Consider the following 49,056-nt stretch of genomic DNA (forward strand, 5'->3'; position numbering starts at 1 on the left):
TGTTGCCAAAGTGTCCGAACGGGTTAGTAACTCACGGCAAGATTTTCTGCATAAACTTAGTTACAAGTTGGTCAGCGATAGCCAAGCTGTCATAGTAGAAAATCTTCATGTCAAGGGCATGGTTCGCAATCACAATTTGGCCAAAGCTATTTCTGATTGTGGATGGGGAATGTTCACCAACTTTTTAGCCTATAAGCTAGAACGTAAGGGCGGAAAGTTGGTTGAGATTGATAGATTCTTTCCCAGTTCCAAACTCTGTTCTAACTGTTTCTATCAGGTGAGTGAGATGCCATTAGATGTCAGGCAATGGACTTGTCCCCACTGTGGCACTCATCACGATAGGGACGGCAATGCGGCGACCAATATTCGGGCAGAGGGTATCAGAATGCTAAAGGCGGATGGTTCAGCCGTCTCTGCTGTAGGAGGGGAGGTAAGACCAAAGATGGGACGAAAGTCTCATTTGCGGCACTCCCTATTGAGTACAGAAGCCCAGTCCGCCTATGCGGCGGGGTAGTTCACCGCTACGATCGAATTCTTTAGGAGCGTTGCACAAGAGGTTCCGCAGGATATGGGTAAAACCGGGCAGATGGAATCCTTCGTCAGGGTGAGGTAAGTCAAGATGTTAACCGAAAAAATAAGACAAAAGATAATTGACAAAAATAAACAGATAACAACATTATGGTCAAAACTTCCCATACTATGAATCTTTCTTCTTTGTCACCTTTTAAAAAAGCCGATCGCATCCTGGTTGTGGATGATTCTCCCGATAATGTATTTCTTATCCAAGCGATCTTGGAAGAAGAGGGCTATAAAATAGCAACAGCATCAGATGGCCTTACAGCATTGGCTAAAGTTGAGCAATCACCGCCAGATTTGGTGTTACTGGATGTCATGATGCCAGGAATGGATGGCTTTGAAGTCACCAAGCGCCTGCGCGAAAATACTTCTTTGCCGTTTATCCCCATTCTACTGATTACCGCCTACGACCACCTCAGTGTAGCTAAAGGACTAGATACCGGTGCAGACGATTTTATCCGCAAACCGGTAGAAGTGGACGAGCTGCTGGCGCGGGTACGCAGTCTGCTGCGACTCAAGCACAGCATCGACGAACGGGATCAAATTGCCAAACAGCGAGAAGATTTTGTTTCCCGACTCACTCACGATCTGCGAACTCCTTTGATTGCTGCCGATCGCATGATGGGTTTAATGCAGCAAGGTGCGTTGGGAGAACTCTCCCCCTCAATGAAAGAAGCTCTCGACACAATGGTTCGCAGCAATAAAAACCTACTGGCAATGGCAAATACCTTGCTAGAAGTTTATCGTTACGAAGCCGGTCGGAAAAATCTAAACTTCATTCCCGTTGATATAAGAGATTTGCTCCAGGAAGTTGTTAAAGAACTATCCCCTTTAGCTGTTGAAAAAAATCTATCTTTGCAATTGGTAAAGGATAAAAATCCTCAAGATCCCGCGCAAATTAAAACCGTTGTACAAGGCGATCGCCTCGAACTTCACCGCGTTTTTACCAATTTGATCGGCAATGCGATCAAATTTACAGATACAGGTTCGGTAAACGTCAGTCTTGCCAATACAATTGGTAATGCTAATCCAGATGAACCAGAGGTAATCGTTGAAGTAGAAGATACAGGCCCAGGCATTCCCGTAGAAGAACAAGCCAGTTTATTTGAACGTTTTCGTCAAGGCAAACATAAGCACGCCGGCAGCGGTTTGGGTCTGCACTTGTCTCGCAGAATTCTGGAAACTCATAACGGCACCATTGAAGTTAAATCAGAAGTCAACAAGGGAAGTCGATTCATCGTGCGCTTACCACTCAAGCGAGGATCTCATTCGTGAACTACTCCAACTAAGCTGACGCTTGAGATGGGTGTACTTGCGCTCTTTGGGGCGATCTCCTTGAAATCGCAGCCAGCAAAGGTGTAGCGCCCCATAAAACTAATAATTTGGTATACTAAGTACGGAAAAGTCGAATTTCTGTCTGCGGCTTGGATTGATGATACAGGAATTACCTATGACAAGGATCGAAACCGATTTTCAAACTACTTGTAAAGTATCGATAGATTCGATCGGTCAGTTAAAATACTACTAAAAACACTATTCTTGGTAGAAACTGGGTTTCTTTGCCCATGTACTAAGATATCTGTAAGTCAATTTTCAGAAACTGGTCAAATTATCTTCGTTCAGCAAAATATCATGATAGCTCAAGTAGAATTAAAATTTAGCCAACTTGTGCAACAACAGCGTAAGTTTTTCAGCACTGGCAAGACAAAAGATATCTCCTTTCGCATCGCACAACTTCAGATTTTAAAGCAAGCAATCTTAGAGAACAAACAAGCTATTGCAAATGCTGTTAAAGCCGACTTAAAGAAACCAGATTTTGAAATTTATCTGACCGAATTATACGGTGTAAAAGAAATTGACTACACCATCAAACACATAAAATCATGGGCTAAAGCGAAAAAAGTAGCAACGCCATTGGAGCAATTTCCATCTTCAGCAATTATATATCCAGAGCCTTTAGGCGTAGTGCTGATAATCAGTCCTTGGAATTATCCATTTAATCTGATGATTTCACCTTTAATAGGTGCGATCGCAGCTGGTAACTGTGCCATCTTAAAACCTTCAGAAATTTCTTTCCATACCTCTAAAGTTCTGGCGGATATATTCCAAAAAAACTTCGACCCCGCCTATATAGCACTTGTAGAAGGAGGGGTAGAAACTAGCCAACAGCTATTAAAAGAGAAATTTGACCATATCTTTTTTACTGGCGGCACAAATGTTGGCAAAATAGTTATGGAAGCAGCAGCCAAACATTTGACACCAGTTACTCTAGAACTCGGCGGCAAAAGTCCGTGTATAGTTGATGCCGATACCCAAATCGATATCACCGCCAGAAGAATAGCTTGGGGTAAGTTTATCAATGCCGGACAAACTTGCATTGCACCCGATTATCTATTAGTCAATCACAATATCAAAAAAGATTTGTTAGATGCAATCAAAAAGTGCATTCAAGAATTTTATGGCGACGAGCCAGCCAAAAGCCCCGACTATACCAGAATCATCAATAAAAAACACTTTTCCAGACTGGCAACTTTCTTGAAAGACGGCCAAATTATTGTGGGTGGGGAAACGGATGCAGAAAACAATTATATAGCTCCAACAGTAATAGACAATGTATCGCTTAATGCACCGATTATGCAAGAGGAAATTTTTGGCCCAATTCTGCCAGTTATAACATACAACGATATATCAGAAGCGATTTCTATAGTTAACGATCGACCAAAACCTCTAGCCCTTTACTTCTTTTCTAAAAACAAAGATCGTCAAGAGCGCGTTTTGCGCGAAACTTCATCCGGCGGCGTCTGCATTAACGACACCATGATGCACATTGGCATACCGGAACTACCCTTTGGCGGTGTGGGCGACAGCGGTATAGGAGCTTATCACGGCAAAGCTAGTTTTGATACTTTCTCCCATCAAAAAAGTGTATTGAAAAATTCTTTTTTGGTAGATATGAAATTGCGCTACGCTCCCTATCAGGGTAAATTAAATCTGCTGAAGCGAATCCTCGGTCTTAAGTAAGGCGGACATTAACCGTCACAATGCCTTTAACTAGCTTTCAGCAATCAGTTATCAGCCATCAAAAAGCTGACTGCTGAAAGCTGATAGCTAGTTAAAAATTAAAACTGCCGCTATAGCGTTCCTCCGCCCAAGGTTCGCCTCGTCGGTGATAACCATTGCGTTCCCAAAAACCGAGTTCTTCACTGTCTATAAATTCTAAACCGTTGAGCCATTTAGCACTTTTCCAAGCGTAAAGATGGGGAACTACCAGCCTCAAAGGGCCACCGTGGTCTGGGGGTAACGGTTCGCCGAATAAAGTATGGGCAAAAAAGTTTTCTTCCCGCAGAAAATCTTCCATACTGATGTTTGTTGTGTAGCCGCCATAACAATGTTCCATAATGTGAGCGGCTTTGGGGTCTACCTCTATGTATTTCATAAAGTCCAGCACTTTCACCCCAGTCCACTGGACATCGAGTTTAGACCAGCGCGTAACGCAGTGAAAATCGGCGGTGAAATTGTTTTGGGGCATAGCCATGAAATCTGAGAAAGTGAAGGTGGCCGGTTTTGCCAAACCCCAGACTCGAAATTGCCAGTTTTCGATCTTGATGTCAGGTGTATTGCCGTAGGTCAACACCGGGAAACCCTTGGTCTCGTATTGACCGGGAGGAATGCGATCGCTCATTTCTGGCCCTGGCTTTTTGAAAAATTTTCCTAACATATCATCCACAACAATAAAGTTTTCCAGCTAATTTCCCTCTAACACAACACGACAGCGCGGTTGAGCTGTCGTGTTAGCATTTATGTTCACATTTTTCAACACAATCAGCAGTGGGTTAACTGACTGCTCGATCGAGCTAACTAGCTGTTATGACTCTTCTTCCTCTTCTTCTTCCTTGGATGGGTAGACGAATGTAGACCTACCGGTCAGAATTGACTTGCCCAAGCTGAGGGCTTTCTGTGCCTGTAGCGCCGCCTTACGTTTCCAGGTGGCTTTACGGATATCCCGTTTTGACTTGGATGTTTTCTTCTTAGGAACTGCCATGATTATGAGTGTGCTAATGGTGGACAGCCCTCTTATTTTAGGCGATCGATTCAGCCAGTGATACCAAATCCACTTAGATTACCTTCGTTATTCAAAGGCAAAAGTGGGAGAGCGGGGGAGTGGGGGAGTTGCAGAAGAACATTGAGGCTGAAAAAGAGCGTAGCAGACCCGGATTTGGGATTATGCACTCTGACCCTCGAAACTGGGCTTTTTTCGTATTTCGTACCTTTTTTTAGCGACCTGTTGTCCCACCGGAACCAGTACCGTTGAATCCGTTGCTGTTGGTGCCGTTCGTATTATTGAAACCCGGCTGAGTCCCCGTGGTAGTTGGAGTCCCGGTCGTATTACCGAAGCCAGTACCGTTGAATCCGTTGCTGTTGGTACCGTTCGTATTATTGAAACCCGGCTGAGTCCCCGTGGTAGTTGGAGTGCCGTTCAATCCGCTACCGTTAGTGCCGTTGGTGCCGTTGATGTTATTGAAATCAGGTTGAGTCCCCGTGGTGGTAGGAGTACCGTTCACAGTTCCCAATCCTCCAGCCGGATTATTGAGGTTAGTTGCCCCATTTGCACCCGCTGGCCCTGTAGTTTGAACTTGCCCGCCATTGACAGGAGTACCATTAGGTGCTGTCTGCGCTTGTGTAGTATTGCCATTACCAGGGCGATCGGCAACGTTTGGGGCGGTATTTATACCCAAAAGAGTGGGAGCGTTTTTGAAATATGTAGCCCAGCGTTGCGTGTCAGGCTGACTTATCCAATTTTGACGATTTACTTGCAGGGAAAGAAGAGGTGCGATCGAACCGGCATTTTGGCCCAAAATCGTGACAGCAACTCCTCTAATCGCAGCGTTTTGGCTAAAACTACGTCCAGCTACATCTCTTGCAGCTGCTTCCGCTCTGCGAATCAGCGTGTCGTAATTTTCATTCGGCTGACTGTTGAGAGTAAGATTAAGGCGAGCGATGTCGGATCTCTGTATGGTTTGTGTTAGGCGAGTGCCTGCATTTTGTGCATTCGCTTGGTTAGAAAACCAGAAACTGCCTGAGAACCCCATCAAGGCTACTAAACTTAGCAGTGAAACAGGGACTCTTACACTTAAACAGCGGATTGAGCGAGAAAGGGCAAGGCTTCCTTTTTTAGGTAACTTTGTGTTCAAAGAGGGGTTGGATACAAACAGATTTGGCTTAGACATAATTAGCTCTAGCTCCTCGATCGCAATCAACAGATCGGGTTTGAGTTATCTTCCCCTTAACGCTACCTCTGAGCTATTGGGCCTATAATCTACATCATGGAATACAAAGTGCCTTGCCCATAGACTGATTTACCGACCCGGAGCCGGTCACATGAAAAGATCTGTAATGTCGATTATTTTGGAATGTCTATAGAAAAGTCCATATACCGACATTTTCTCCCCCGCTCAATTTTATTACTTCTCTGTATAACCTCCGGCATAAGTAATCACGCACATAGTTCTGTATACTTTGTGCGGGCCACAGGCAACACCAGTGATGCGGAAAGCGGGGTTAAACATATTGATTCTGTGACCGCGATCGGGAACTCCATCATCGATAATTAACTGCATCACAACTTTCTGCGGCGTATCTAGCCCGTAACTGATATTCTCGCCAGCACAATATGCTTGGCAAGAGCCGTGGCGATTAACTCTAGCAGTCGGGTTTGTACCGTCAGTGCCGATATGACCTCTCCGACCCTTTGGCCCTTGGTCTCGCACATGATCCCTAGCCCCCAAGGACATACCTCTGGAGGCGTTAAGTGCTGACACCGGACGGGTCGATTTCAAAAAGTTAATCGTTTCATCAACTACCCTAACGCCTTCCTTGGTAATAATCGGAATTTGTCCTGGCAATTCCAGTCGATTGCCTTTGTAATACCGTCTCTGGCTCTGCAATATCGCACCATAGGCGGAGGGATTCGTCCTAGCGCGGTTCATTTCCCCAACAATACCTCTTTCCAAACTAGAAAGGAAACTAGCTGTAGTGTTGGTCGCAGAACGTCTGGAATTATTAGCGGTATTAGATCTTTGTGTCGCGTTACTGCTGCGATTGGGAGAAGAACGTCCGGAATTATTGGCTGGATTAAGTCTTTGTGTAGCGCTACTGCTGCGATTAGTAGAAGAACGTCCGGAATTATTGGCTGGATTAGACCGCTGCGTACCGCTATTGCTGCGATTGGTGGGTTGATTATTGGTGCGGTTGGCTGGAGTGCGCCCAGGTGTTGTAGCGGGTGCAGACTGTTGAGGGCCCGTACCGCTACCATTTGAGGGGCCGTTTGGCAATTGTCCGGGTGTTGTCGAGCCAGGGGGAGCTATAGAGAAAGGAAAACTAACAGTTTGATTGGAATCATCGACATTTCCTGTCAATTCCCGCGTATTACCTTGTACCAGTAACCTCAACCTGAATGGCACTGGCCCTGTTTGCGTTCCGCAGCGTTGGTAAAGGTTGACTTTGACAGTGTAATTACCCGGAGGAGCTCCTGATGCAGGCCAAAAAATATTTTCGACGGGATTTGTAATGGTATTTTGACAACCTGCATTGCTATCAACGTCAAGTTGACCTCCCGACGCCACTCTCTTATTTTGGAAGAAAACCCTTTGACCGCTGGGATCGGTGATTTCTAAATCCAGGTCATCCGTGGTAGACCATCTCAGGGTACTTTGAATAATACCCGTGCCCAGAGTAGGTTCTGGCCTTTGCTGTGCTGGAGAGGCAACTGCCACGGGAGTAGGGTCATCAATCCTCAGCAGCTGCTTAGATTTGGGATAGTAGGTAGCCCAGCGCATGGTATCCGGATGGTTTTTCCAGTTATCGCGACTGACCTGCAAAGTCAAAATCGGTGCGGACAAACCAAGATGTTGGCCAGTGATAATAATGGCAGCTTCTGTGACTAAAATGTCATTGTCGAAGCTACGCTGAGCAGCAGCTCTAGCTACGGCCTCGGCTCTGCGAACTAAGGTGGCATAGGATTCATTTGGTTGTCGATCGAGAGTAATATTAACGCGAGAGGTATAAGCTTGAGCTATTGGCGGTGCGATCGCCCCTTCCAAAGCCAAAAAAGTTCCAGTCAATCCCAATAAGGCCGCTAAACTCAAAGAAGCAATTCGCATTGTAAAGCTCTTACCTTGAAATTTCTGATATTCAGATCCTTAATAACAATCTATTAGTGTCGTTGACATGAGGGACATCTTGTATGAGCAATCACTGGCTAATGGCAATCGGTATAAACCAATATCAATACCTGCAACCTCTAGGTTATGCCCAAGCAGATGCACAAGCAATCTGGAATTTCCTTGTGGGTCGGGGTGGTTTTATGCCGGAGCGCTGTCTGCTGTTCTCCGATACATCACCGTACATCGCGGGCCATTCCACTTATCCAAGGAGTGAAAATATTAAGTTGTGGATGTACTGGCTGTGCCAAGAGGGGTTGCAAGAAGGAGACCAAGTTTGGTTCTTTTTTAGCGGCTACGGCCTCAAATCCAACGGAGAGGAATACCTGATGCCTATTGATGGCAACCCAGCCGATATTGCAGGCACAGGCATCCCCATACGATGGATATACGAGAGCCTCAAGGATGCAAAAGCCTCAATGCAACTGGTTTTGCTTGATATAAACCGAGCTGGAGGAAGCCAAGCTGGTGCCCAGGTAGGCACTCAAACCGTGGAATTAGCTCGCGCACTGGAAATACCCACAATCCTTTCCTGTCAACCAACCCAATTTTCTCACGAAGCTTCCGATTTACAGCATGGCTTGTTTACAGCCGCTCTCTTGGAAGGGCTACGGACGGAAGGAGGCGATACGAGTATCGCGACTCTGAAGCGTTACCTGAGCGAACGCCTTCCTGAATTATGCGAACTCCATTGGCGTCCCCGACAAGAACCTGTGGTGGTGGTACATCCTGCCACAAAAAGCCATCAGGTGATTTTGCCGGATCTGAGAGTCCCTGTGGCCAGCGGCTACTATGCTGAAGCAGAAGAACGCAATAGTACAACTGCGGAAGCGGGAGTGGCTGGAACTGTGAGCCCCAGTTTTGTGGCTGCACAGCACAATATGCAAACAGTAGCAAGCACACCGAGTATGGAAAACCCATTCAACGGAAATTTGGACGATATCGAACCCCGTTCTGATTTGCAAGATGAGGCAGCAGCTGTTTCGAGCTCGACCTCGACTACGCAGGCAAAAAACGGTCATGCCGGTAATTCCAGAAATGCAATCCTGGCAGAAGAAGATGATAATGACGAAGAAGGAACATTCTGGCGACAAATGCTGCTTTGGGGAGGCGGCTTACTGCTGTTAGTGCTTTTATTGATGAGTCTGTTTGGGCGTCCTTTACGTCAGCAAACAGCGGGTCGTCAAGGTACTGCACCCTCTGATGCTTTGTCATCCAAGTCCGGGCAGAAGGCACCTGCTAAACCTAAGTCGGTAGAACAGATCAATCAGGAAAGGTTGAATAAGGCGAAAACCTTTCTTCAAAAGAATCAAGTTTCGCAGTACAGTCAGGCGATCGCTACAGCCAGTTTAATTAAATCCGGTCAACCTTACCACGATGAAGCGCAGGATTCGATCGAGCGCTGGAGTCAAATCATTCTGGATACGGCGCAAGGACGTGCCCAACGAGGGGATTACAGTGGGGCGATTGCCGCAGCTAACCTGATACCTAAAGACCCACAGCCGATTTACGCCCAAGCACAAAAGTCAATCAAACAGTGGAGTGGTGTCGCTAAACAGCAGCAGGCTTACACAAAGACGTTGCAAAGCGCCAAGGGATTGGTTAAGCCGGGAGAAGCTTCTTCTTATAACAAGGCGATCGTGATGGCTCGCAAAATCCCAGCCGGTCAGCCAGCGTATACCGAAGCGCAGAAGTCTATCGCTTTATGGAGTCAAAGTATTCTCAATTTGGCTAATCAACGTGCGTCTGGAGGAGATACTAAAGCTGCTATTGCTACAGCATCTTTAGTGCCAAAAAATACACCAGCCTATGCAAAAGCGCAGCAGGCGATCGCGCAATGGAAACGCCAACCTTCAAAGTGATCCCAGGTGATACCAAGTCATACCAAGTCCTGAGTGCTGATTACATAGCGCGGATTCAGTCATAAAAGACAAAAGTCAAAAGTCAAAAGAAAAAATACTTTCTTTTGACTTTTAATTTTTTGCTTGGGAATTACCTGGCTGCCGCACGGGAATAGCAATTAAAAATTCTGCTCCCTGTCCTGGTTGAGAAATGCAGTGCAAAACACCAGCGTGCTTTTCTACAACAATTTGGTAACTGATGGCCAGCCCCAGCCCCGTTCCTTTACCGGGTTCTTTTGTAGTAAAAAAAGGGTCGAAGATGTGGGCTTTGACCGCTTCTGATATCCCTGGCCCATTGTCAGCAATCTGGATTGTCACAAATTGAGGCAGAGGCATTGGGCATTGATAGTTGTGCCACACACCCCCAGTCCCCCATTCTCCTCCTTCTGTACCCCCTTGGCCTACCGAAGTGCGAATAGTAATGCTCCTGGGATCGGGTTGGTTCTCTAAAACGTCGATCGCATTGCATAGAATATTCATAAACGCCTGGTTTAGCTGACTGGGATAGCACTCTACCAGAGGCAACTTGCCATAGTTTTTGATCGTTTGGATAGCAAGATGGCCTATTTTGCCTTTGAGACGATGTTGCAAAATTAACAAAGCGCTCTCCAGCCCTTCGTGAATATCTACTAGCTTGATTTGAGACTGGTCGAGGCGAGAAAAGTTACGCAACGATAACACAAGTTGGCGGATGCGGTCAGCACCGACTTTCATGCTGTTGAGGAGCTTCGGCAAATCATTGGCGATGAATTCCAGATCGATTTCTTCGCGGCGCTCTTGAATTTCCGAATGGGGATGGGTGCAGTACCTCTGGTAGAGGTGCAGCAGGTCGAGTAGGTCGTTGGTGTAGTCGCTCGCGTGTGTGAGATTGCCGTAGATAAAGTTGACTGGGTTGTTGATTTCATGCGCTACACCAGCTACTAAATGCCCCAAACTGGACATTTTTTCGGTTTGAATTAGTTGAGCTTGTGTTCTTTGCAAATCCTGGAGTGCTTGGGCGAGTTGTGCTGCTGAGGCTCGTGTTTGAGCGAGTAACTCGATTTGCTCTAGAGCTACTCCCAAATGATCGGCAATTTGAGTGACAAATTCTATCTCTGTTGCTTCCCAATGACGCGGTTTTGTACATTGATGAATGCAGAGCAATCCCCATAACTTTTTAGCTTTCAGTAAGGGAATAACTAAGTTGGATTTTACTTGAAATTGTGACAAAATATGGATGTGACAGTCGCTCAGTCCAGTGTTATAAATATCGGCAACTGCTTGAATTTGTCCTTGCTCGTAATGCACTGCATACCGCTCCCCAAAGCAGCTGTCGCGAACCCTAGCTTCTAAGGCAGAAGACAAACCCGCTGCCCGATCTTCCGAGACAAATTCGCCATCGTTGTAGCCGCTGTCGGGATAAAATTGATACACCGCTACACGATCGGCTTTCAGCAGCTGTCTAACTTCTTTGGCCGTGGCTGTAAAGATGCGATCGAGATCCAGGGGTTGGCGAATTCTGGCAATCACCTCAGCTAATACTTTGCGTTGCTCGACTTGATTGTAGGCAGCAGCTAGCATTTGTTCTGATGTCTGCTGCAAGGATCTCAGTTCCGTGACATCGCGGCCAACCCCAATTACGGATGTCACTGCTCCAGAGGAATCTGTAATTGGGGTATAAATTGAGTTATAAATTCGTGTCCCCGATGGGAGATTAATTTCCCAATCTACCTGCACTTTTTCGTTTTTTTTAAATACCTCTTGCAAGACTATTTCGAGCCGCTCTGCGGCAGAGCCAATCAATTCCCGATTAGTTTTACCGATGGCTTCTTCAAGCGTCAAGCCCAGTAGTTTTGCGCCTGTCTGATTGATCCAGACATAACGTAAACTCCGGTCATATTCTACGAAAATGTCATTTGAATGTTCTAAAAACCGCAGTAGTTCAGGTGGATTTTGTTTTTTGGGTATTTGAGACACTTTATGTTTGGCAATCAAGTTCAAAAGTTAATTTCTTTGTGGCAATGGGATGGCCGACCGTGATGCACGCTTATACAATTTTAGATTTTAGGTTTTAGATTGAGATAACTGGGACTATAACATAGTTAAAGCCACTTTAAACTGATATTGTTGTCCGCAAAGGCTTAGCAATGTTTTGTTATTTTTAATTTAATTGCTAATTTGCGAGCGGCTGATGGGAATTTCAATGCAAAACTCTGTACCGTTTCCAGGTTCGGACATACATTTTAGTACTCCCTCGTGCTTTTCCACGAGAATCTGATAACTGATGGCCAACCCCAAACCAGTTCCCTTGCCCGGTTCTTTGGTAGTGAAAAATGGATCGTAAATGCGGGAGATGACATCTGCTGTCATACCTGGGCCGTTGTCAGCAATCTTAATTCTCACCCAAGGTCGATCGTCTGTATGTTTGGGTATAAATTGTGTCTGGATAGTAATTTGGCTGGGTTCTGCTTCCATTTGGGATGGGGTGCGGAAGCGATCGCGATGTTCGAGGGCATCAATGGCATTGGAAAGCAGGTTCATAAAGACTTGATTTAGTTGGCTGGCGTAACACTCTACAGTTGGCAAATGGCCGTAGTGTTTGATCGTTTCAATGCCGGGATGACCGTTTTTGGGTTTGAGCCGATGTTGCAAAATTAACAGAGTACTTTCGATGCCTTCATGTATATCCACAGGTTTTCTTTCGGCTTGATCGAGCCGAGAGAAGTTACGCAAGGATAACACTAGCTGACGGATGCGATCGGCACCTACTTTCATTGAAGCTAGGAGTTTTGGTAGATCGTTTGTGAGGAACTCTAGCTCGATCTCGTCGGCTTTATCTTGAATGGCTGGGTGAGGATCGGGGTAGTACTCTTGGTAGATTTTCAGCAAATCCAGTAGATCTTGAGTGTATTGACTGGCGTGAATGAGGTTGCCATAGATAAAGTTGACCGGGTTGTTTATTTCGTGGGCTACACCCGCAACTAGCTGTCCCAAACTGGACATTTTTTCGGTTTGAATCAATTGGGCTTGGGTTTGTTGCAATTCATCGAGAGCTTTCTCCAGCTGTTGAGCTTTTGCTTGCTCTTGCATTGCAGCAATCCAGGTTTGTTGATAAAGTTCTGCTTGGTGAATGGCGATCGCCGCTTGATCGGCTAACCTCTGTAACAGATCCAGTTCGTAATTTTGCCAAACTCTGGGAGAGTTACACTGGTGGACAATCAGTAAACCCCAAAGTTTTTCGCCCATCCGAATTGGTACGGTAATGTTGGCTCGCACATGAATTGTCTGCAAAAACTCTACATGACAGGGACTTAAATTAGTTTTGCACACATCGTCAATCGCTCGTATTTGACCTTGTTTGTAAAGTTGGGCGACATTTTCTGCAAAGCATTCTTCTGGCCCGTGAAAGCCCAAAACAGAAAGTGACTCACCCTTTACGGCTTCAACTACTACCTGACCCTGCCATTCTTTGGTGAACTGGTAAATCACCGCTCGGTCTGTATTGAGCAAGTTTTGCACTTCTCTAACAATGGTTTGCAGTATTGTTTTTGAGTCTAAAGTACTGCGAATTTGGTCTAGTACATGGCCGAGTATTCTGGCAGAATCCAAAGATTTTTGTAGTTGGGCCGTGCGGTTTTGGACTTGGCGTTCTAGGTCGGCATTGAGATGAAATACTTGTTGGTAAAGCTGATATTGCTGCACTGCCATTGCAAAGTGATGCCCCAGCGCTTCGGCAAGTTCAATTTCTTGGGCAGTCCAGTTGCGAGGTTGGCCTTTTTTTAACTCTCTCCATGCCTGGAAGGAGCGACGGGGATAGTATTGTCGCCGATCGGGGTCGAACTGTCCAGCCCATAAAGTTTCTGTGTCAATTTCATCGCGAAATATTGTTAGATAACCGAGAAATCTTTGCCTATACTCCAAGGGAATTATTAATAATCCGCGAATTTTGGTTGATTGAAATGCGGTCGCGAGTATTCGATCGTGAGGGTCTTGATAAATATCGGCGATCGCACGCACGCGAGTTGTTGTTTTCCCAACTTCTGGATAGCCAATTACAGCGGAAGACCAGCAGGGGTACTGTTCGATAAATCGGGGAGCTGCTGTGGGGCATCGGGCACAGGATATCGGTGATTCTCCCTGTTTTTGTGACGGCTCAATCATGTTGCCGCCGCACAAGTCAACTGTTTGGTTGGGTTGAGTGCCGCAGGTATATACCTGGTCGTGCGCTAAACTTTCCATTTCAGGATGAAACTCTGATGTGGGGATGTAAATTCTGCCTCCAGCACCCTGAAAGACAGCAACGGTTTCCTCTAAAGCTGTTTGCAGTTGAATAGTTGGTTGGGCGTGCAGCAGGGTCGCAACTCGGTTGATTGTGGCTTCTCGTTGCGCTTGTTGACGGGCAAGGCTGAGTAGGTTAGATTGGCCGATCGCGATCGAAACTTGATCGGCTACTTGTTGGACAGCATCTAACTCTAGTTCCGAAATAGGTTTTGGCGAGGAGTGGTGAGACACGAGTAGCCCCCATAAATGGGGCTGTGCCTGGTGGGTTCTGACATCGTAATAGAGAATCGGCACTACTAAGGAAGACAACACTCCCATTGCTGTCAGATATTCAATATGGCACGGGTCTACAGGTCGGTAGCGAATATCCTCTTTTTCTAGAGGCTCGCCTGTTTGAGAGCAGTCGAGGGGACTTAAACCGATTTGCTGGGAAGCGACATCCACGATCGAGCGTTGCCTAGCTTTGATGAATTGTTCGCGGGCTTCTAGTGGAATGTCATCGGCTGGAAAATTCAAACCTAGTAGAGAAGGGAGGCGGTCTTCGTCGATCGATTCCGCAATCACTTCGCCGCTGCTATCTGGGTGGAAGCGATAGACCATGACCCGATCTGTACCCAAGAAAGCTCGTATTTCGGCAACAGTTGCTCTCAAAATTTCCTGTAACTCTAATGATTGACGGATGCGGTTAGTCATCCGACGCAGCAATACTTCCCGATCTATGGCTGGCGGTATTTGCGGTGTCTTCTTTGTAAAAGTCATTGCTTATATCCAAAAAATTTATCAAATTATCCAGTCAGGACTTATGCACTCTAGGGCCAGAAAACCGATTTTAAGGTGGGGGCGGGTTTTCCCAAACCTCTCTGCACCAACTACTAAATATTTATTTAAACGCGCCCCTACTAAACCCAGGATTTTTCCTAGAAGCCTGCTGTGTTTACCCAAGCCCTAAGAATTTGTCCTTACTCAAATATTAAATATTCTTAAATTATATGTCCAGAATTTCACAAAAATCATTATTTCTTTGCATAAATTCATTATTATTGACAGTCGAGGAGTGGCGGAAAGGTTGCCAAGCAGGCAACAGTTTTTGCGAAAGACGACAGGGGATCGCCAAAAAAGATATTGGCGACCACTAGCCAGCGATTGACACGATTGTACTTAATGGCTGGAAAATCTCCGCATCTACTTTCATTTAATAGCCACGAGTTTGCCAGCTTAAGGGGCTTTTTTCTCCAACGATTACATATCGGACTTGATTTTGTAGAAGCTATGCGCTCCTTTTTATCCGACTTTTATTTAAAAATAATATTCATACCTGATTATTTTTAACTTGTCAACTAACTTAGGTAAAAAATATCTATTTTAAGGTCGGTCAATGGATTTACTTAGATGGGAAAACAAAAAAGAAAATCTCTTTTATTCGACCCAATAGGGCCTAACCTCTATTTTGACAAAGGCGTTCGCGAATTTCTTGGCGAACGCTCATTAGAACTTGACCTAAATGGTTTTGGCCAGTGCGATCGCTCCCGCAGCCCCAATAGTAGTCGGTGGGCGAGTTTTCCACAATTACTTTATCGCCTGTGGAAAGGAGAATAGTTTGGATGTCCTCATGGGTAATAAACTTGGTAAGTACCGCTGACCGCATAATGGCGCACTTAACTTGCTCCCAGTCGGGACGGACTTTGCGGGTAGGATCGCGTCCCAGAGAAGCGGCCATTTCCGGAGTGGGGGCCTTGTGAATTATTTCGATCGAATGTGCATCTTGTGTACCCCAAAATTTATGGGCTTGATAATAATGCTCCACTGTCGGCCAATATTCGCCGTCTAAATGAATGCCGTGGGGAGAGAAATTAGAAAAACAGCCGTAAGGTTCGCTTACCTTGTAAAAGTAAATCGTCATCTGAAAGCTACAATGTTATATTTCAACTTTTACCATGCCCAGCCGTCCTCTAATTTTTCCCAGAAAGCTTGAGATCGCCGATAATCAGCATTAGTTAGTTAAACCTGTCGGAGATGCAAGCGTGTCCGCTGATGGATTTGAGAAAACAAATTTCGGTTGGCAGGTGCAGCAGTTGCAGCAGCAGCTTTGGGAGTGGCTGGAATGGAAATTATCCCAAACGCCCAGAATACCGAATATATCGACGCCAGACTGGTTAGGCGACCTACTATGGCCGATATTCAAAGTGGTATCTTGGATCGTAGTGGCGGCGATCGCTACCTGGTTACTTTGGCAGCTATGGCTTGTCTTGCGTCCTTACCTGCGTTCTCTCAGCTTTGAGATGGGGAACTCGGCAAATCAATCAACGCCTGCAAAAGAGATCGCAACAGCTGATTGGGTGAAGCGATCGCAGCAATTTTACCAACAAGGTAACTACGGCGAAGCCCTGCGATGCCTTTACATGGCCATGTTGCAGACACTGCACGACTCTCGGATCATCCTCAACGACCCCAGTCGCACAGATGGTGAATATCGGCAATTAACCGAGACTCTGCCCAAACAAGAGTCGTATCAAATTTTACTTACTACTCACGAAGAACTTTGTTTTGGCAACGCGGATATTTCCCCAGAAACCTTTGAGCTATGTCAGCAGGCTTATCGAAAAATAGATGAAAAATGAAACTCACACAACGCTATTTATGGCTGGCGGCGCTGACTGTAGCGGTAATTATTCTCCTCACCCTAATGGCGGCTCCGCTTGCTACCAAGCTCAGTAGCGGTTCTACTTACAGCCGCGCTCCCGATGGCTACGGTGCTTGGTACGCCTTCATGGCAAAACGGGGAACGCCGATCGAACGTTGGCAGAAGCCAGATTTACCGGGAGTTAAAAGTCAAGCATCACAATCTAAAATCCCAAATTCGATGACTCTACTGCGGGTTCACAACCAGCTAGATTATGATTCGCTTTATTATCGGGAGCGAGAATGGGTGGAAGCTGGTAATAAGTTAGTTATGTTGGGAGTGCGCCAACCGGTGACAGAGGCAAATTTTAGCACCGTGCCAGAAAGTCAGACCGGTAAAGTAAAAATTGAGACACGTCGGCGGCGGCAATTCCAAGCAAAAGAAGAAATCAGGTTAGCCGATCGCTTCGGTGCGATCGTTTGGGAACAAAAGTTAGGTAAAGGAAAGGTAATTTACGCTACCACACCCCATCTTGCCGCCAATGCCTATCAGAACGAACCCGGTAACTATAAATTTTTAGCACAACTGGTGAGTGAAGGTAGTAAATCGATCTTTGTCGATGAATATATCCACGGTTACAAAGATAAAGAAGCGATCGTTGCAGAAGGCAAAGACAGTTGGATAACTTATTTAGCAAAAACGCCTTTGGTGAGTATTTTTGTGCAAGCAGGTGTTATCCTCCTAGTACTGGTGCTGGCTAACAACCGCCGGCTGGGACAACCCGTTACCCTGGCATCGCCAACAGTAGATAACAGCGAAGCTTACATTCAAGCCCTAGCTGGCGTTTTGCAAAAAGCTAATAGTAGCGAGTTTGTCGTGGAGGCGATCGGCAAAGAAGAACAAATTCAGTTGCAAAAAGCTTTGGGATTGGGGACGACACCGATCGATCGCGAAACTCTGATTAACGCCTGGGTACAACAAACAGGGCGTCCCGCTGCCGAACTGCAACAAGTGCTGGAATTACAATCTACAAAACGTCGAATTAGCGAGCAAGAGTTGCTAAGCTGGTTAGGAAAATGGCAAAGGGTTAATCAATTGTGATAAAAGTCGAAAGTCAAAAGTCAAAAGTCAAAAGTCAAAAGTCAAAAGTCAAAAGTCAAAAAAATAACTAATAACCACTGACAACTGACAACTGACAACTGAACACCAAACAAGAAACAATGAATAATGAACTATTTGCTGTCATCAATCGCCTCGCTCAAGCTCTCAATCAAATAGTCGTCGGTCAAAATACACTCGTACAGCAACTGTTAGTAGCCTTACTTGCGGGCGGTCACGTAATTTTAGAGGGCGTTCCGGGAACAGGGAAAACGCTATTGGTTAAAGTGTTGGCTCAACTGGTGCAGGCAGATTTTAGGCGGATTCAACTAACTCCGGATATTTTGCCTGCTGATATTATCGGCACCAATATTTTCGATTTGAATACTCGCAAGTTTACCCTCAAAAAAGGGCCTGTATTTACGCAGATATTGCTGGCAGACGAAATTAACCGGACACCGCCCAAAACTCAATCGGCGTTGCTGGAAGCGATGGAGGAAGGACAGGTAACGATGGATGGCGAAAGTTTGCCGTTACCGGAATTGTTTTGGACGATCGCCACTCAAAATCCCCTCGAATTTGAAGGCACTTATCCTCTACCAGAAGCACAATTAGATCGGTTTTTATTCAAGCTGGTTGTCGATTATCCGGACGCGGCGGCGGAAAAGCAAATGTTGCTAAACCGTCAGGCTGGTTTTCAATCGCGACGCCTGGATTTAGCTCGTTTAAAATCTGTAGCAACGGTAGAGGATATTTTATTAGCTCGTCAGAAAGTCAGCACAATTAATCTTGATGATAAAATAATAGATTATTTATTAGGATTGGTGCAGCGCAGTCGCCAACATCCCGATTTAGCATTGGGTGCGTCGCCGCGATCGGCTGTAGCTTGGTTGCAAACAAGTAAAGCTCATGCTTGGCTAAATGGCAAGGATTTTGTCACGCCCGATGATATTAAAACTGTAGCGCCGCCGCTATTGCGCCATCGTCTGATTTTAAGGCCGGAATCTCAGCTAGATGGGTTGCAAATTGATGCCGTGATTGCTTCGTTATTGAATCAAGTTGCTGTACCGAGGTGAGTTTAATGAATTACCCCTAAGTTTTCCCCGCTATCCATACCCACCACTAAGAGGGATGGGGAATTTCGCGGTTTTGTTAACATTGCAATGTTTGGCATCTAGAAATACTTACGAGGAATGACGCTTGGCAAATTGTCTTGAATCAGCTTGACAATTTGCTCAAATTGATATTGGTTAGCGAGTTCCATTAGACCAGTACTGAGTTGAGCGAGTTCTGGGGATAGTAGATCTACGAGTTTAGCGATCTCAGCATCATCTCCACATAGCGCAGCATCTTCTAATTGAGTCAGCCATTCTTCTGGCAATGCCGCCAAAAGCTTTGGATCGAGGGAAACTGCGGGAGAGGAAAGAGAGGATAGGGAAGAGGAATAGCGATCTTTTTCCTCTTCCCGATAGACATACTCTAAGCCCAGGTATTCCGCCATCTTGAGAAAAAGGGTTTGTTCTCGGAAGGGTTTGCTGATGTAGTCGTTGCAGCCAGCTGTGAGGGCGAGGGTACGATCGCTCTGGGAAGCCTGGGCGGTGAGGGCAATAATAATACTGTTCTGCCCACCTTCCATTGCCCGAATTTGCTTGGTGGCTTCGTATCCATCTAGCACGGGCATCCGAATGTCCATCCAAGTTAGGTCAGGTTGCCATTCTTGCCATAGTTCTACTGCTTCCTGTCCGTTGGTCGCTTCTTTTACCTGCAATCCCAATTGTGTCAGCAATCTGACCATCGGCAAACGATTTTCGGTGCGATCGTCAACTACCAAAATGCGATAATGCGGTTGACCGGGAGCTAACCCAATTACGAGGCGATCGTTGTGTTCGGGTATAATATTGACTCCGCTAGTTGCGGTGACGGGAAGGGTAAAGGTAAATGTACTTCCCTGCCCTAAAGTGCTGCTGACAGAAATTTCACCGCCCATCAGTTGCAAGAGTTTGCGGCTAATGCTCAGACCTAGCCCAGTACCGCTGGCCGATCGCTTTCCGGCTTGGGCTTGCACGAACGCATCAAAGATGGTATCAAGTTCTTCAGCCGCAATCCCTACACCAGTGTCAGTGACGGTAAACTGGAGAAGATGCCGAGTTGTAGTTGCTGTATCTGGATCGGAAGGCAGAGTTTTGACGTACAAAGTAATACTTCCCCGTTTGGTAAATTTGATCGCATTACTCAGAAGATTGAGCGAAATTTGGCGCAGTTTTTGCGCGTCGGCAAGAATAAATTGGGGAACTTCAGGCGCAATCTCGAAATAAAGGTCAAGTCCTTTAGAACTTGCTCGTTCTGCCAACATATTGCGGAGGGAATGCAGCAGCAAAATTAAGTCAAATTCGCTCTCTTCAATTGTGCTGTGTCCGGATTCGATTTTGGAGAGATCCAACACATCGTTAATCAAATTCAAGAGGTGATCGCCACTGCGACGAATTGTTTGCAGGTCTTCTTGCTGGCTGGGAGTTAGAGAGGGGTCGCGAGTCATTACCTGGGCAAATCCTAGAATCACGTTGAGGGGAGTGCGTAATTCATGGCTCATATTGGCGAGGAAGATACTTTTCGCCAAATTTGCTGCTTCTGCGGCTTCCATTGCCTGTCGCAGCGCCAGTTCTTTTTGCTTGCGATCGCTAATATCTTTCATGAAGCAGTAATGACCCAGGAATTGGTGCCGATCGTCGTAAGTTGCTACTATCACCAATTGTTTGTCAAAAATCGAACCGTCTTTGCGAATCCCTTTGGTTTCAACTTCAACTCTGCCGTCTTGCATCATCTGGCAATAGGCGGCAACCAGTTTTTCCAATTCATCCAGATGTACAGTATTTTGCCAGGGCATCCCGATCATTTCTTCTGGCTGATAGCCTGTCATGTCAGCATAAGCTTTATTGACGTAAAGGTAATGTCCTTGCCGATCCAGTTTGGAAATGCCGGAAAGGGCATTTTCCATCACCTGACTCATTTCTCGCAGTTCTGCTTCTGCTTGTTTGCGATCGGTGATATCTTCTGAAAAACCAAGCAGATAATCGGGTTGATTCCGATCGTCATAAATGGGAATCTTCACGGTATGCAGCCAACGTTTACCGAGATTGTGACTATCGATGACTTCTTCGCGAATATCTTGGACAGTGCCCTTGGCAAAGACTTCTTTATCCTTTTGTAGGAAAAAGTTTGCTTGTTCGATGGGAAAAAAGTCGCAGTCACTTTTGCCGAGCGCTTGTGCGGCTGAAATTCCAAATAACTGTTCGCTAGTTTTATTCCAAAACTGAAATACACCAAAGTTTTCAGGATGTCCATCCTTGACAAAAATCGCAACTGGTAGATGATCTAAGAGCGCTTGTAAGAAATTGCGAGTTTGTTGAATTTCTAACTCTGCTTGTTGTCGCTGGTGAATTTCCCTTTGCAACTTAAGATTGGCTTTTTTAAATTGATAGACTTGGCGTTCGCTAATTTGTATAAGATGCACTACTAAGGCACATAGCCAAACTAAAAGTAAGCCGCCTATTAACACGACATTTGGCAAAGGAGATTTCACCTTTGCTATTAATGTTTGACTGGGAGAAACTTCTATCCGCCAGTCTGCATTATATGCTCTAACTACAACTGTTTTCCGAAGTAAAGATTGAGATGCAATCCCTTCGCTATAAATTAAATCTGCGCTATCGTAAATGGCAATGTTATAGCCAATAGGCACTTTCAGAATACTTTTAAACAAATTTTGAAAACGAAATACTCCGAGAATAAACCCATCAAAACGTTTTTCTACAAATAAAGGAAATATTGCCAAAAATCCTTTTCCACCTTGAGCTAGTGAAATATGGCGCGTTAAGATAGGTTCGCGCAAATCGCGAGCTACCTGCAAAGTGATTTTGCGACGAAGTTCCCGACTCAAATCTAAGTTTTTTGCTGCTTCATTTCCCGCTAGCGGTAACACCCACCGCACTTTAAATGATGAATCGACCCATTCGATCGCTTGACAATCATAAAAATATTTTATATAAGCATCAGCATCGGCTTGCCAAAGAGCTTGCGATCTACCGCCACTCACTTGCCAGCGATTTGCCATTTGCCGAAGTGCCAGCATCCGTATTGATAATTCTTTGCTCAGTTCTGACTCGATCGCATTGGCTTCTTGTTGAATTAGCTGCTCAATATGAAGTTGTTCTTTGACGTTTAGTTGTTGCCATACAAGTAAAACGACAACAGAAGCCAGCATACCAAACAGGAGAGGTAGCAGTCTTTTAATAAGTGTTTGGCATAGGGTTCTCATTAGTTTAATCCGAGCGATCTCCATAAAGCATCGTGTATTTATAGTATATCAATATTTTATATTTATTGCTTTACATAGTAAATTAAATGTTCCAAATATCAGATTTGATAACTTAAAAAGTACAGTATCGATCGATTATAATAAATTGACAAAAAACGATCTAAGCTATGGACAGTATAAAGCTTGTTAAACTTTGGCGTCAGCATTCAGCCATCAGGTATCAGCGTATAACTTGGGGAGGAATTAACCGTGAGCAGTTTAACAAAAGATACGGGAAATTAAGCGTTCTCAGTCGCCTTGGCTGACGGCTGATAGCTGAATGCTTACACTTTGGCACAGCGCAAATTAAACATTTAACTTACCCCCTAACGAAGAAAGTTGTTTCTTTATACTTGCTATTGTAACCAAATTCCCAGATGTCGATAAACTCTTTCTGTGAAGTTCATAAACAGGCATTTCTTGCCAGCAGTGACGACAAAACCAATAGACATCTTGGTGGCGAATGTGACGCAGCATTTGATGCGAGCAGCAGGGACAGTCTGTCATAAAAACCTCGTTTATTAAAAAAGCAACTTTGATGACACGAGAAATATCAATTCTGCTTGAATAAGATGAGGGGCTCTCGCATTTGAGGGACAATCGATCGGCCAAAATCATAAATTTTATGGCCAAATGCTTTGGGCCTCTATGTCACAAAAATGCTTAACCGAGCAGTATTGCGAGAAACATAGTGTCGATCGAGAAGCGTTAAGCTCAGTTGCACCACGAATAAACTTACTGTAGAGCTAGAAAATAAAGATTTGGTAAAAAATATAACTTTGTTAATGTATAGAACAAAATCTAAATATTTCGTAATAAATTAACGGCAGAGAGCGCGAGATCGAGCCTTGATTTTTGATGGTACTGCAATCGCTCAAAATATGCGATAATGTTAAAAGCGTATGGCAAACACTGTTTCAGCAGTATAGATTGTCCTTGCGATCGATCTCACAATTTATCTTCCATCCCAAGGCATTGGCAATTTGAACGGTAAGCATGAGTGGATCGATCGGGTTCAAAATCACTACTTGCAGTTGATATCGTTGGAACCAAATTTGTTGGAAATCAACCCATTTCGATCTGAGCGCTAATAGCACCACAGGAATTCTCTCTGTTTCAGGTTGTTTTTTGAGGTGCTTGACAAATAGCAAACCGTCTATTTCATTTAGGCAAAATTCCAAAATAATAGCATCTGGCCGATCTAGACTTGCCTGTCGCAAGCCTTCTAAAGTTGAACTAACAGATCGCACGTTCCAACCGCCTAAATCAGTCAAGCAAGCCTGGACTATCTCCCGTATATTGGGTTCTTTGTGAATCAGTAAAATTCTGTTGGCGGTCATTTTAACTACTGATAAAGTATTCATATAGGTCAGCAGGAAAATTTTTCCTATGGGAAGTAAGTAGCCTGGAGTTACATAAAAAGAGGCTAGCTCGAAAAGGTAAGGAATTAATAAAGATTTTGTTCTATCTACAAACTATTAAAGTTATACTCCCATCCTAAAAGCTCTGCCACTTCTTCCGTCAGGATGGTGGGTCGGATCGGTTTGGCAATTACTCCAGCTACTCCCATGCGATCGAATCTGGCGCGATCGCTGGGCAACACTTTGGCTGTCAGCAGAATGACTGGGATAGATGAGTTTGCCGGATCGGATTGAAGGCGATCGTACACAGCAAATCCATCCATTCCCGGCATTGATATATCTAGCAAAATGGCATTAGGTCGTTCTGTTTTGAGGATCTCAAAACATTCTTCTCCCGATGCTGCCCCCAGTGTTTCCCATCCGGCTAGGTCTTCCAAACACGTCCGCACCAGTTCGCGGAGGTGTTCTTCATCATCAACTACGAGAATCTGTCTGTCTGTCATTCCATTTTGGATTTTAGATTTTGGATTTTACATTGATTTTACAATTGGATACTAGGTAGGGGTAGGGTAAAGAAAAAAGTGCTGCCTTCACCTAAGATACTTTCAGCCCATATTTTTCCACCATGCCGTTCGATAATACTGCGGCAGATTGCCAATCCTAAACCAGTTCCTCCTTTTTCGCGGGAATCGGAGGCATCTACCTGCTGAAATCGCCCAAAAATTAATTCTAGTTTATCCGCCGGGATACCCCGTCCCCGATCGCTGACTCGAAATAACACAAACTCGGTCTGATGTTCGATATTGATGCGAACTGTGGAATGGGCAGGCGAGAATTTTATCGCATTAGTGAGCAAATTTGTCAAGGTTTGAACGATCGCATCTGCGGCTGCCCATACTTCTGCATCGGTGGGGGTAAAAGAGAGAGAGATTTGTTGTCGATCGGCGATCTGTTGTATCCCGTTAACTGCTTGCTGGATCAAATCTGTAGCTTGGCAAACAGTTTTCTCTAGAACTGCGCTGCCGGACTCTAGCCGCTCCAAATCTAAAATATCATTAACCAGGTTGACTAAACGATTGGTATCGAGTAGGGCAATTTCGATCAGGCGTCGAAATTTTTCTGGTTTTTTATCGTAAATCCCACTTTCTAATAGTCCCAGTGACATTTGAATTGCGGTTAAAGGCGTGCGGAGTTCGTGGCTGACAATACCAATAAATTCGTCTTTAATTTTTTCAAGTCTTTGTCGTTCCGTGATATCTTCGCCAATGCTAATGGTTCCGATAATATTTCCTTCTGAATCTTGCAGGACAGTATTGTGCCAAGCAATCAATTTTTCTTCACCAGATTTGGTCAATATGGCATTTCGATAATAGAGATGGGAGTAGCCGTTCAGTAATTCCGAGAAAACGCTTTGAATTGATAGTTTAATAGAGCTAGGTAAAAAGTTTTCAAACCAATTCTTTCCTAAAACTTCTTGGCTAGTGTACCGTGTGAGGCTGAAGAAGAAAGGATTGGCGTAGTTGACATTTCCCGCTCGATCGAATCCGACGACGATCGACTGCACGTTATCCAATAGCGATCGCCAGCGTCGTTCGGCTTCTCGGATTGTGGCTTCTGCTTGTTGGCGTTCTTGCAGTTCGGTCTGAAGTTGTCCGTAGAGTTGGGATTGCTGAATGGCGATCGACAATTGGCTGGCAATTTGTTGGAGTAATTCTACTTCCCAGGATTGCCATTCGCGAGATGTTGCATTTTGGTAGACAGCTAATAAGCCCCAAAGAGTTTTTTCCGCAAAAATTGGAAAAATTGCATAACTTTTGGCTTGAAATTGTTCCAATAATTGGATATGACAGGGTTGCAGTCCAGCCCTGTAAATATCATTCACAATAAAGTTTTCGTTATAGCGGAAACGGCCTCCTTGAGTTTCTTGCAGATAGGTATCTGTCCAAACTTTTTGCCCCTCGCTTCCTACCAGTTTTAGCCAATTTTTACCAACTGATTCTATCACAAAATCGCCACTCCAATCAAGGTTAAAGCGGTAAACAACAGCACGGTCTGTTTGTAAGATTTCCCTTACTTCCGTAACAGCAGTATTCAGAATGATATTGAGTTCTAAAGATTGGCGAATCGCTTGAGTAACGCACCAGAGCAACTGTTCTTTTCTAGATTTCTGTAATAATGCTTTTTCCGCCTGTTTGCGATCGCTAATATCATTGTTAATTTCCAGTATCTTAATTACTTTAAACGCATCATCTTTTTGCACAACCCAACGGCTGGATACAGTAATAGGTCGATCGTCCTTAGTCAAATGAATAAGTTCTCCTTCCCAGTAACCTTTTGCCAACAGTTCGGCTTCAATTTCTGTCAAGGGCTGAAGAAATTGGGTTTTTAACAAACTGTGCATTTCTTGACCAAATGCCTCCGCTTTTGTCCAGCCATACATAGACTCGGCTCCCTGATTCCAAAAAGTGATAACCGAGTTTAAATCCCAGGTGATAATACTATCGTGGGCGAGGTCTAAAAGTTGCGCTTGTTCTTTTAATAATTGATAAGCTTGCTCTTTTTCTAGTAAAGTAACTAACAGGCGAGCGTTTACTTCGGTTAGTTCTTTTGTTCGTTCTATTACTCGTTGTTCGAGTTCGGCATTGAGTTTTTGTAAGGCAATTTGTGCTTGTTTGCGCTTAGTAATTTCTTCTGAAAAAATAATGATGCCGCCAATCTCCTCATTTCCCTTATACCAGGGAATTATTTCCCAACGAATCCACAGCTTCTGACCATCTTGCCGTTCCAAAAAATCTTCTTCGCATTGTTCGCTCGCCCCTGCTAAACAGCGTTGATGAATCTGTCTCCATCGGTCGGGAATTTCGGGAAATACTTCGTAATGCGAGCGGCCAATAATTGATTCCACCGATTCTACTTTGTAATCGTAAACCCAGCGCTGGCTGGCTATCAAATAATGCAAGTTGCGGTCAAATATGGCCACACCAGCCGGAACATATTTAAAAAATAAGTTTAGGGTTTTTTCCCTTTCTTTTAGGGCGATTTCTGCTTGTTTGCGCTCGGTAATTTCTTCGCAAACGGTACTGATACCAATGATGCGATCGCCATCTTTTAAGGGGAAAAAGTTCTCTAACCAAACTCGCTGCACCCCTGGTTGAGATGGAGTTTCCCCGCAGATTTCCACATTCAAAATGGGTTGCCCCGTTGCGAAGATGGAACGCAACAGTTGTTCGGCAGTATCGGCTAGATTCGGTAATAGTTCGGCCACTGTGCGACCGATATGTGCTTCCACAGAAAACCCGTTCATTTCTGCCAGTCGCTGGTTGATTCGCACGAAGCGGAGGTCGGTGTCCAAAACGCTCAAACCAATGGGAGCCGATTGGTAAATGGCTTCAATTTCAGCTAGTTGTCGCTGAAGTTGAATTTGAGTTTCTTGGAGAGAAATTTCTACCTGTTTGCGTTCCCTTAGTTCAGTTTGTAACTGCTCAAATAAATCGGCTTGTTGGATGGCAATTCCAGCTTGAATTGCTATTTGTCGGATCGATTCGATTTCATAATCTTGCCATTGGTGGGGAGCAGTACAGTGATGAGCAGCCAGCAATCCCCATAATTCATCTCCCACCAGAATCGGAGCAACCAAATTAGCTTTAACTTGGAGATTGGCCAAGAATTCAATGTGACAGGGATTCAGACCGGAATTATAGATATCCGATTTGACCGTGATTAAGCCTTTTTTGAAGGGTTCGACATATTGTTCGCCAATGCAAGGATCGTGGATTTGCAGGGGTAAAAGTGCCATGCAGCCGGCTTTGACCGACTCAACCACTACTTGACCGCTCCACCCTGGAGCAAACTGAAATACGATCGTCCGATCGCATTGCAAAAACTCTCGCATTTGCTCTACTGTAGTTTGAAGAATTGCTTGCAAATTGAGCGATTGGCGGATGCGCTGGGTCATTTCCATCAACAAGCGTTGTTGCTCGACTTGCTGATGCAGTAAGGTTTCTGTTCGCTTGCGATCGTCAACGTTCGCAACTGTGCCGATCATTCGCACGGCTTGACCTGCTTCGTCATCAAACCTTTGTCCTCGTCCCTCAACCCAGTGAAGGCTGCCATCTGGCCAAATGACGCGAAATTCATGCTGATAGATGCTTTTTGTTTGCAAAACTTGCTCTATCGCCTTATTTAAGTCTTGCCGATCTTCAGGATGGACACGCGCATCAAAGGTTTCGTATTTGCCATCAAAAGTCCCAGGTTCTAATCCCAATAACAGTGCGTGTTCCGGCGACCATTTGATTTCTCCCGTGACTAAATTCCAGTCCCACATCCCCATCCGCGCCGCCGACAAAGCTAACCCCAGTTGTGTAGCGCTATCCTCTAAAATCTCGGCATTTTGCTGAATTAATTGCTGATTGAGCCGCTCAATCTTTTTTTTGCTCTCCTGAAGATGGCTGGTGAGTAAATTAATGACTGTCCCAACGAGGAGAAAAATGCCTAACCGCAATATATCCCCCGGTTGAGCGGGCCAAAGTTGATCGACGGGGACAAAGAAATAGTCGATCGCCAGCATCGAAAGGACAACCGCAACACTTCCCGATCGAAAGCCGCCGTACCAAGCAGTGACTATGATGGCAATATAGAACAGCGGACTGATGATGGGTGCGAGCAGTAGTTCCAGCCACATAGACACCAGAAGTGCGATCGCCGTTGAGCCAATGGCAACTCCGTAGGCTAAAAATTGCCGATTAGATCTCATGGCTACCCTCTCTCCTTAGCCATTTGGCTAATAAATTTGATTTTCTTTACCAGTTTTTTACTTTTTGGCTTTAGGTTTAATATGTCGAAAATTCGGTGAGATAAAAATGTCGCCCAGAAAAGTCTTGTTTGTTCACAATAGTATAACTATTTCCGACCTTATGCAACATGGGTTGGAAAACATAGAATTTAGTAATATATCCAAAGCCAATTCACTTAAATCAATGCTAATGGAAATGTTACTTAATTCTCCGGAACTGATTGTTTTAGATTTTGATTTTTCAGATATGAATGGGGTGGAAGTTGTAAAAATTATCAGAAATTATTTAAATTTCCAAGCTGATGTAATAGTTTTTGTCAAGAGAAATTTAACTGCCTACGAACAAAGGATGTTGGCTGAATTAAAAGTCTCGAACATTATACATAAAGTATGTTGTTAAGCCAACTAAATACTATTTGACTTCCTAATTTCTAGCGCCAGCGAGTGCGCTCAATTCGACTGAGTACCCGTGTCACGAGTTCTGGCCCCAATACGGGTTTAGTGATGAAATCATCGGCTCCGGCAGCAAAAGCTTGACTGAGAGAGTCTGCATCGGTGTGAGCAGTCACAACTAAAATCGGTAAATCACCCTGCTGCACATCCTGTCGCACCACCTGGCACAACTCCAGCCCGCTGACTTGTGGCATCTGGAGATCCAGTATGATTAAATGGGGAGAAGTTTTCAGCAGCATCTGCCAAAATCGTTGAGGTTCGCTTAAAGCGATCGTTTCCAAACCCCAAGGCGTTAGCAATGCGGATAAGTAAGTTAGCATTGTTGGGTCATCGTCAACAATTAACACTTTGGGTTGTAAAGCTTGATTTTTAGGTAAAACGCGGGCGATGGCTCGAAAAATTTGTTCGCTCGTGGCAGGTTTATGTAGAAATTGTTTAGCGCCTAATCGCGATACCGCTAAGCGATCGGCAAGGCTATCTCGTGCGGTAAATACAATCACAGGAAGGTGAGGCGATCGCTCTTTTAGTTCTTGCAGCAGCATCAAACCATCTTCCTCTGTTTCTGGGAAACTTAAATCCAATAAAACGACATCGAGGACGGACAGAGCAAGGCGCGATCGTGCGGCTGCTAGATTGGGGGCAATTTCCATCTGCAATCCCCAATCTTCCGATTCCGCTTTTAATCGCTCAGTCAAAGCCGTATCATCATCGATCGCTAACACCCGATAGCGGCAAACAGTAGGAATCGGTGTAGCCGTAGATGTGATAGGTGGCTTAGCTAATTCCTCCTGTAATGCTGTCACCACTTCAGACAATCGAGTGATTTCTGCCGGCGCGAACGGGCGATCGTTCATGAGCAAATGTTCAGCCGATCGCGCCAGTTTCGATCCTTCGGGATAACCGAAAGAAGCCAGAGAGCCTGACAATTTATGGGCTTCCTGCTTTGCTGTTTGCTGTAATTGGGCTGCTAAATTTCCTGCTAATAATGCAGTTTTTGCCTGTGCCAATACAGCAATTTGTTGCTTAAATACTCCCTGAAACCGTTCTAATACTTTGTCGATCGCAGAGCGATCTCCCACAGAAGATTTATGTTTTCGGGTGTTATCTGTGCCAGAATTATCTACACTTGACGATGCCGGTTGGGGATAAGGCTTGAGTCGATATCCCATCCCATAAACTGTTTCGATCATTTCTTCGGCTAAACCGCCTGCTTTGAGTTTCTTTCGTAAATCTTTAATATGAGTAATAATGGCGCGATCGGTAGGCCCATCATCAAATCCCCACAGACGATCCAGAATCACACTGCGGCTGAAGATGCGATCGGGGTTTCGCATAAATAATCCCAGCAGATTATATTCTGTTGCTGTCAGCGAAATGACTTGTTCGCCAAAGGTGACTCGACCGGAATCGAGATCCAAACAAAGATTTCCCCAAGTTAAGGTAGTGGATGAATCCTTCCCCATACTTCCTGGGGGGAATGCGTTACTGCGTCGCAATAATGTCCGTATGCTTGCCAATAATACTTCCGTAGCGCAGGGTTTGCTGATATAACTATCGGCTCCTGCATCAAACCCTGCCACCACATCCGCATCGGAATCGTTTGCCGTTAGCAACAGGATCGGTTTGGGGTAGTTTTGCGATCGAAGTTGCCGACATAAGCTAATTCCATCTAGTTTTGGCACCTGGGCGTCCAGCACAATCACGTCATACTCAAGTGCAGTTGCCAGGTTTAGCCCAGTTTGTCCATCGCTCGCCACATCGATCGCATAACCATTTGCCTCCAACACCTTTGCCAGTGTAGCGCTCAGCAATGAATCTTCTTCTACTAACAGAATTTTTATGAAAGATTTCTTCATTGTCAATATGGGCTTTACAAAAATTACTGGAGAAGTCACCAGCTATACTCAGGTTTGGCGAACAAAGAAGCCACGAGCGATCGGCCTATGAGTTTGATGCACCAAAGGCAATCACAATTAAAAAAATTATATCAATTGCGGTACGATTGCTGAAAAAAAATTCGCCTACTTATGCTGGGCGACGATGCTGTGCATTGGCCACTATACTTTAGATAAATCCGGGTCTGTTACCTCCTTTTTCCGCCTCAATTTTCTTCTCCAAATCTCGCTTTCCCCGCTTCGACCAACAATAACGGGGGTAATCACAGCGGATTTAGTATTAGTGCGATCGCAAATTGTGGTAAACTACAGAAACTAAAATTTTGCACCGAGAGGCAGAGCCTCTATGCTCAGTAACACTACTGTAAGTGCGGAGGAATTTATGGAACAACTAGCCCAACAAGGATGTGTACCTTGTATTGGTGGTGAATCTGCCATCAGCGAAGCGGAAATTGCACAAATAAAGCCGCAAATACCCGATTGGAATATCGTTGAGGAAGAAGGGGAAGCGCGTCTGCAACGAGTTTACAAGTTTGCCGATTTTAAAACAGCGATCGCTTTCACTAATAGCGTGGGCGATGCAGCGGAAAAAGAAGGACATCACCCAGCTTTACTGACGGAGTGGGGTAAAGTAACAGTAAGTTGGTGGACGCATTCGATTGGCGGTCTGCACAAAAATGATTTTATCATGGCAGCGAAAACGGATGCGATCGCAACTGAGTTTATCCAAAAGTAAAATCAAAAGTCACGCACTCCCCCCGCACCCCCCGCACTCCCATCTCCCACGGAATCGAAAATGAGCAATCAATCCGAAACACCCATAGCTTTGTGCCGCACTCCCCTATTTGAACTGGCGGTAGAATTGAAAGCGCGGCTCACTCCCTTTGCCGGATGGGAAATGCCTGTGCAATATACTGGCATTACGCAAGAACATCAGGCGGTGCGAACAACTGCGGGTATCTTCGATATCTCCCACATGGGCAAGTTTACCGTCCGAGGCAGAGAACTGATTCAGAAATTTCAATATTTAGTACCTTCCGATTTAAGTCGCTTGCAACCCGGTCAAGCTCAATATACTGTCCTGCCGAACACCCACGGCGGTATTTTAGATGATATTATTTTCTATTACCAAGGGTCGGATGATTCTGGCGAGCAGTGGGGTGTAATTATTGTCAATGCTGCCAGTAAAGCAAGAGATAAAGCTTGGTTATTGGCAAACTTGGAATCGGCTAACGTTACTTTACAAGATCTCTCCAAAGATAAAGTTTTGATCGCCGTGCAGGGGCCGCAAGCTGCGGCATACCTTCAACCATTTGTCAAGGAAAATCTTACTCCCATCAAAGCTTTCGGTCATTTGGAAGCAACAGTATTGGATAAACCCGCTTTTATGGCTCGGACTGGTTATACTGGCGAAGATGGATTTGAGGTGATGGTTGACCCAGAAGTAGGGGTACAACTGTGGCGCAGTTTGGTAGCGGCGGGTGTGGTTCCCTGCGGTTTGGGTGCTAGGGATACCCTGCGTTTGGAAGCGGCGATGGCACTTTACGGTCAGGATATCGATGATAATACCACGCCTTTGGAAGCTGGGTTAGGTTGGCTGGTTCATCTGGATACGAAAGGAGATTTTATCGGTCGTTCTGTTTTGGAACAACAGAAAGCAGTTGGAGTGCAGCGTCGTTTGGTTGGTTTGCAAATGGAAGGACGCAACATTGCACGTCACGGTTATCCAGTATTGCACAATGGGGAAAAGGTGGGTGAGGTGACGAGTGGCAGTTGGTCGCCTACACTGTCAAGTGCGATCGCGCTTGCCTATGTTCCCACAGAATTAGCTCAAGTCGGTCAGCCACTGCAAGTAGAAATTCGCGGTAAGACTTATCCAGCTGCTGTGGTGAAAAAGCCTTTCTATCGTTCTGCTTCTCGGAACGGTTAATTTGGCAAAACCTCAAGAAAAGAAACCGGGTTTCTTCACAAAAATTCGAGGTGATTGGCTGGAATTGGCCAGAAAACCGGTTTCTAGCTCATCTGAGTTGGCGAGTAGGCGATCGCAAATAAATTATGCTTATTTTTCTAAAATCTTAAAATTTATTAACAAAAAATCAGTAGGTAAAATGGCGACTGCATCACAAGTACCGTTAAACAGCGATCGCAAGCTATGCTAAGAGTTTGTTAGAAAGTAAAAATGCCACCTTGCCAGCAATTTCTCAGGCAATGCGATCGGAAGCGCGTCAAGGGACAGAATTTTTAATTGAAATTTGCATTAGCTCAAACAAAACTCAACCGCAAACAAACCCTTTGACAGCTAAAATATCTGAATCATAGTTAGGCAAAATATGTTAAAAATTAATTTATTGAATCGCTCAGCATTACGCAGGCTTACAATTCTCGCTCTCATCCTCAGTGCGATCGTCGGTTGGGTGTGGTTCGCCATGATTCGGATGCCGGGAATTAGTTATCGCGGACAACTGCAATCTCTAAATTGGCAGGAAATCAAATTAGAAAAAGCCTTGCGTCAGGACGTGCAAAAGCTAGTTCGCGAACTGCAAGAACATAACTTTTCATCTTACAATAATTTGGTAGAGGTGGCTAACTTTTTAGAATCAAATTTAGCTAATGTCGGTTACAAAGTAGAACGTCAGCAATACCAGTTAGCTAACCGCAAGTACGATAACATTGAAGTAGAAATTACCGGCACAAAAACACCAGATGAAATAGTTGTCATCGGCGCTCACTATGACTCTATGCAAGGTAGTCCCGGTGCAAACGATAACGGTACTGGTGCGGCGGCTGTGTTGGAATTGGCGCGTGCATTTGCAGGTAAAAAAACTGACCGCACTCTCCGTTTTGTGGAATTTGTGAATGAGGAACCGCCTTTTTTCCAAACTCCGGATATGGGAAGCTTAGTTTATGCCAAACGCAGTCAAAAAGCAGGCGAGAAAATTGTTGCTATGCTCAGCTTAGAAACAATGGGTTACTATTCCGATAAAGCGGGAACTCAGAAATATCCATTTCCTCTAAATTTGGTATATCCTTCCTCTGGAAACTTTATTGCATTTATCGGTAATATTAAATCTGGAGACTTGGTGAGAAAAGCGATCGCATCCTTTCGTCGCCATGTCCAATTTCCCTCCGAAGGCGCAGCTCTCCCCGCGCAAATTCCCGGTGTCGGTTGGTCAGATCAGTGGTCTTTCTGGCAACAAGGCTATCCGGGAATCATGGTCACAGATACCGCTCCCTATCGCTATCCTTATTATCATACCGCACAAGATACACCAGATAAAATTGATTTCGAGAAATTGGCGCGGGTAGTCGCTGGTTTAGAAAGCGTTATTGCCGATTTGGTGATACTTGAGATTGACGAACCAGTTGAGCAAACTCGTGCAGAGTTTTAGTGTAGCGATCGCCCCCAAGCGAGATAAGATCTTCGTTATGATCCGCACCCTCTATCCATAAAAAACGCTTTGGTTGATTAGCAGTAGCAAAAAGCTGTTCTCCGTGCGAGAAAGGAATTACTGAATCGCTCGTTCCATGTATTATTAAAACCGGACAGCGTACCATTTTAATTTTATCAATATTGGCAAACTTATCGAAAGGTACAATAGGGATGCGCGTCACCACAAGAAACGCCTTCGTGAAAGCACTTTCCAAAATCAAACCCCCAACTGATTTGCGCGAAGCCAAATCCACCGAAGGCCCACCACCTACAGAGCGTCCGTAAACTATAATGTTTTGAGTTGGGATATTCAGCTTTCTTGTCAAATAATCGTAAGCCGTATCGACATCTTTATAAGCATTGCTTTCAGAAGGCGTACCCTGACTCGTACCGTAACCGCGATAATCGTAAGCAAATACAGAAAATCCCAATTCCCTTAATTCTCTCAATATAGGCAACATATCCCCCAAATCTTCCGCATTGCCGTGACTGTATAAGATAGTGTAAGTAGCTTTAGAATTGGGTAGGTAAATAGCCGATATTTGCACGCCATCAGCAGCAATCAGCTTCAAAATGTCCTTAGTGTCTTGATAGGTGGATGGTGGCGGTTTAAAAATCATCCAATCCGTGAAAAAGTAGCCGTATATACAAAGAGAAACATAAACAAAAATGATAGAACGTATCAGTCGTTTTAGGGAAAAGTCACCTATTAGTAAATGTTTGAGCTTTTGCTTATCCATTTTTAAATTTATTGGCTCTGCCGTTTTTGTGGCGATCGTAGGAACTTATCTAATCGTAGGGTGGGTTAGGCACGGGCAATAATTTTAGTAGTTTCGATCGATAATTTAGTTCCCGTGCCGTAACCCACCATCTCACTCAACTGTAACATTAAAGAACATTTTTACCCATAAATCCGCCACAGCCAATTTATTTAATAAAGATATAGAATAACCGAGTTTCTCAACAAAAAATCTAGTTTTTGAAGTTTAGACATTTGCGATCAACCCGGTTTTTGAAGCTCATCGAAGGATTTGCTGAAAACAAATCTTTCTAGAAACTAAAGGTAGTCCGAACAACAGGCACATAAGTTGTTGGGTTAGTCTTAAAGCCTTCGGGATTAAAAATCACAAACAAACCGGGAGTGATACTAATACGATCCGAGACTTTAAAATTGACATATCCCTCCACCTGATAAGGGGTAGCCGTTTCAGGATTATATGCTCTGCCGCCAGCTGAATCGCGAGAGAGAGGACTACCAAAAATAATCCCCGCCGTTCCTCCCTTGGTAAATAAATCCTTGAAATGAACCCCAACTAACCAACTCATAAAATTAGTCGAGGCATCAACATCAGTGAGATTACTAAAAATGTAGGTAAATGAACCAGCGAGAGTAACAGATGGATTCAACTTAAACGCAACAGAACTACCGAAAGTATCAAGTTGAATTCCTTGATTAGCAATTGCTACCAAACCTGACCCATTTGCCCGCGCTAATTCATTTGCATTGGGTGCAAACAAAATCGAGCCAATATCAGACGAACTCAGTCCCGTTCCCAAAATATTGATTTGGTGATAACTATGAGCGTAATTCAAACCAATATCGAGATTTTTGGATGGTTTAACTGTTAGTTGAGTTGCCGCCACGTAACTGCCATTAAAAAGACCCGCTCCTAGAGGAGTACCGGGAAATCCTTCATTAGTGGGAAGATTTGCTTGCACCGAGCCATATAATCCTCGCAAGTCTAATTTGTTGGAAATATTCCAGATAAATCCTGCGGCTGATGCTAATCCAGTTTGTGAAGTACCTCCAGATACCCGTTGCGCTGCTGGAAGATTGCTGAAGCGAGAAATAGATCCTTGTCCTTCTCCCGCAAAAGGCAGAATAGAGGGGAAAGCATCAGTTACTTCTGCATTAGTTCCTGCAAATAGTGTTAACTTGTTTGCCACAGGAAAAATGTAGAGCAATTTATAAAGATTGACGCTGTTGTTGCCACCAGTAGTTTCAAGAGTGGAAGGATTAACTGTTGGGAATTGCGGTTCGTAAGATAAGCGTACATTACTAGCATTTCCAAAAATTACATCGCCATAACCTAGTGTTCCAGCAAGGCTACCACCACTTGTAAAAGAAGGAAATGCCGCACTTGGTCCCCCACCAAAATTGTAAGCCTGAAGTCCTGTAATCAGTAAATCTTTGCCCGAAAAACTGGTTAATAGGTTGAGTCGAACGCGATTGTTAAAAACGATATTTGCATCTTTGCCTGCCTGGGGTATTGCCCCCGTCCCATCATTGGTATTATTGATAAATGAATTATTTCCGCCTGGGTAAGCAGAATAGGCACTCGCTACGCTAAAAATTGCTTCTCCACTCAACTTAGTTGTAGTTGAGAATTGTTGTCTTTCTAACTTAGCGGTACGAGTTTCCAGGACATCAACTCGCCCTCGGAGTTTTGTTAGTTCATCAGAAAAATCCTGCTGCAATTTTTCGATTGTAGCTAAGTCTTCTTTATCGATCGAATCTGGTTTTGTCGCTGCCACCAACTCAGTTATCCTGTTTAAACAGGCATTTAAACCCGCTGCAAATTCATAACGGGTAAGGGCACGATTGCCGCGAAAAGTTCTGTCAGGATAGCCCTCAATGCAACCATAGCGTTCCACCAAAGACTGTAGTGCCTGAAATGCCCAATCGGTCGGGTTCACATCTGATAGTTGCGAAACCGATGTAACTTGACTGAGTGGAGCTTCCGATGAAGCTAATTGAGCCAAAGCAGGAAGAGAGTTGAGTGGAACAACACTAAGCGCTAGGAAAGGAAAAAAAATTTTTCTGATACCTTGTAGATAGTAATTCACCTGCATTCCTCACACACAAAATCTAGCCATCGTAGTAATACTAAACCGTGGTTGACTATGATGCAATAACTATAGATTTAGAAAAAATTATGATAATCATCAATTATTGTCTTTTATAGATAAGCTTTGAGCGGGAAAGGAGTAAGCGTGTTTGGGATGGGGCTGATTTTCACTAGACATCTCCAAAAATTCTTGTGGGGTAGGCATCCTGCCTGCCGAGAGAGATTCTTTTCTGGAGAGGTCTACTGAAGGTTTTTGCCTGTCGGTACTATACCTTGACAAAAGAATTTAATTGTGCATACCTTTGAATAGCAGCGATCGCGATTTCCCTATGAAACAAAATTAAACAAAATTACTCAAATTGTAATCCTCAGAAGAAACCTGGAAGCGACGCTCCTTTAGATGTGGTAAAAAATAGCTCGAAAATCAAAGATGCAAGCCCGAAATCTGACTGTAATCAACAGCGATATCGCCATAAAAAGCTACCCAAATAGGTAATTGCCGATGACATTGTTACCTTTGCGATTTTGGCCTATCATAGGAACTACCTGGATTGGCTTATTGATTTGCTATCCTACAACAGCACAAATTATTCCAGATCGTACATTGCCTAGTAGTTCGATCGTCATCCCCCAAGGTAGTACCAGTTTAATAGAAGGCGGAACCACAACGGGTAGCAATCTATTCCACAGTTTCCAAGAATTTTCCGTGCCAACTGGCACTACGGCTTACTTTAACAACGCTTTGGATATTCAAAACATTTTTACTCGCGTGACGGGTGGCAATGTTTCAAATATTGACGGCTTAATTAAAGCCAACGGTGCTGCTAACTTATTTTTGCTCAATCCGAACGGCATTATTTTTGGCCAAAATGCCCAATTAAATATCGGTGGTTCATTCCTAGCAACTACTGCTTCAAGTTATCGCTTCGCTGACGGGATAGAATTTAGCGCCACCAATCCCCAAGCTGCACCGCTACTCACCCTCAGCATACCAATAGGCTTAGAATTGGGAGCCAATCCAGGGCAAATTATAAATCGTTCCAGAGTGGGATTGCAAGTGCAACCTGAGAGAAGTTTAAGTTTAGTTGGCGGCGACATTCAACTAGAAGGAGGTTTTTTGACTGCCAGTTCAGGACGAATTGAATTAGGCAGCGTCAAAGATAGCTTTGTTTTCCTCTCACCAAACTTAACATTGGGATATGAAAATATAAACAACTTTGGAGATATCCAACTTTCCGGAGGTGCTACAGTTAACGCTTCTGGTATTGGTGTTGGCAGTATTCAAATACGAGGTGGAAAAGTCACCTTACAGGAAGGTTCAACCCTACTTGACGAAACTTTGGGCAATATTGATAGTGGCGGTATCGATATCCAAGCGACTCAGTTAAGTCTGACAGATGACTCATTCCTTTCCACAACAACTCTGGGGGAGGGAACAGGAGGAGATATTAACGTCAGCTCTACTGAAAAAGTAGAACTAACTGGCGTGGGATTTCATAAATTTGAACAGATTGTTATCATCGGTGGCTTCTCTGGCTCACGTCGCCCAACTGACCGAGTAACTGGCTTTTTTGCCGGAACTCAAGGAGAAGGTACAGCGGGGAACATCACCATTGAAACCCCAGCATTGTTACTTCAAAATGGAGCAGCGATCGACAGTTCTGTATTTGGTAGCGGCAAGGGGGGTAATATCAATATCCGCGCCGCCAATTCTGTCGAATTAGTTGGTTCTGGTATAGTAAATACGATTGCGTTGAGGAGCGTGGGAGCCGGCGGGGAAATAGCGATCGATACCCAGCACCTGATTGTTCGAGATGCTTCATACATCACTACCACAACTTTCGGAAGTGGGAACGCAGGAAATATTAGCATAAAAGCTTCCGACTCTGTGGAATTACTCAGAGCTCCAGATGGGATTTTTGTGCAAACTGCGATCGCCAGTAACACTTTTGCTACAGGAAATGCTGGAGATATTACGATCGACACCCAACGGCTGATTATCCGAGATGGCGCGGGAATAACTTCTCTTAGTGACAGTCCGATCCCTGGGCGGTCAAATGCGGGAAGTGGCGGTTCTTTGACGGTGCGAGCAACACAAGAAGTGGAAGTGAGCGGTATTTCTGGGCTTTTAGCTAATGCTATACAGAAGAATAGCAGTTTCTTGAACAGTGGAACATATACATCTGCATCTGGTGGCAATCTCAGCATTAGTACCGGACGGTTAATTGTCAAAGATGGGGGAGTAATTTCGACGGCAGCTTTGAATACTGGGAGATCTGGAGACTTAACAATTAATGCCGATCGAAGCATAGAAATAGATGGTGCAATAGGTCAGCGTCGCAGCATAGTAGAAGCCTCCTCTGGCAGTATTGGGGGCAACCTAAATCCAAGACGAAATCCAGAAGCCACAGGCGATGGAGGCTCTGTTACTTTAGTAACACCTGAATTAATTGTCTCTGATGGGGGATTGATTAATGTCAGCAGTTTAGGTTCTGGGAAAGCTGGTACTTTGACGGTAGTTGCTGATGCAATTCGGTTGTCAAATGGAGGAGCGATCAATGCTTCTACACTTTCTGGTGCTGGGGGAAATATTATCCTGCAAACAGGCTCTTTGCAATTGCGTCGGCAAAGTCAAATTAGTACTAATGCTGGCAATGCAGATGGTGGCAATATCGATATTAATACAAACACTCTCGCCGCTTTAGAAAATAGCGATATTACTGCCAATGCTTTGTCAGGTCGGGGAGGTCGGATTACGATTACAGCAAAAGGTATATTTGGAACGAATGCGCGATCGCGCACAGAACTGCAAACTCTATTAAACTCTGACAATCTCGATCCCAGCCAATTGCCTACCAGCGATATCACCGCCATTTCCCAACAAGATGCACCCCAACTACAAGGGACTGTAGCTATCAACACGCCGGATGTCAACCCCAGTGCTGGTTTGCTGGAGTTGCCAGTGCAAGTTGTCGATACCTCCGATCGCATTGCCTCTAGCTGTTCCTCCCGCCGGGGGAATCAATTTGCGATCGTGGGGACTGGCGGACTGCCAACAAATCCCTACGACTACCTCAGCAGTAACACTTTTTGGTTAGAAAAGCCGGTATTCGGTACTGGGGAAAATTCTTCACTCACTACCCACTACCCATTACCCACGACCCAAATTGTGGAAGCTTCTGGATGGACGATCGCCCCAGATGGCCAAGTTACCCTCACTGCTGCTGCACCCACGGTGACGCCACCTTCCCTAAATCCCCCTTCGTGTGCGGTAATAGAACTTGAGTAAGAGCGATCGCAACCGAGAAAAGTAGTACACTAAAAAGCTGTTCGAGTCAGCTTTGAGCAGAAAGAAATCGATAAACCCGTATTAATAACCAGCATCTGCCAATTTTTGCCTGCGTGCAAATACTGAATCTGCTTGCGAAGCTACCTAAAACTGAATGTTTTACTTGCATAGTGAGGAAGTGAAATGTCTCTAGAATATCCCGATGACCTGAAGTACCTCGACAGCCACGAGTATGTGCGACTGGATGGCGAGATTGCGACGATCGGTATCACCGCCTTTGCCATCAAAGAACTGGGCGATATAGTATTTGTGGAATTCCCAGATATCGGCGAAGCGGTGACAAAGGGAGAACCTTTCGGAAATGTTGAGTCGGTCAAAGCAGTTGAAATGTTAAACTCCCCAGTCACGGGTACTGTTGTGGAACGCAACGACCCCTTGTTAGATGACCCGGAAGTTCTGGGGGATGACCCCTACGGGGAAGGTTGGTTAATTAAGGTTCGCGTCAATGACCCAGGTGAAGTAGACGATGCTATGACTGCTGATGACTATCGCGCACTGGTAGATGGCGATTAGGGATTTTAAGTAAAGTAGGGTGGGCAATGCCCACGATCGCGGAAGCGATTTGTTAACACTGATTTTACTAGACATTGCTCACCCTACTTTTCCTACCTTTCCTATATCCTTAAATTTTTGAATTCTTGTTACAAAGTAATAAGGAGTCAATTCTAGAGAGGAAATTGTGGTGACTTATACCACTTATACGCAATCTGGCAGTCAGCAGCAATTAGCAGAAAACAAAATAGAGTCAAGTTCTTTTCTGTGGCGGCATATAGGGCCGACTCCCGCTAAAATCGAGCAAATGCTCAAGTTATTGGGACTGCCGACCCTAGATGCTCTGATCGATCGCGCCGTACCGCAAGCAATCCGGCTGAAACAAGCGCTACAATTACCAGCAGCCCGCAGCGAGTACGCAGCCTTAGCTGAATTAAAAGAAATAGCCTCGAAAAACCAGGTGTTTCGATCGCTCATCGGTATGGGCTATTACAATTGCATTACCCCACCCGTCATTCAACGCAATATCCTCGAAAATCCCGGTTGGTACACCGCCTACACCCCCTATCAAGCCGAAATCGCCCAAGGACGACTCGAAGCGCTGCTGAATTTCCAGACAATGGTAATTGACTTGACCGGCTTAGAAATAGCCAACGCTTCTTTATTAGATGAAGCAACAGCAGCCGCAGAAGCCATGACCATGAGTTATGGTTTATCTAAAAATAAGGCAAAAGCTTTCTTTGTTTCTCAAGATTGCCATCCGCAAACAATTGAAGTTTTGCAAACCCGCGCCAAACCCCTAGACATTGAGATTATTATCGGAGAGCATCAAACATTTCCATTTGAACAAGCAATTTTTGGCGCAATTTTGCAATACCCTGCCAGCGATGGCACAGTCTGCGATTATAGTGCTTTTATAGAAAAAGCTCATGCAGCCGGTGCATTAGTAACAGTAGCCGCAGATATCTTGAGTTTGACTCTCCTAAAACCACCCGGAGAATTTGGTGCAGATATCGCCGTTGGTAGCACCCAACGCTTTGGAGTTCCGCTGGGATTTGGTGGCCCCCACGCAGCTTATTTCGCCACAAAAGAAGAGTACAAACGACAAGTTCCCGGACGAATTGTTGGCGTTTCCAAAGATGCCCAAGGGAAAACAGCATTGCGTTTGGCTTTGCAAACTCGCGAACAGCATATCCGCCGGGAAAAAGCAACAAGCAATATCTGTACCGCTCAAGTTTTGCTGGCTGTAATCGCTTCTATGTATGCAGTTTATCACGGGCCGACAGGAATTAAAAAAATTGCTGAAAATATTCACAAGCTCGCCGTAATTCTGGCAGAAGGGTTGCAGGAATTAGGATACGGAATTGGTTCAAAACAGTTCTTTGATACCCTACGGGTGGAATTGGGAGAACGGGGATTAGAAGAAATTCTAGAAGCTGCAAAAAACAGGCGCATTAACTTGCGTGTATTGGATGAACATACTGTAGGAATTTCCCTAGATGAAACCACTACAGTCGAAGACATAATCGACATCTGGCAGATTTTTGCAGGTACGCAACAACTGCCCTTTACGTTTTCAACTTTTTACCATTCTGAGTTTAAAGTTCAGACTTCCCTTGTCCGCACTAGCAACTATCTCACTCATCCCGTCTTTAATAGTTACCATTCTGAAACAGAACTTCTGCGTTATTTGCATCGATTGGAATCCAAAGATTTATCGCTAACTACATCGATGATTCCCTTGGGTTCTTGTACGATGAAGCTGAATGCAACAGCAGAAATGATTCCGGTAACTTGGCCGGAATTTGGCAACATTCATCCGTTTGCACCATCATCGCAAACGCGAGGTTATCAAGTTTTGTTCCAACAACTGGAAGAATGGTTAGCGGAAATAACTGGATTTGCCGGAATTTCTCTGCAACCGAATGCAGGGTCGCAAGGCGAATATGCAGGTTTGCTGGTAATTCGTCAGTATCACGAAAGTCGGGGCGAAAGTCATCGCCATATTTGTTTGATTCCCGAATCTGCCCACGGAACAAATCCGGCCAGTGCGGTAATGTGCGGTTTTAAAGTAGTTGCCGTTGTTTGCGACAAACAGGGAAATATTGATGTAAACGACCTCAAAAATAAAGCCGAAAAATATAGCAAAGAACTTGCTGCTTTGATGGTGACATATCCATCAACTCACGGTGTTTTTGAGTCGGAAATTAAGGAAATCTGCGAAATCGTTCACGCCAACGGCGGACAAGTTTATATGGATGGGGCGAATATGAACGCCCAAGTGGGATTGTGCAGTCCGGGTGATATTGGCGCGGATGTTTGTCATTTGAATTTGCACAAAACTTTCTGCATTCCTCACGGTGGCGGTGGGCCAGGAATGGGGCCGATCGGCGTTGCCCAGCATTTAGTACCTTTCTTACCCGGTCACTCGGTTGTGGAATTGGGGGGTAAAGAAAACATCGGTGCTGTTTCCGCTGCGCCTTGGGGTAGCGCTAGCATCCTGGTGATTTCTTGGATGTATATTGCGATGATGGGTGGCGATGGTTTGACGGAAGCAACTAAGGTGGCAATTCTCAATGCTAATTATATTGCGCGTCGCTTGGAATCTTACTATCCAGTTTTGTATAAGGGAGAAGCTGGTTTTGTGGCGCACGAGTGCATTTTGGATTTGCGATCGCTCAAAAAATCCGCCAGTATCGAAGTAGAGGATATCGCCAAACGTTTGATGGATTACGGTTTCCATGCCCCTACTGTATCATGGCCTGTGGCGGGTACGGTGATGGTGGAACCGACGGAAAGCGAATCGAAGGAAGAACTGGATCGTTTTTGCGATGCGATGATTACTATTCGCCAGGAAGTTGCGGAAATCGAAAGCGGGAAGGCAGACCCTCACGATAATGTGCTGAAAAATGCACCGCACACGGCAGAAGTTTTAATTGCTGACGAATGGAATCATCCCTATTCTCGCACTCAAGCTGCTTATCCCGCACCTTGGACTCGCGAACATAAATTCTGGCCGGTGGTGGGACGGATCGATAATGCGTTTGGCGATCGCAATTTTGTCTGTGCTTGTTTGCCGATGGAGGCGTATTCGTAAGACCCCACCCCCAAACCCCCTCCCCGTCTACGGGGAGGGAGGGGGCTAAGAAAAAGCACGATATCGATCTAACCGACATTCCCCACTCGCAAGAGTGTATATGACAGTGCGGAATGTGGGATCTAACAACAAAAAAGCGATCGAATTGTGCGATCGCTTTTTATCCCTCAGACCCCATCACTTTTATGGGGAAACTTATTTAATTCGATCTAAGAAACTAGCCGCAATTTCCGACTAGCTGATGACATTCTGCTTCCAGCATCCGTAGCAAATCGCGATCGCCCCGGTTTTTCGCTACTTCCAGGCGATACTCTAGACGGCGACGAATATTAGCGAGGTGAATTTCTTCCAAGTCATCTATAACTTTGTGGCCTCTACCACAACTTGGCACAACTCTAGCAGGAGTTTCTTCTGCTGATGGTGCGGCAAAGCAAGCTTCTGCGTTGGCGCGAGGATCTTTACAGTAGCTAGCGCCGCGATACTTTAACTGAGGCGTTGGTTGCGGTACGGGAATATGTCTGGCATAGCGGTAGTTCCAAGCTTGACCCCGGTATTTGCCGCCAATTTCGCCTTCAGTCATTTCGACGGTAGGTAGATCGTTTTGGTAGATGGCACCGCGATAACTGAGTTGCATATAGTCGGCCTCCTAAAGAGTTATGTCAAACGGGGTTAAATAATGTGACTCCTTTGTGAATCACTGTTTATTAGAGTAACGCTCTGTAAGCTCAATTTGGTGTGATCCCCGACACAAATTAGGAAAAGTTTTGTAAATTTCTGTATCTTATGTTACCGTTTTCTAGAAAATTGGCCAAAAGTCAAAGGATGATGACAAATCCCTACCTTGGTAGATGTCAATCCCGCGCTCATAGCGGGAAAGCGACTTGATAGAATACATCTGCTGTAGGGGCGGGGTCACCCCGCCCCTACTTTCAACCAATAATGACAAGCCCTCAGCCATCAGCTTTTCCGACGCCGAATGCTCTCTGCTGATTGCTGAAAGCTGATTGCTAACCCAGCATCCCACTTTTCTGTAACATATACAAACATTTTCCAGCATAAACCCGGAAGACGCAGTACTGAGTAATTTGGCTTATTCTGGGTGTTAGGTCAGGTTTTTTTGGCGTCGCTCAACGACTTGAGTTAGACCAGTTGAGAAATAACCTATAGAATCCCTGTGTTAAATTTCAGCGTTTGAATTTTATTTGAAAAACAATAAAGACCTTGTAATCTTTGGCCTTAATATAAATTAATAAAATTTAAATTCTTGCTCCATACATTGTTTAATTAAATATTTTTGGGAGATCGAAATTACAGTTATAGGTTGCTGGCAACAAAAAGGGAGCAGAAATATGTCAGGTAAAATTTGTCATTGGGGAGATGTTTTAATCAGATAGTCAATGTTTCCAAAGATATGAAAAATAGTGATAAGATAATAAAATCGCTCAGTTATGAGTTTATGGTTAGCATTTACCAGCCTTCATCCTTGAGATCGATCTTTGATGCCGAGCAGCAGTTTGTTAAGGTTGACAGGAAAACTCTGCTGCTAGAAGGGCTCGCCCAACTCAGTCAAATTAATCATCGCTTTACTACATCAGATAATTCGACTAATTTAAACACTCCGATTTACTGTGGCAACAGTTGTATATTAATTGTCGAAGATAATGAGCGATTAATTGGCATTATAACTGCACGCGACATTGTGAGGATGATTGCACAAAAGAGGCAATTAAAAAAACTAACAGTTGCACAAGTGATGACTCATCATCCGATCGCTTGTAAAGTCGCCGATCTGGAAAATCCATTATTATTAATTCAGGTAATGCACCAACAAAAGTTTCAGCATTTACCTGTTGTGAATGAGCAATACCAACCGATCGCAATTGTTACCCCTGCCACTATTGGAGATATACTTCAAACTGCTGACCTGTTGAAGCTGCGTTTTGTCGAAGAAATCATGAGTCGGCAAGTGATTTATGCCAGTCCCAAAATCTCTATTGCCAAACTTGCTCAACGCATGACTCGCCAACAAGTAAGCAGCATTGTTATTGTTAAAAAAACTCGCACCAACGCCATTTATCCCTTGGGCATTATTACCGAACAAGATCTTGTTCAGTTGGCAGCTTTACAAATGCGACTGGATGAACTGCGGGCGGAAAGAGTAATTACACCTCTGTTTACAGTAAAACAAAAAGATTCTCTAGGGTCAGCACATCAAGAAATGCAGACTCGGCGGATTCGCCATTTAGGAGTTGTTAACCCGCAAGGAGAACTGGTGGGAATCTTGACACAAACGAGGATTTTACAAGCAATAAATCTGGCAGAAGTTCAGCAAGTTATTAATGCTCTACAATTGCAAGTACAAACTCTAAAAGCTGATAATGCTCAACTTTTGGAGCGAGCCAATCAAGAATTAAAACAACAACTAGACAAGCAAGCAACTCTTTTAGTGAGTCAAGCCGATCGCGAAAAATTACTCTTCGATATTGCCTTGAAAATTCGCTCATCCTTAGACTTAGAAACCATACTCCAAACAACAGTAGAAGAAGTTCGTAAACATCTGCAAACTAATCGAGTTATCATCTACCGCTTTGAGACAGATTGGAGTGGAAAAGTTGTAGTTGAATCTGTAGAACAGCCTCAATGGTCTATTTTACATGAAGTTGTGCGGGATGAATGTTTTGAGCCAAGTTGGTTAACTGCTTATCAAGAACAGCAAAGTAAAGCGATCGCTGATATTTATAACGCCAATTTAAGCACGTGTTATATTCAGTTTCTCGAAAATTTTAAAGTTCGGGCAAATTTAGTTATCCCTATCTTAGTCGATCGAACATTATGGGGTTTACTCGCCGTTCATCATTGCACAGAACCTCGAATTTGGCTAACTGATGAAATTCTATTTTTAGAGCGATTGTGCATAAATTTAGCCATCGCTATTCAACAATCTAATTTATTAAAACAAGCCCAACAAACTCAAGTAGAATTAGAACTTCAAGTCCAATCTCGCACCAACCAACTTCAGCAAGAACTCATCGAACGTGCCTCTGTTGAAGCAAAAGTGCTAGAACGTCAGGAAATTTTACGCAGTTTTTATGACTCTTCTCCCATGATGATGGGAGTTGTCGAACTTTTAGATAATGATATTTTGCACCTTTTTGATAATCAATTTACAGCTAATTTTTTCGGCACAACGCCAGAAGCTTTAGCCAATAAAAAAGCCCGCGATCTAGGTGTTGCAGAACCTGCTTTACAACAATGGATAACCCATTATCAACAAAGTCGAAAACTGGGAAAACCTGTCCGGTTTGAATACCAACACATCACTCTAGAAAAAAGTTATTGGTTGCTGGCAATTGTTAGCTACATTGGTATTGCCGAAAGCGGTCGTCCCCGTTTTTCTTATATTGTTGAAGATATAACCGAATATAAACAAATTCAAGCTAAATACACTCGCTTATCCTATTTATTAGATTCTAGTTTTAATGAAATTTATGTTTTTGATGCAGAAACATTGAAATTTGATTATGTCAATCAAGGAGCGCTGAATAACTTAGGTTATAGTCGGGAAGAAATGCGGCAAAAAACTCCGGTCGATGTTAAAGCAATAACACTAGAGCAGTTTCAAGAAATTATTCATCCCCTAGTTAGTAAACAACAAGATAAAATTACTTTTCAAACCGTTCACATTCGCGCCAATGGAAGTCAATACCCAGTAGAGGTACATTTACAACTAAGTGAATATCTGGGCAAACAAGTTTTTCTAGCTATTATTCTGGATATCAGCGATCGCCAACGCACAGAAAATGCCCTCAAAGTTGCTCAAGCTCGGTTTTTCGGTATTCTCGATATTGCCAAGGATGCGATTATTTCCGTTGATTCCCAACAACGGATTATTATCTTTAATCAAGGAGCAGAAAAAACCTTTGGCTACACTGCACAGGAGATGATCGGGCAACCCTTAGCTCGACTGTTACCGGAACGATTTGCTACAGCCCATGATAACTATGTTGCTTCTTTTGCTGATTATAAAGGTAGCGCTAGGCGGATGGGAGAGCGAGGAGAAATTTGGGGAAGGCGAAAAAATGGTGAGGAATTTCCCGCAGAAGCCTCTATTTCTAAACTCACTCTCGATGGTGAAACAATTTTTACGACAATTTTGCGAGATGTAACCCAACGTAAACGAGATGAAGTCGCACTTTCACAATTAGCTGCACTCGTCAATTCATCTGAAGATGCCATTATTAGTAAAACGCTTGATGGGATCGTCACCAGTTGGAATGCTGCCGCAGAAAAACTGTTTGGTTACACCGCGTCAGAAATTATTGGTTCTCAGATTTCCCAAATTATCCCTGTAAACTTGCGCTTTGAAGCTGAAAATATTTTAGATAAAATTCGCCAAGGTCAATCCGTACCGACTTATGAAACAATCAGGCAGCGTCGGGATGGTTCCTTAATCAATGTAGCTTTAACGGTTTCTCCGATTCGAGATCGAACGGGTCGCATTGTGGGTGCTTCTAAAATTGTGCGCGATATTAGCGAACAGCAAGCGGCGCTGCGCGATCGCAAAGAAGCGGAACTCGCCCTCAAAGAAAGTGAAGAACGCTACCGCGTCCTCGTTTCTCATGCCCCAGTGGGTATTTTTCAGACCGATGCTGAGGGAAAATGCGTCTATGTGAATCCACGCTGGACGGAAATGACCGGACTTTCCCTCTCAGAAGCGTTGGGAGAAGGTTGGGTGCAAGCACTACACCCGGATGACCGAGAGCAGATTTTTGCCGAGTGGGTGCAAGCAACCGCAGAAAAACGACTTTTCAACCTAGAATATCGCTTTCGTAAACAAACCGGAGTAGAAGTCTGGGTTTCTGGACAAGCGATCGCAGTGCGGGATGAAACAGGTGCGGTTAAGGGCTACTTCGGTACAGTAATGGATATCACAGCACGCAAGCAAGCAGAAGAAAAACTGCGCCAAAGTCAAACTAATCTCGCCGAAGCCCAACGCATCGCCCATCTGGGCAGTTGGCAACTTGATTTAAGAACGAAAGAAAGAATTTGGTCTGATGAAACCTTCCGCATTTTTGGCTTAGATCCCAACGGCGCTGCACCCACTCAAGCAGCCTTTTTACAAATGGTTCATCCTGACGATCGTCAGCAAATTCAACATTGGCTTCAACAACTGGAGTTTAGACTAACCGCGCCCTAAAGCGCGGTTAGTCTAAACTCCTATAAATAAAAGTAAAAAGATAAAAAACAGTCGTACAAGTGTACTAATGACACAGGTACGACTGTTTGGTAGAAGCTTAAAGTTGTACCAC

The 49,056-nt window shown here is 44.5% G+C and carries 33 protein-coding genes; 18 read left to right on the forward strand and 15 right to left on the reverse strand.

Annotated features, from left to right (window positions below):
* The 3 genes from ACE1CD_RS28895 to ACE1CD_RS28905 form a co-directional block, all read left to right on the forward strand.
* Window positions 1-514, forward strand: a 514-nt coding sequence (locus ACE1CD_RS28895) for an RNA-guided endonuclease InsQ/TnpB family protein (protein ID WP_374797876.1), incomplete at its 5' end; no start/stop codon positions are given.
* 185 nt (window positions 515-699) lie between these two features.
* Window positions 700-1,851 (forward strand): hybrid sensor histidine kinase/response regulator, encoded by a 1,152-nt coding sequence (locus ACE1CD_RS28900; RefSeq protein WP_374797904.1) that lies wholly within the window; start codon window positions 700-702, stop codon window positions 1,849-1,851.
* A gap of 357 nt (window positions 1,852-2,208) precedes the next feature.
* Window positions 2,209-3,597: an aldehyde dehydrogenase gene (locus tag ACE1CD_RS28905; RefSeq protein WP_374826991.1), complete on the forward strand. Its 1,389-nt coding sequence runs from the start codon at window positions 2,209-2,211 to the stop codon at window positions 3,595-3,597.
* A 91-nt stretch (window positions 3,598-3,688) separates the two neighbouring features.
* On the opposite strand, the gene ACE1CD_RS28910 is transcribed toward ACE1CD_RS28905, so the two are convergent.
* The 4 genes from ACE1CD_RS28910 to ACE1CD_RS28925 form a co-directional block, all read right to left on the reverse strand.
* On the reverse strand, window positions 3,689-4,294 hold the full coding sequence (locus ACE1CD_RS28910) for a sulfite oxidase-like oxidoreductase (RefSeq protein ID WP_374797902.1): 606 nt from the start codon (window positions 4,292-4,294) through the stop codon (window positions 3,689-3,691).
* A 147-nt stretch (window positions 4,295-4,441) separates the two neighbouring features.
* On the reverse strand, window positions 4,442-4,618 hold the full coding sequence (rpmF, locus tag ACE1CD_RS28915; protein WP_190462593.1) for a 50S ribosomal protein L32: 177 nt from the start codon (window positions 4,616-4,618) through the stop codon (window positions 4,442-4,444).
* Window positions 4,619-4,850: 232 nt separating this feature from the next.
* On the reverse strand, window positions 4,851-5,666 hold the full coding sequence (locus tag ACE1CD_RS28920) for a hypothetical protein (RefSeq protein WP_374826992.1): 816 nt from the start codon (window positions 5,664-5,666) through the stop codon (window positions 4,851-4,853).
* Between the two features lie 372 nt (window positions 5,667-6,038).
* On the reverse strand, window positions 6,039-7,736 hold the full coding sequence (locus tag ACE1CD_RS28925) for a CAP domain-containing protein (RefSeq protein WP_374797870.1): 1,698 nt from the start codon (window positions 7,734-7,736) through the stop codon (window positions 6,039-6,041).
* Window positions 7,737-7,819: 83 nt separating this feature from the next.
* Between ACE1CD_RS28925 and ACE1CD_RS28930 the strand changes: the two genes are divergently transcribed.
* On the forward strand, window positions 7,820-9,658 hold the full coding sequence (locus ACE1CD_RS28930) for a caspase domain-containing protein (protein ID WP_374797865.1): 1,839 nt from the start codon (window positions 7,820-7,822) through the stop codon (window positions 9,656-9,658).
* A 111-nt stretch (window positions 9,659-9,769) separates the two neighbouring features.
* On the opposite strand, the gene ACE1CD_RS28935 is transcribed toward ACE1CD_RS28930, so the two are convergent.
* From ACE1CD_RS28935 to ACE1CD_RS28945, 3 genes are all read right to left on the reverse strand, one after another.
* Window positions 9,770-11,653, reverse strand: coding sequence for a GAF domain-containing protein (locus ACE1CD_RS28935; protein ID WP_374797863.1), 1,884 nt, complete (start codon window positions 11,651-11,653; stop codon window positions 9,770-9,772).
* Window positions 11,654-11,842: 189 nt separating this feature from the next.
* Window positions 11,843-14,716, reverse strand: coding sequence for a GAF domain-containing protein (locus tag ACE1CD_RS28940; protein ID WP_374826993.1), 2,874 nt, complete (start codon window positions 14,714-14,716; stop codon window positions 11,843-11,845).
* A 676-nt stretch (window positions 14,717-15,392) separates the two neighbouring features.
* A complete protein-coding gene (locus tag ACE1CD_RS28945) occupies window positions 15,393-15,857 on the reverse strand; it encodes an NADAR family protein (protein ID WP_374826994.1) in 465 nt (154 codons plus the stop codon).
* Window positions 15,858-15,978: 121 nt separating this feature from the next.
* Between ACE1CD_RS28945 and ACE1CD_RS28950 the strand changes: the two genes are divergently transcribed.
* The 3 genes from ACE1CD_RS28950 to ACE1CD_RS28960 all read left to right on the forward strand — a co-directional run bounded on the left by ACE1CD_RS28950 (window position 15,979) and on the right by ACE1CD_RS28960 (window position 18,751).
* Complete coding sequence (locus ACE1CD_RS28950; protein ID WP_374826995.1) at window positions 15,979-16,575, forward strand: DUF4129 domain-containing protein; 597 nt, start codon at window positions 15,979-15,981, stop codon at window positions 16,573-16,575.
* Window positions 16,572-17,678, forward strand: coding sequence for a DUF4350 domain-containing protein (locus ACE1CD_RS28955; RefSeq protein WP_374826996.1), 1,107 nt, complete (start codon window positions 16,572-16,574; stop codon window positions 17,676-17,678). Before ACE1CD_RS28950 ends, ACE1CD_RS28955 begins: the two co-directional genes overlap by 4 nt.
* Window positions 17,679-17,797: 119 nt before the next feature.
* Window positions 17,798-18,751 carry an AAA family ATPase gene (locus ACE1CD_RS28960; RefSeq protein WP_374826997.1) on the forward strand — a complete coding sequence of 318 codons (954 nt, stop codon included), beginning with the start codon at window positions 17,798-17,800 and terminating at the stop codon, window positions 18,749-18,751.
* A gap of 98 nt (window positions 18,752-18,849) precedes the next feature.
* On the opposite strand, the gene ACE1CD_RS28965 is transcribed toward ACE1CD_RS28960, so the two are convergent.
* The 4 genes from ACE1CD_RS28965 to ACE1CD_RS28980 form a co-directional block, all read right to left on the reverse strand.
* Complete coding sequence (locus ACE1CD_RS28965) at window positions 18,850-21,990, reverse strand: PAS domain S-box protein (protein WP_374826998.1); 3,141 nt, start codon at window positions 21,988-21,990, stop codon at window positions 18,850-18,852.
* A 956-nt stretch (window positions 21,991-22,946) separates the two neighbouring features.
* Window positions 22,947-23,369, reverse strand: coding sequence for a response regulator (locus ACE1CD_RS28970; RefSeq protein ID WP_374826999.1), 423 nt, complete (start codon window positions 23,367-23,369; stop codon window positions 22,947-22,949).
* 128 nt (window positions 23,370-23,497) lie between these two features.
* On the reverse strand, window positions 23,498-23,893 hold the full coding sequence (locus tag ACE1CD_RS28975) for a response regulator (RefSeq protein ID WP_374797849.1): 396 nt from the start codon (window positions 23,891-23,893) through the stop codon (window positions 23,498-23,500).
* A gap of 38 nt (window positions 23,894-23,931) precedes the next feature.
* Window positions 23,932-28,143 (reverse strand): PAS domain S-box protein, encoded by a 4,212-nt coding sequence (locus ACE1CD_RS28980; RefSeq protein WP_374827000.1) that lies wholly within the window; start codon window positions 28,141-28,143, stop codon window positions 23,932-23,934.
* Between the two features lie 106 nt (window positions 28,144-28,249).
* Between ACE1CD_RS28980 and ACE1CD_RS28985 the strand changes: the two genes are divergently transcribed.
* On the forward strand, window positions 28,250-28,582 hold the full coding sequence (locus ACE1CD_RS28985; RefSeq protein ID WP_374797845.1) for a response regulator: 333 nt from the start codon (window positions 28,250-28,252) through the stop codon (window positions 28,580-28,582).
* A gap of 31 nt (window positions 28,583-28,613) precedes the next feature.
* Here ACE1CD_RS28985 and ACE1CD_RS28990 read toward each other — a convergent pair whose 3' ends face one another.
* A complete protein-coding gene (locus ACE1CD_RS28990; protein WP_374827001.1) occupies window positions 28,614-30,491 on the reverse strand; it encodes a response regulator in 1,878 nt (625 codons plus the stop codon).
* Window positions 30,492-30,912: 421 nt separating this feature from the next.
* Here ACE1CD_RS28990 and ACE1CD_RS28995 point away from each other — a divergent pair, with 421 nt between their 5' ends.
* From ACE1CD_RS28995 to ACE1CD_RS29015, 5 genes are read left to right on the forward strand one after another with little or no spacing between them, the layout of a single operon-like run.
* Complete coding sequence (locus ACE1CD_RS28995; protein WP_374797900.1) at window positions 30,913-31,266, forward strand: 4a-hydroxytetrahydrobiopterin dehydratase; 354 nt, start codon at window positions 30,913-30,915, stop codon at window positions 31,264-31,266.
* 60 nt (window positions 31,267-31,326) lie between these two features.
* A complete protein-coding gene (gcvT, locus tag ACE1CD_RS29000) occupies window positions 31,327-32,460 on the forward strand; it encodes a glycine cleavage system aminomethyltransferase GcvT (RefSeq protein ID WP_374797841.1) in 1,134 nt (377 codons plus the stop codon).
* 1 nt (window position 32,461) lies between these two features.
* On the forward strand, window positions 32,462-32,689 hold the full coding sequence (locus ACE1CD_RS29005) for a hypothetical protein (RefSeq protein WP_374827003.1): 228 nt from the start codon (window positions 32,462-32,464) through the stop codon (window positions 32,687-32,689).
* A 4-nt stretch (window positions 32,690-32,693) separates the two neighbouring features.
* Window positions 32,694-32,849 carry a hypothetical protein gene (locus ACE1CD_RS29010; protein WP_374827004.1) on the forward strand — a complete coding sequence of 52 codons (156 nt, stop codon included), beginning with the start codon at window positions 32,694-32,696 and terminating at the stop codon, window positions 32,847-32,849.
* An 11-nt stretch (window positions 32,850-32,860) separates the two neighbouring features.
* Window positions 32,861-33,919 (forward strand): M28 family peptidase, encoded by a 1,059-nt coding sequence (locus ACE1CD_RS29015; RefSeq protein WP_374827005.1) that lies wholly within the window; start codon window positions 32,861-32,863, stop codon window positions 33,917-33,919.
* On the opposite strand, the gene ACE1CD_RS29020 is transcribed toward ACE1CD_RS29015, so the two are convergent.
* Both ACE1CD_RS29020 and ACE1CD_RS29025 read right to left on the reverse strand, forming a co-directional pair.
* On the reverse strand, window positions 33,855-34,700 hold the full coding sequence (locus ACE1CD_RS29020) for an alpha/beta hydrolase (RefSeq protein WP_374827006.1): 846 nt from the start codon (window positions 34,698-34,700) through the stop codon (window positions 33,855-33,857). The genes ACE1CD_RS29015 and ACE1CD_RS29020 overlap by 65 nt on opposite strands.
* A gap of 310 nt (window positions 34,701-35,010) precedes the next feature.
* Window positions 35,011-36,807 carry an iron uptake porin gene (locus ACE1CD_RS29025; protein WP_374827007.1) on the reverse strand — a complete coding sequence of 599 codons (1,797 nt, stop codon included), beginning with the start codon at window positions 36,805-36,807 and terminating at the stop codon, window positions 35,011-35,013.
* Window positions 36,808-37,311: 504 nt separating this feature from the next.
* Between ACE1CD_RS29025 and ACE1CD_RS29030 the strand changes: the two genes are divergently transcribed.
* The 4 genes from ACE1CD_RS29030 (at window position 37,312) to ACE1CD_RS29045 (ending at window position 43,985) form a co-directional block, all read left to right on the forward strand.
* A complete protein-coding gene (locus tag ACE1CD_RS29030; protein WP_374827008.1) occupies window positions 37,312-40,098 on the forward strand; it encodes a filamentous hemagglutinin N-terminal domain-containing protein in 2,787 nt (928 codons plus the stop codon).
* 183 nt (window positions 40,099-40,281) lie between these two features.
* On the forward strand, window positions 40,282-40,671 hold the full coding sequence (gene gcvH, locus ACE1CD_RS29035; protein WP_374797827.1) for a glycine cleavage system protein GcvH: 390 nt from the start codon (window positions 40,282-40,284) through the stop codon (window positions 40,669-40,671).
* Window positions 40,672-40,897: 226 nt separating this feature from the next.
* On the forward strand, window positions 40,898-43,747 hold the full coding sequence (gcvP, locus tag ACE1CD_RS29040) for an aminomethyl-transferring glycine dehydrogenase (RefSeq protein ID WP_374827012.1): 2,850 nt from the start codon (window positions 40,898-40,900) through the stop codon (window positions 43,745-43,747).
* A 100-nt stretch (window positions 43,748-43,847) separates the two neighbouring features.
* Window positions 43,848-43,985 (forward strand): hypothetical protein, encoded by a 138-nt coding sequence (locus ACE1CD_RS29045; protein WP_374827009.1) that lies wholly within the window; start codon window positions 43,848-43,850, stop codon window positions 43,983-43,985.
* On the opposite strand, the gene ACE1CD_RS29050 is transcribed toward ACE1CD_RS29045, so the two are convergent.
* The gene (locus tag ACE1CD_RS29050) at window positions 43,965-44,381 is read right to left on the reverse strand and encodes a DUF4278 domain-containing protein (protein ID WP_374827010.1); all 417 of its coding nucleotides are present in this window, start codon (window positions 44,379-44,381) and stop codon (window positions 43,965-43,967) included. The genes ACE1CD_RS29045 and ACE1CD_RS29050 overlap by 21 nt on opposite strands.
* Before the next feature lie 822 nt (window positions 44,382-45,203).
* Here ACE1CD_RS29050 and ACE1CD_RS29055 point away from each other — a divergent pair.
* Window positions 45,204-48,944, forward strand: a complete 3,741-nt coding sequence (locus tag ACE1CD_RS29055; RefSeq protein ID WP_374827011.1) for a PAS domain S-box protein — start codon at window positions 45,204-45,206, stop codon at window positions 48,942-48,944.
* Window positions 48,945-49,056 lie beyond the last annotated feature (112 nt).

The organism is Aerosakkonema sp. BLCC-F183, assembly GCF_041929145.1.
Classification (GTDB): domain Bacteria; phylum Cyanobacteriota; class Cyanobacteriia; order Cyanobacteriales; family Aerosakkonemataceae; genus Aerosakkonema.

Coding starts and splice junctions, on each gene's coding strand:
- ACE1CD_RS28900 (WP_374797904.1), top strand. CDS start 700: ATGAATCTTTCTTCTTTGTCACCTTTTAAAAAAGCCGATCGCATCCTG.
- ACE1CD_RS28905 (WP_374826991.1), top strand. CDS start 2,209: ATGATAGCTCAAGTAGAATTAAAATTTAGCCAACTTGTGCAACAACAG.
- ACE1CD_RS28910 (WP_374797902.1), bottom strand. CDS start 4,294: ATGTTAGGAAAATTTTTCAAAAAGCCAGGGCCAGAAATGAGCGATCGC.
- rpmF (WP_190462593.1), bottom strand. CDS start 4,618: ATGGCAGTTCCTAAGAAGAAAACATCCAAGTCAAAACGGGATATCCGT.
- ACE1CD_RS28920 (WP_374826992.1), bottom strand. CDS start 5,666: ATGGGGTTCTCAGGCAGTTTCTGGTTTTCTAACCAAGCGAATGCACAA.
- ACE1CD_RS28925 (WP_374797870.1), bottom strand. CDS start 7,736: ATGCGAATTGCTTCTTTGAGTTTAGCGGCCTTATTGGGATTGACTGGA.
- ACE1CD_RS28930 (WP_374797865.1), top strand. CDS start 7,820: ATGAGCAATCACTGGCTAATGGCAATCGGTATAAACCAATATCAATAC.
- ACE1CD_RS28940 (WP_374826993.1), bottom strand. CDS start 14,716: ATGACTTTTACAAAGAAGACACCGCAAATACCGCCAGCCATAGATCGG.
- ACE1CD_RS28945 (WP_374826994.1), bottom strand. CDS start 15,857: ATGACGATTTACTTTTACAAGGTAAGCGAACCTTACGGCTGTTTTTCT.
- ACE1CD_RS28955 (WP_374826996.1), top strand. CDS start 16,572: ATGAAACTCACACAACGCTATTTATGGCTGGCGGCGCTGACTGTAGCG.
- ACE1CD_RS28960 (WP_374826997.1), top strand. CDS start 17,798: ATGAATAATGAACTATTTGCTGTCATCAATCGCCTCGCTCAAGCTCTC.
- ACE1CD_RS28965 (WP_374826998.1), bottom strand. CDS start 21,990: ATGAGAACCCTATGCCAAACACTTATTAAAAGACTGCTACCTCTCCTG.
- ACE1CD_RS28970 (WP_374826999.1), bottom strand. CDS start 23,369: ATGACCGCCAACAGAATTTTACTGATTCACAAAGAACCCAATATACGG.
- ACE1CD_RS28975 (WP_374797849.1), bottom strand. CDS start 23,893: ATGACAGACAGACAGATTCTCGTAGTTGATGATGAAGAACACCTCCGC.
- ACE1CD_RS28980 (WP_374827000.1), bottom strand. CDS start 28,143: ATGAGATCTAATCGGCAATTTTTAGCCTACGGAGTTGCCATTGGCTCA.
- ACE1CD_RS28985 (WP_374797845.1), top strand. CDS start 28,250: ATGTCGCCCAGAAAAGTCTTGTTTGTTCACAATAGTATAACTATTTCC.
- ACE1CD_RS28990 (WP_374827001.1), bottom strand. CDS start 30,491: ATGAAGAAATCTTTCATAAAAATTCTGTTAGTAGAAGAAGATTCATTG.
- ACE1CD_RS28995 (WP_374797900.1), top strand. CDS start 30,913: ATGGAACAACTAGCCCAACAAGGATGTGTACCTTGTATTGGTGGTGAA.
- gcvT (WP_374797841.1), top strand. CDS start 31,327: ATGAGCAATCAATCCGAAACACCCATAGCTTTGTGCCGCACTCCCCTA.
- ACE1CD_RS29015 (WP_374827005.1), top strand. CDS start 32,861: ATGTTAAAAATTAATTTATTGAATCGCTCAGCATTACGCAGGCTTACA.
- ACE1CD_RS29020 (WP_374827006.1), bottom strand. CDS start 34,700: ATGGATAAGCAAAAGCTCAAACATTTACTAATAGGTGACTTTTCCCTA.
- ACE1CD_RS29030 (WP_374827008.1), top strand. CDS start 37,312: ATGACATTGTTACCTTTGCGATTTTGGCCTATCATAGGAACTACCTGG.
- gcvH (WP_374797827.1), top strand. CDS start 40,282: ATGTCTCTAGAATATCCCGATGACCTGAAGTACCTCGACAGCCACGAG.
- ACE1CD_RS29045 (WP_374827009.1), top strand. CDS start 43,848: ATGACAGTGCGGAATGTGGGATCTAACAACAAAAAAGCGATCGAATTG.
- ACE1CD_RS29050 (WP_374827010.1), bottom strand. CDS start 44,381: ATGCAACTCAGTTATCGCGGTGCCATCTACCAAAACGATCTACCTACC.
- ACE1CD_RS29055 (WP_374827011.1), top strand. CDS start 45,204: ATGGTTAGCATTTACCAGCCTTCATCCTTGAGATCGATCTTTGATGCC.